The sequence below is a fragment of the Brachyspira pilosicoli genome (genome assembly GCF_036997485.1).
Lineage (GTDB): Bacteria > Spirochaetota > Brachyspiria > Brachyspirales > Brachyspiraceae > Brachyspira > Brachyspira pilosicoli_C.
This window is the reverse complement of the sequence record NZ_JAWLPU010000003.1, coordinates 403,700-461,370: the sequence shown is the minus strand read 5'-3', so window position 1 is coordinate 461,370 and position 57,671 is coordinate 403,700. Positions and strand designations below refer to the sequence as shown.

Genomic DNA, 57,671 nt, shown 5'->3' with positions numbered 1-57,671 from the left:
AAATTTAGCCTTCGCTCTTATTTCGGTAAATACTGTTTTTATATCTTCAAGGTTTAATGATATAGCTTCTATCTGTGATGCCAAATCTGAAAGCCTATCATCATATTGAGAAATTGATTGTAATGTATTAATGCTTCTTGTAAGTTTTAAATATGCCCCAGATTCGCTTCCAAATATATCTTTATTTATAATAGACAAAGCAGATGCTATGTTTTCTGCATTAGACATCATTGCTATATCGTTTTTTATCTCCTCATCTTCATTATATTTTAAGTTTGCTTTTTCTATTTCTTCTATAGCATATTCTAAAAACGATTTTTCTTTTAATATTGTATTTTTATTTTGTGATATTTCATTATATTGTTTTATTAGTTTTGTAAGTTTATTATAATGCTCTCTATAAACTTGCAATTTATCTTCAATATTTAAATAAGCATCATAAAAATTAATATGATTTGCTGCATTAAAAAGCGATTGATGTTCATGCTGCCCATGTATATCTACAATTAAATCTCCTAATTCTTTTAATTCTGCTACACGTACACCAATATTGTTTATAAAAGAACGGCTCTTACCGTCTTTTGTAATTTCTCTTTTTATATTGAGTTCATTACCTATAATTTCTATATTCCATTCTTTTAATTTGTTTTTTACTATATTTAATGATGATTGTAAAAAGAAAGTGCCTATTACTGTTAGCCTGTCTCCATTTAAGCCTACCATTCTTGTAGAGCCTTTTTCTCCTGTAATTAATTCCAAAGCACTGATTATAATACTTTTTCCAGCTCCTGTTTCCCCTGTTAAAACATTAAACCCATTTTCAAAATTGATTTTTACTTTATCTATTAATACAAAATTTCTAATATCTAAATATTTAAGCATTATTATATGCCCCAGTTAAGTTTATTTCTAAGTATATCATAAAATAGCCTATTTGCACTTTGAAATATATAGCAGTTCTTATCGCTTATACTTGCTTTTACAGTATCAGTTTTTCCAAATTTATATATATCATAACCGTCTATCGTTATCATACCTTTTTTTGATTTCTGAGAAAGCTTTATTTCTACGCTGTCACCTTTAGGTATAACAAGCGGTCTAAATGTAAGAGAATGAGGTGCTATAGGAACAAAAGACATAGCATCTATTGTAGGAACAATTATTGGGCCGCCTGCACTCAAAGCATAAGCAGTTGAACCTGTAGGAGTAGCCACAACAACTCCATCTCCTATTATAGAAGATACTTTCTTTCCAGATATATTTATATCCATATATAAAGTTCTTCCGTCTAATTTGCATAATGCAAGTTCATTTATTGCTAAATATTTTTTTGTAGTTGTTGATGTTTTAATTTCTATATCTAAAAGTGTCCTAGGTTCTATTTCGTATAATGTTTTTTTGTTATTAAAATATTCTTCTATAATGAGATATGCTTCTTCAGGAGGAATCTCTGATATAAAACCTAATGTACCATTATATATAGGCAAAACAGATATATTGTATTTAATGGCTATTTTTAATGCTGATAATAATGTACCATCGCCGCCTATAGATATAAGCATTGACACGTTTTTTAAAGTTTTTATTGCTTTGTTAATATTATTATAAGATGATATATCATAATCTATAGCTATTGCTTCTGCATTATATTTATTTATAATGTTCTTCAACCTTTTTACTATACTATCAGTATTATTTCTGCTTTTATTTATTATGATACCTATTAATTTCTTTTCTACATTATTGTTTTTTTTCATCTTACTTTTCTTAAAATAAATACTTTTTAATTAAAATATTATATAAAACTTTTATCAATATATCAAGTAAAATAAAAATATATAATGTATTTAACAGGTACAAAATCTTATTCTTTATATTCATCAAAGTTTCAAATCTATTTTAATCCACTACCCTATTAGTTTTTTATATTATATACAATTTTTGCTTTAATATTTTATAATGCTTAATAAAAAAAGCACAACAAGGTTTTATTAAACTTATTATACTATATACCGCACGTTAAATAAATTTATCAATATAATAAAAATTGAATTTCAAATTAATTTATATTTACTGTTTATCTTAGCGTGCGGTAAATAAATATTAAATGTTTTTTTAAGATAAAGATATTATAAAAAGTGAATAAAAATCCCCTATTAAATATTTAATTTATTTAACTTCTTTTAAAATACCTTTTAATGTGAGAATATCGTTTTCAAAAGTACCTTGTAAATCTCCCTGCCAATAAGAAATTCCATCTTTTGCTTTATCTGTAACCATTTCAATATTTGCAAAGTCTGTATCATTAGAAATTTGTAATTTGCTCATTTTGTTGTTTTCTGAACCATAACCTATTTTAAATATTCCATTAGTATCTGATTTTAATTCATAAGCCCAAGGATAAACAGTAGGACCGCCTGCATGTGCATATCTAATAGTGATAACACCAGTTTCATCTTTTGTAACACCTGTTCCTGTAACTTTAGGTCCATTAGTACCATCTAAAGTTTTTTGTGATATACCAGTTCCTGTCATACCATCAAAATTATAAGTTTTTGCAGGTGCAACTCCATATAACACAAAAAAACCTAATCCTCTTTCGATTTTATTGTTAGCAAATTGTTTGTTTTCGTATCTATATGAATCCCATGATTTTGTAGCCCCTGTAGGTGTAGAAGCTCCTGTGACAGCATCCACTTTAGCGTCTATATCTCCATAACTGCCTGTAACTTTTAAATATGAGTTTTCCATTATTGTATTGTCATCGTTAGCTTTTTCACCAAATACAGCCTGAAAGTCTATATTAAGTGTTGCAGGCTCTGTTGTGTTTTGATTGTTTGTTTCAGTATTATCGGCGCATGAAATAATAAAAACAGATAGTACTAAAATTATTAAATGTTTCATAATTATTATCCTTTTATGTATTTTTCATTAATTATATACTATATACAGAAAAAATAAAATATTTGAAAATTCTAATAAAAAAAGAGAGAAGTATGAAAACCTCTCTCTTTTTTAATATTTAATTTCTATTTTCTATTAATCTAATTTATCTCCTACAATTTTACCGCTATTATCTACATAAACTTCTCTGTTGTTTCCAAGTTTTAATTTGTAGCTATTATATTCTTTGCTTATTTCTAAAACAGGAACTTGAGGATATTTAGTTTCTACTGCTTTTATTACAGCTGCAGGTATAAATTTTGTAGGCAAAGGCATTTTAGCAGACACATCAGTCCAATCACCGTTTTTATTAAAGTCTATTTCAACTCCGCTGGCTAATTCTGCTTTAAAGCTGTTTCTGTCCTGCTCAGCATAAACGATTTGGTCGCTTGGAAAATTAGCTGTGATAAAGTCTTGTGCTTTTTTTGGAAGCTGATTAGCCTGTATAGGCATATCTGCTGCAAACACCGTAGCTATAGACACCATCATAATAGAAGCAATTAGAATAATTTGTTTTACTTGTTTTTTCATTTTACTCTCCTTAACGGTTTTATTTAATTATAATAATAGTATAGTATATTATTAATTATTTGTCAAGTTTTTTTACAGTTTTTTGTAAAAAAGTAAATTATCTTTACAAAAGAATTGTGTAATTCTTTCATAATCCCTATTCTTTCAAATAAAAATATAGTATTTTATATAATTATAGTTTATGAATGATAATAATTTATTTGACATTTTTTTTGAACATTATATAATAAGCTATCTCATTATAGCAATACTTATTATAAGGATACTCACATTGGAGAATCTACACTATTTACTAATGAAAGCTAATTCTATGTTTGCAAAGAGAGTAATGCTTGAAGCAAACAAAATAGGGCTTACATCTGGTCAGCCTAAAGTATTATATTTTTTATCTAAATTCAAAGAAGCAGACCAGAAAACTATAGCAAATTATTTAGAAATAGAGCAAACAACTGTAGGAAGCATATTATTGGGTATGGAAAATGCTGGGCTCATCACAAGAAAGCAGCATGACGGTAATAGGCGTTCTCTTTATGTTTCTCTAACAGAAAAGGGAGTAGAAGCTTCAAATTATATGCAGAAAGTTTTTGAAGATATAGAAAGTATTGCTACAAATGAGATATCAAAAGAAGATGAAGAAAAATTAAAAGAACTGTTAATGAAAATGTGTCAGTCGCTTAAGGGAGTTTAATTTATGAACAGAGAAATTTTTAAAAATCGTTTTATTGAAAGATGTATAATATTATTAATCGGTCTTGCTATTATGTCTTTAGGAATATCATTTTCTATTAAAGCGGCACTTGGCACCTCTCCTATTTCGAGTGTGCCGTATGTGGCAAGTTCAATATCAGGTTTATCAGTAGGTGTAACAACTATTATTATCAATCTTGTGTTTATATTAATACAAATATTACTTCTCAGAAAAAAGTATGATTTATTTCAGCTTTTTCAAATACCTGCACTTATTTTGTTTGGTCTTATGATTGATTTTTCTGCTTATTTAATAAAAGATATAACATACACAAATTATTTTCAGCAATGGCTTTTATGTATATTAGGAATAATGTTACTTGGTTTAGGTGTAAGCATAGAAGTAATGGCAAAATTAGTTACTACACCTGGAGAGGGAGTTGTTTTAGCAATTTGTAAAATATTTTCTGTAAAATTCGGCAATACTAAAATAGCATTTGACACATTGTTAGTAATAATAGCAGTTGTAACCGTGTTATCATTTTTAGGACATTTGGAAGGAGTGAGAGAAGGAACTATTGCAGGAGCTATTTTTGTAGGATTATTAACTAAACAATTCAGCAAACCTTTGAAAGTATTAGAAGAGAAGTATTTGTTATCGTAAAATATTTTTATATAATCCAATTTATCCTAATCAATTATTTTTATATAAAAAAAGGGGCTTTATTATTATTAATAAACCCCCTTCAATTTATAATTTTATTATTTTACCAAACTAGAGAAGTCAAGCATATTCTTGAAAATCTTATCTACTGAAGAAAGCAAAGCTATACGGTTATTTTTTATTTTCTCATCATCTACATTTACCATAATATCTTTAAAGAACTTGTCTAATGGTTCATAAAGACTTGCTAATAAAGCAAATGTTTGTTCATATTCTCTTTTTTCCATAAGTTTATTAACTTCATTTAATTTTTCTTTATAAGTATTGTATAAAGATTTCTCTGCTTCCTCTTTTAATAATGATTCATCTAAACTAACCTCTTTAGCAGATTTAATCATATTTTTTACTCTCTTAAACACTAATAAAAGATTAGAGAATAATTCTTCATTTTTCTTTCTAAACGCATCAATAGCTTCTATCTTTAAGTAAGCATCATACATATCATCTATGCCAGTAGAAAGAACACCCGCAACAGAATCTTTTGCAAAGTCAATATCATTTTCAAAACGAGATTTAAAGAACTCAAATATATCATTCAATAAATCATTGCTTTTATTTACTTTAGCATCTTTAGGCATAGAGTTAATAGAATCTTCTATTAATTTTTTAAGATTAACATGCTTTTTAGATTTTATAAGAATGTTTACAATACCAAGTGCCTGTCTTCTTAAAGCATTAGGGTCTTGAGAGCCAGTAGGTATATCAGCAACATAGAAACCAGCTACAATATTATCCATCTTGTCAAGTATAGCTATAGCCTTACCAGTATCATTAGAAGGTATATTATCAGAAGCAAATAAAGGTCTGTATTGTTCGTTAATAGCTAAGGCTACATCATCATTAAGATTCATAGACTTAGCAAAATAACCGCCCATTATACCTTGAAGCTCTGGGAAGTTGTAAACCATATTACTTACCAAATCTGATTTCATATATTTTATAGCTTTAAGTATATTTTCTTTATCATTATCATAACCCAAAAGCTTTATTAAAATCTCAGAGTTTCTCTCAAGTCTTTTTACTTTATCAGAAACGCTTCCAAGCTCTTTTCTAAACATAAGCATCTCAAGTCTTTCATTCATTTCGTCCATGCCCTTTCTAATATCTTCTTGATAAAGGAATCTACCGTCTGAAAGTCTTGCTGTTAATACTCTTATGTTTCCTGCTATTATTTGAGGAGTTTTAGGCTGATTAGCTGTAATTACAAATATATTAGTTAAAGAGCCGTCTTTTTTACATAATGGGAAATATTTTTGGTGCTCAATCATTTCACTTGTTAAAACTTCTTTAGGTACCTCTAAAAATTTAGAATCAAATTCAGCAGTAAGTAAATAAGGTTCTTCTACCAAATCCACAACTATTTCAGAAACTTTTTTCTTTGAAACAGCTTCAAAACCAAACTCTTTTTCGATATTTTCTAATTGACTTACTATATTTTCTAATCTTTTTTCTCTTGAAACAATTACATGTTTTTCTTCTAAAGTTTTTTCATAATCTTTAGGGTTATTAATTTCTTTAAACTCTGGAGAGAGCAGCCTATGTCCAGTTACTTTATTGTTAGTCTCTATTCCAGCAACAGTAGTTTTTATAACTTCATTACCAAATAAAGCGAGCACATTTCTAATAGGACGTACAAATGCAAAATCTTTATTTCCCCATCTCATTTTCTTTTTGAAATCTATTTTAGATACAATATCTTCTAATACTTCTTCGAATAATTTTTTAGTATCTACGCCTTTTTTTTCTTTTTTCACAAATAAATATTTTTTTCCGCCTACTTCTTTTATATATGCTTTATTAAAATCTTCTTTTTCATCTATATTTTTAATATTGTCAATATTATGAGATTTTAAAAACCCTTCTCCTGCTTTTGTTAAAGAACCGTCTTTTATAGCACTATCTAATAAAGGTCCTCTTGACTCTACAACTTCATCTTTTGACTTTTCTTCTACTTCTTCAACAAGAACAGATAATCTTCTTGGAGTTGTGTAGGCTATTATGGATTTGAAACCTATACCATTATTTTTTAGGGTATCTTCCATAATTTTCTTAAAACTCATACTTGCAGGATAGGCAAAATCTGCAGGTATCTCTTCAACCAATATTTCAATAAGTAAATCTTTCACTTCTATAATCCTTAAAAATAATTATGCTCTATATTTTATATTTATATGTAAAAAAAACAATATTTTTTATTGCAAATAAAAATGAAATTAAGTTGAAAACTAGTTAAAATATTTATATAATCTTGCCTATAATAAATTGGAGAGTAAAAAAAAATGCAAGTAAAAAATTTTAATAATGGCTATTTACTTTATGAACTAAAAAATAAAAATGATATGATATTAAAACTCACAGATATTGGGGCTTCAATAGTTGGAGTATTTGTAAAAGATAAAAACAATAATGATATTCAGGTTTCTTTTGGAAGCGATGATATTTATTTTTATCTTAAAGCCCATGATTATATAGGTGCTTCTGTTGGACGAGTTGCAAATAGAACTATAAATGCAGAATTTACATTAGACGGCGTAACATATAAATTGGCTAAAAATGATAATAACAAACATCATCTTCATGGAGGTGTTGAGGGTATATCTTTTAAAAAATTTGATTCTAAATGTATTAATGATAAAACAGTATTATTTTCTTATTTTTCAAAAGACGGTGAAGAGGGCTACCCAGGAAACGTAAATATTAATATTACTTACACTCTTACTGATGATAATGAGATAATAATAGATTATTTTGCAAAAACAGATAAAAAAACTCCTTTAAACTTTACCAACCATGCATATTGGAATCTAAATGGAGACGGCACTATATATGAGCATGAATTATTTATAGATTCAAAATATTATCTTCCTGTAACAGATGAATGCGTATCTACTGGAGAGATTTTAAAAACAGATAACACTCCTTTTGACTTTACAAAAAACAAAAAAGTAGGGATAGATATAGAAAAATGCGGAGGATATGATAATTGTTTTATATTTACTAATAATGATATAAATAAATTAAAGGCTAAGGCTTATAGTGAAAAAACAGGTATAAGTTTAGAGTTTTACACAACACAACCTGCTATGCATTTTTATTCTGGAAACATGCTTAATAATAGAGAAGTGAGAAATACTGTATTAAATAAACATATGGCTTTTTGTTTTGAGAGTGAGTATTTACCTGGTACTTTGAATTTTTTGCATTTTCCTAGTATAATATATTCGCCTGACAGGGATTATAAAGAGAAAACTATATATAAATTAAGTTTAAATAAATAATTATATAAATTGATAAATTAACAATTAAAGAGAGATTATATTTTTATGGAAGAAAGCAGAAAATCTATAATAGTAGAGCATTATATAAACAGAGTAAATGACTTAAATATTCCAGATTATAAAGTAGTTGACTGGGAATCTGAAGACGCACAGAATTTAAGGTTTAAGGCATTAATAGAGCATTTTAATATGAGCGGTAATGTTTTACTTGATGTTGGATGCGGGGTTGGAAGTTTAGCTGAATATATAGATAAAAATAACATCAATTTATATTACATAGGTATAGATATTATGCCTGAGATGGTTGAGAGAGCAAAATCAAAAACTTATAAAAATATTAGCCCGCAATTTATGACTATGGATTTCTTTAAAAAGACTGATATAGAAGATGATGTTGATTATATATACACTTCTGGAATATTTAATTTGAACTTGGGAAACAATGAAGCATTTTTAAAAGAGGCTATAGAAGCATTTTTGTTGGCGGCAAGAAAGGGAGTTTGTTTTAATTTGCTTGATATATCTTGTAAAGAAAAATATGGAGATAAATATTATTATTACAAAAAAGATGATATACTTCTGCTTACTCAAGATATATTAAAAAAGCTTAATTTAAATTATAAAATACATATAGAAGATAAATATTTACAAAACGATTTTTCTGTATTTATAGATTTTTAAATTAAAGCTATTTATAGTAAAAAATTTAAGTTTGTTATTTTTTATGTTCTTTTTACCGCAGATACGCGGTACGGAGACTAGCCACCACACTCCAACTTCTTTTACCGAGTAGGTACCTTTCGGTATTGGTATAAAAGAAGCAAAATAACTGCATTTTTAACTAAAATTTCACACTGCGTTTTTATACATATTTTTAATATATAATCTTAAATAAATTGCACTTTTTGCAACTTTGACGAAGTCCGCACCGCGACCGAAGGAAGTGCCTGTGGGTGCGAAGGCGGGAAAAAGTTGAAGAAAAAAACTTCTATGACAAAATATAGTTTTTCAGCTATATACTAACTCTAATTTCCTTAAGCTTATTATATTAACATTGTTTTTCAACAAATAGCTCTTAATATCTCTGATTCTTATAGGTTTATTATCATTTTGTAGTATAGTTACAAATATATCATTATCTTTTTTGTTTAATATATAATCTCCCAAACGCTCTTCACTTTCTTTTAGAGTTTCTTTATTTGAAAGTAAATTAAATGCTTTACTGTTATCATTAGTATTTATTTTATATAAAATGTTTTTTGGAAGAGTTTGTATTTTTTTTATGTTTGCAGCTATAAAGTTAGCTTCTAATATTTCTATTCCTATATGAGAGAGTAAGTTATTAATTTTGTTTTTAAGTAAATCTATGTCTATATTATCAGTTAAACTTACTTCCATATATTCAGCATCACTCTCGCAGGCAAAAGGAGTAGGAGGCGTAAATACTATTTTTTCAAGAGGGTGAAAACCTTTGCTTAATGCTATGCTTGCACCTGCTATCTTTAAAGCACAAACCATTACACGCGATAAATCATGCATACCCAAAAGAGATGATATGCCTTCTTTTTTAAACTTCATAAATACTTTATAGTTTACAGCGAATATATCTCTTTTATTTAGAGTTTTTAATTCTTCAACCATTTGAGTAAAGTTTGTATTTAACACTTCTTTTTTATATTTATGGCAATATTTTTTATAATCTATACCACAATTTTGACAGTTTCCTGTAAAACAGTAGTCTGTAAACTTTCCATTTTGAAATCTTTCATATTCCTTATCAAAAAATTGCTGACTTACAAGAGTGTCAATGCATTTCCAAGGCATATTTATTTTTTTGCTTAATAGTCCTTTTATGGTGTATCCGCTCTCTTCTATAACTTCCTTCCAAACATCATATTTGAAATGCTCAACCCAAGCATCAAATCTTGCACCTTTTTTATATGCTTTATAAATAATATCTCCTATTTTTTCATCGCCTCTTGATATTATCCCTTCAATTTCTGCCATTCTTGGAGGATGATATTTTATAGCTACTTTGCTTCCTCTAAAATGGTCTCTTATTTTTCCTATATAGTAAATAGCTTCTTCATCTGTAAGCTGATTATTATTTTCTAAAGGTGTATGAGGTTTTGGTATAAACACATTAATTGCGGCATTTATTTTTACTTTCTTTTTTGATACTTCCAGCATTTTTTCAAGAGCTTCTATTATTTCATCAGATTCTTTTTCTGGGTTATCGGTGAATCCTATCATAAAATATATTTTTACTATCTTCCAGCCCATCTTATGAACATCGGCAAGTATATTATAAATTGCATCTTCGTCCATTGATTTGTTTATCTTTTCTCTTAACTCGTGGCTTCCTACTTCTAATGCAAATGTTAATCCTGTTTTTCTAAATTGACCAATTCGCTTTGCAGTTTCTTTATCGAATGAATCTATTCTTAATGAAGGCAAGGATAGAGAAAATCCTTTATGCTCTCCGAGTGTCTGTAAATATTCTATTAATTCACCAATATAAGGATAATCATCAGCAGAAAGTGAAAATAAATTTAAAGTGTTTGCTCCCGTTGCCTCTAAAGACTCCATTGCTATGTCTACTATTTTTTCTATAGTACGGTTTCTTACAGGTCTATAGGTAATTCCAGCTAAACAAAATCTGCAGCTATGTGTACAACCTCTCGCTATTTCAATGGATATTCTATTTTGTATGCCTTCAACAAGAGGAACTAACGGTTTCTTCACATAAGGCATTTCATTAATATTTTCAACGAATATTCTTTTTACATTATCTCTTGGATATTTTGGAACATAAGCATATTCAAGTTTTGAAAGCTCTTTTAATATATCATCTCTTTTAGCTCCGTTTTTCTTGAGATTATAAATTATATCTACAAAGTTTTTCATCTCAAAATCAAATTCGCCAAACAAAAACACATCAATAAAATCAACCAAAGGAAAAGGATTAAATACGCTTGGGCCTCCTGCAGCTATTATAGGTACATCTTCTCCCCTACTCTCTCTATGTATAGGTATTTGACTTAATTCCAACACTTGAAGTATATTTGTATATATAAGCTCATACTGCAAAGTAAACCCCAAAACATCAGCATCTTTTACTCTGCTGAAAGTTTCTAAAGTATAAAGCGGTATATTTTTTTCTCTTAAAAGTTTCTCAAAATCTTCAGCAATACTATACACTCTCTCGCAAGAAGCATATTCAATAGAGTTAATAACCTCATAAAGTATAGAAAGCCCCAAATTGCTAATTGCTACTTCATACATATCAGCAAAACACATAACAAATTTAAAAGGCATATTAGGTTTTATTATAGCGTTTATCTCGCCGCCTAAATATCTGGTAGGTTTTACTATCTCCTCGCTTTTTACAAGATTTAATATCTCTTCTCTCATACTGCTGCTTGAATTATTGTTCATAAATACCCTTTAATTAAAACTCTTCAGATTCATTATTTTCTTTGCTTAAAAAACCTTTTATAGTGGTGCAATTAAATAACTCTTTTAAAATAGTTTCAAGTTCATCTCTAGCATCCATTACTTTTTTATCATTAACACCAATAAAACCATCTATTGGAAAAATAATATTAGTTGTAGTCTCTACAATCTTTCCATACTCGCTTTGCCTCCATATCCATCTTCTTGTTCTTATATCATTACCGCAAGTGTATACAAGTTCATTATCTTCTAATAATTCTGTTTCAGTCTCCCCAAAAGGTAAAAACTTATCCCCCTTAACAGAATATCTTACACAAAAATCATCATTCATAGAATCAATATCATGAGAACCCATAGGAAGTCTGTATTTTATAGATAAAGCATTAACTAAATCTACTATTTTATTTATATGAGGGAACCCTTTACCTTTTGACACTCTTGTAAGAATAGCCTCTATAGATGATAAAAATTTATTAGGGTTAATAGATAACTTTTCAAAAGCATTTCTATAGCATAATATTTCACTATATTCTTTTATCTTTATATTTTCTAATTCTTTTTGAGATTTTGATAAGTTGTTATCAAGTAAATCCATAACATATTTATCATTTTCTCTGTTGTCTATATTTTTAGCTACAACAAATGCTATGCATAAATTATCTAAAGTGTTAAATACTTTTTTTTCTATTTTAAATTTCATATTAGTCCTTTATATAATTATATTTTTATAGTCCTATACAGGATATAATAAAATGCCTCATTTGTCAAAGTATTAAAAAACATAAAAAAATATAAAAAAAATAATTTTTCGGGAACTTTTTTGAATATCAATCGTCTAATATAATACACAACTTAAGAATAATTACTCATAATTTACTCAAAAACTCCGTGTAATACTTTGTATTATGCGGAGTTATTGAATTTATTTTTACTATTTGTATAATTAATATATACGGAGGTAAAACAATGAAGAAATTATTTTGTATATTTTTTATACTATCAATTAATTTATTTTCACAATATTATTATTCTCCAACACCAAGAGTGGGCAATGTAAAACCATTAATACCTAACCAAAGAATACCACAATATCAGCCTCGTTATGATTTGTATAATCAAAGATATAAAAATTACGGATATACAAAAACATATTATAAAAATGGAAGATTCTATAAATTTGGAAATGGATATATGACTTATCAAGAGAGAGAAAAATTAAAAGCAATAGACGGCAGATATTCTCCAAGAATTAGAATGCTTGAAGATAGAATGAGAGTAAATAATGCTAAAATACAATCACAAATATATCAGAAATCACCAAATAATAATGCTGTAAATAGTGCTGTTAATGATAACTTTAGAATACAAATGCAAATACAAATGATGGAAACTTTAAGAAATTTAGAAATAGATAGAAATTTTAAATAAAAATTATAAAAATAACTTTAATTTCGTTTTTTATCAATAATTTCTTATAATTATTTTGTTAAAAAGATTATGCATATAAAAAATAATTTCAAAAATCATTGTTAATTATTATAATAAAAACATATATAAAATTAATAAGACCTTGACAGTTTATATTCTTTTTATAAAATTAATAGACACTATTATATAAACAGGATTTTCATTATAAATGAAATTAAATATAAATACATTAAATAATAATAAAGATTTTTTTAAAAAAGCTAATATAAAAATTCCAAAATATGATATAAAAAAAATTATAGAAAATACAAATAAAAAACCTACCTGGATTCATTTAGGTGCAGGAAATATATTCAGAGGATTTATAGCAGCAGTGGCAGATAAGCTTTTAAATGATAATATAATAGATACAGGTATAATAGCCGTAGACACGCATGCTGCTGGAAGAGATGATGATTATGAAATGATTGATAAAGTTTATAAGCCTTTCGATAATCTTACCCTTTTAGCATCTATAAAAAGCAATGGTGATATAGATAAAAAAATTATAGGAAGCATAACTAATATACTGCATGCTGATTTTATAAATTATTATGATTCATTAAAGAAGATATTTATATCAAACTCTCTTCAAATAGTAAGTTTTACAATTACTGAAAAAGGCTATTCTATAAAAGACTCAAACGGCAATTACAGCAATATAGTTCAAGAAGATATTAATAATGAACCGAAAAAAGCAAAAAATATTATGAGTATGACTGCTGCTATGCTTTTGGAAAGATACAAAAACGGAGCTTATCCCATAGCTATGCTTAGTATAGATAACTGCTCTAATAATGGAGATAAATTGAAATCATCTATTATTGAAATAGCTAAAGAGTGGAATAAAAATGGTTTTGCTGATGATAGATTTATAGAATATCTTGATAATAATAGCAAAGTTGCTTTTCCTTTAAGCATGATTGATAAAATAACTCCAAGGCCTTCTGAAATTATAGCAAAAAAATTAGAAGATATTGAGTTTGAAGATATGAGTTTATTTAAAATAGGCGGCAACAATATGGCACCTTTTGTAAATGCTGAAAGTACTGGATATTTAGTTATAGAAGATTTATTTCCAAACGGAAGAGCAGATTTTGAAAAAGCTGGTATATATTTAACAGATAGAATAACGGTTAAAAATTCAGAGAAAATGAAAGTTGCAACATGCTTAAATCCTTTGCATACAGCTTTAGCAATATTTGGATGCTTACTCAATTATGATTTTATTTATGAAGAGATGAGAAATCATAAATTAAAAAAATTAGTTCAAATAATAGGATATGATGAGGGTATGAAAGTAGTTGCTAATCCTAAAATTTTGAATCCTAAAGATTTTATAAAAGAGGTAATTGAAGAGCGTTTAGTAAATCCTTATATACCAGATTCGCCTCAAAGAATAGCAACAGACACCTCTCAAAAAATACCTATAAGATATGGAGAAACTCTAAAATCTTATGCAGAAAATAAACTTGATTGTTCTTCTTTAATAGGCATACCTCTAACAATAGCAGCTTGGATTAGATATTTAATGGGTATAGATGATAAAGGAAATGTAATAGAAATAAGCCCAGACCCTATGCTTGAAGAATTACAACAACATATAAAATATATAAAATTCAAAGAACCTGAAAGCTTAGGAAATAATCTAAAACCTATATTATCAAACAAAACTATATTTGCTGTTAATTTATACGATGAAAAAATAAATTTAGGAGACAAAATAGAAAATTATTTTAAAGAAATGATAAGTAAAGAAAATGCTGTAAAAGAATGCTTAGAAAAATACATAAAATGATTAAGGAGAATTATTTATTATGATAATGACTTTAAGATGGTTTGGAAAGAATTTTGATTCTGTAACTTTAAAACAGATTAGACAAATACCGGGAGTAAAGGGAGTTATAACAACATTATATGACAGTAAAGCAGGAGAAGCTTGGAGAGAAGAAGATATACAAAGCCTAAAAAAAGAAGTGGAAAATGCAGGACTAAAAATATACGGCATAGAAAGTGTAAACATACATGATGATATAAAAATAGGTCTGCCTAGTAGAGATAAATATATAGAAAATTATATAAAAACATTAGAAGTATTAGGAAAAAATAAAATTAATTTAGTATGCTACAATTTCATGCCTGTATTTGATTGGACTAGAAGTGATTTAGCTAAGATAAGACCAGATGGAGCTACTGTTTTATCTTACGATCAGGATATAATAGACAAAATAGAGCCAGAGAAAATGTTTGAGAAAATTGATTCTAATTCCAACGGTTTTGTACTTCCTGGTTGGGAGCCTGAAAGGTTGAGCAGATTAAAAGAACTTTTTGAAATGTATAAAGATATTGATGATGAAAAGTTATTTGAAAATTTAAAATATTTCTTAAGTGCTATAATGCCTACATGTGAGAAATATAATATAAAAATGGCTATACACCCTGATGACCCTGCATGGCCTGTATTTGGACTTCCGAGAATAATAGTCAATAAAGAAAATATTTTAAGGATGGTTAATAGTGTTAATAGCTCTTGTAATGGTGTAACATTATGTGCGGGTTCTTTGGGTTCTAACCCTAAAAATGATATACCTGATATAATAAAAAGTTTAAAAGGAAAAATTTTCTTTGCTCATGTAAGAAACTTAGAGCATACCGCACCCGGTAAATTCCAAGAAGCAGCTCACTTATCAAGCGATGGCTCAATGGATATGTTTGCTATTATGAAGGCTTTTTATGATATAGGCTTTGAAGGACCATTTAGACCTGACCACGGAAGAGCTATTTGGGATGAAGTGTCTATGCCAGGATACGGACTTTATGACAGAGCATTAGGAGCAGTTTATTTACAAGGTTTATGGGAAGCTATAGATAAAATAACTAAAAATAATTAAGCATATATTTCATATATTATACTTTTTATAAAAATTGCATCAATATATTTATAAATTTATATACTAAAAATAATTTGGTATTTTTTTATTTTTATAAAAAATATTATAAACTTTTTTGAAATACAAACTGCTTATAAAAATAAAAAAACCAATATAAAATATATGCTTTTCAAAAATATATACAAATATTTATTATATACTTAATTTCTAACTTCATATATATACTTATATTGACATTTATTATTTATGAGATTATTATGTTAAGTAGTATTTTTATTACATATATGAGGCTTTTAATGAAATTTTTGAATAAAATTTTTCTATCAATATTTAGTTTATTAACATTATTTTCATGTTCTAATAGCAGTCAAGAAGAAATAAAAGAAATAGACAGAGGCGGAGCGTTAATAGATAAAATAATATATGAAGTGAGAACCGATATGACAATAGCTATTAAAGATGTGGCAGACGGACGTGCAGATTTAATGGCTAGCGGAATAGACGGAAGCACATATTTATCATTAAGTGAAAGTGATTTGGAGAAACTTGATACTTATGCTGTACCTTCTGGTTCTTGGTCTTTGCTTTTTAATCCTGTGCCAAATAAAGCCCCTTATACAGTTACTACAAGAGACGGTAAAACTCACTTTAATCCTCTTGCTATAAGAGAAGTAAGATTTGCAATGAATTTTTTGATAGACAGAAAAAAACTTGTTGATGAAATTTTAAGAGGGGCAGGTGAGCCTTCATTTACTCAAGCAACACCCGGTCAGCCCGGTACTTATAGATATAATCTCATTCCTTCAAAAATGGGTATGACAGCAAACGGAAATGAAGAGAAAGCAATTAATGATATAAATAAAGCTATGGAAAAAGCTGCTAATCTTCCAGAAAACAGAGGAAAGCTAAAAAAAGAAAATGGCTGGTGGAAATATAATGGTGAAATAGTAACTATTAAATTTGTTATAAGGGTTGATGACCCCACAGGAAGACTTCCTGCAGGCAATGCAATATCAGACTTAATAGAAAAGACAGGCATAAAAGTAGAAAAACTATTATACGACAGAAACAAATCCACCCAAGTTGTGTATGGTTCAAACCCAAAAGATTATGAATGGAATATTATAACAGAAGCTTGGGGAGCAGGGGCAACAAGAGCTTGGTGGGATGTTACGCTTAGGCAAATGTATGTAAGAGAAGGCAACTATATGCCTGGCGGAAACGTTGCTGAGTTTTGGAATTATGATAATAAAGAAGCTTCAAGAATAAGCGATAAAAATTCAAACGGCTGGTTTTTAACTGCTGATGAATATTGGAATGGTAATATGCGTTTGCAAGAGATTGGGCTTGAAGATGCTGTACGGATATATTTAAACTCTCAAACGCAGTTTTTTGTAGCAAATAAAGAAAGATTTAACAGAAGAATGCTTTATGGCGTTGGCGATGGTGTTAATGATTGGTCTATAAGAAGTGCCGACATAAAACCAAATAGAAACGGTGAAAAAGTGCTTAGGGTTCTTCAGCATTCTGCACAAGGTTCATTATTTATAAGCCCTTGGGACCCTGTGGGAGTGGGAGGATTTTCTGATGCATATTCTGCTATAATGATAGGTCCTTGTTCTGATGCTGGTGCTACATTTGAATCGCCTTCCACTGCAAAGACAGAGTTTATACTCGGTGAAGCTGATACTAACAGTTTAGAGATAGGTGTTATAGCAGGTAATAATGGCATACCAGTAGGCACTGTAAAAGTTCCTAATAATGCTAAGATGTATAACCCTTATACTCAAAAATGGGAAGAGGGTTTAACTACAAAAGTTGAAAATGGTGAGATAACTTATAAAAAGGCTGATAATCTTACTGCTTATGTAAAATGTGATTTTAAACCAAAAAGCTTTAAATGGCATCATGGCATAGATTCATCTTTAGTTGATTTGATGTATGGAAGTGTGTTTATTGCAAACATAATAACAAAGACAAATGAAAATGATAAGTATTATGATTCTGCTATGGCTGGAAGATATACTTCTGCTATGGATAATGCAGTTGGAAGTGTAATAAATGAAGATGGAAGTTTTACACTCTATGGCAACTATTATTGGCCAATGGATATGAATAGACAAATTGCTATTGCTGCAGTTGGTCCTAAAATAGGCAACCCTAATAGAAACACAGTCATTCCTTTTGAGATAAATGAAGCTATAATGAAAATTGTTCTTGAGGGCTCTAAATCTGGTAATGTTTATACTATTTCACAAGACCAATCATTGACAGCTATAGATGTAAAAAATCCTATATGTGTGGCTGACATAAAAGAAAAATTAATTGAGATGAGAGATAGTGAATATATACCTGCAGGAATAGAAGATTTTATTACAAAAGAAGAGGCTGTTAAAAGATATCAGGCTGCTATTGACTTTATAGATAAATATGGACACGCTTATATATCAAACGGACCTTTCTTTATATCAAGAATAGATTCAAAGGCTAATTATATAGAATTAACTGCTTTTAAAGATTATGCTTACACTGCTGAATATTGGATAGAAAAACTATCAACAAAAATGAGTAGAATAGAAGATATTGAAATGCCTGCAATAGTTAATAGAAACAGCGACATGAATATAGATATTTATGTTTCATCATATAATTATCCTAATAATGCTTTAGAAATGCCAGACCCTAATACAAAAGTAAAAGTGCTTCTTCAATTACAAAATGGAGGCGAAAGAGAGTATAATGCGATTTTACAAGATGATGTGTTTAAGCTCACTATAACAAAAGAGGAATTGGTAACTCTTCCAAAAGGAAATTATATTGTTGTAATAGAATCCTATATTGCAGATGAAACGCCTTATATAGAAACAAGAAACTTTATATTACAATAAATATTTTAAATCTCATTATATGAATTATCATTATTCATTTTATATAGTTTTATGTTTTCATTTTTTAGTATGCATTTCATAAGGTTTATATCAGAATCATCAAAACTATATGATAAATATACCGCTTTTACTTTTAATTGTAATTCTTTTTTATATGATATTATTTTATCTCTATCTTTATAAAAAATAGAAAGCAAATTGCCGTATTCTATGTCTTCATTAGATGATAAAAACTTAGCCTTTTTACCGTATATGTTAGTGTTATCGTTTTTATGAGCAATGCATATATTAGAATCTAATAGTTCATATTCTATGCATATAGTGTCAGTATTCCAATTATTAATATCATCTATATTTTTATAAAATGAAATTATATCCACTTTTTCTAATATAGGTTTTAATGCTCTTAAATGATTTTCTGTGAACTCATCTTTTAATATAGTATGAGAATCACAAAATTGTATTCTGTTTTCAAATATGGTTTTTAAAGTGTTGGTATCATATTTAAAAGTTTGATATATAGTTTTTGTATAATTTGTATATATCAAACTTTTCTCTAAACATTTATCTGTTAGTTTTAAAAAATCATTATAGCTAATTTTTTTGTTTGCAAGTAAACTATATGAAAGCAAAAATATACTGTAGCTTGCTAAACCATTATTCTCTAAATATTTTAAATAAGTTTCAACAATAGAAGAGTAATCATTTTTTAAGAAAAATAAAATAGCAATATTATTATAATAAATAAAATTGTCTTTATTTGTTTCTAACAGTTTTTTATAGTATTCTATAGCTTTATCATAATTTTTTGTATAGAAGTATGAATTAGCTATAATCTCATTATTTTCATTAACTATATTATTGTTTTCTTCAAATAAAGTTATTATTTTTGAATACTCTTTTTTATTATACAAAATATTTATAAGCTTATCATAATATTTATTGTTTTTTCTAACACATACAATTGCCTTATCATAATCTTCCAAATCTATATAAATATTAAAAAGCATATCTATATAATTTTCATTTATGTTATCAATATTTTTATTTAAATAATATGCTGCTGTTTCTTTTTCATCTTTGTTATAATAACAAATAGCTATTCCATAATAGGCCTCATCATTATCATTAATATCTATAGAAGATTTAAAATATTTTATAGCTTCATCATAGTCTTTTAAATTTAAATATGCATTAGCTAAATTATTATAGGCCTTGTAATACATATCATTTATTTCTATAGCCTTTTTAAAATATTCTATAGACTTATCATATTCTTCGTTTGATGAGTAGCAAAGCCCAATAAAATTATAAGCCTTATATGAATTAGCATTTCTTTCTATCACCTTATTAAAATATTCTATTGCTTCATAATAGTATTTTTTTGAATAATAACTAATTGCCAATTTATAATAATCTGTAAAAGAATCCAAATCAAACTTTCTTGCTTTATCAAAATATAATGCCGCTTTATCAAAGTTTTTTTTATTAAAAAATATTAATGCAAGATTATTATAAGCATTAGCATATTTAGGGTTAATTTCTATTGCTTTATTAAAATACTCTATTGCTTTGTCATAATCTTTTAGGTAAGAATATATTGCTCCTAATGTATTTGATATTTTATAAGAGCGGCTGTTGCTTTGCAAATATCTATTTAAACATTCTATCGCTTTATCATAATTGTCAATATTATAATAGCACATTCCAAGCATATCATAAGCTTTAAAAGTCATCTCATCCATACTTTTTGAGTTTTCAAAAAAGTTTATTGCTGCTTCATAATTTTTACTTCTATAATGATATAATGCTAAATTGTTATAAGCCTTATCATACTTAGGATTAATCTCTATTGCTTTATTAAAACATTCTATTGCTTTATCATGTTCATTTTTTTTGTAATAACTTATACCAAGCAAATTGTATGCTGTATAAGATTTTGGAAGTATTTTTAATGTTTCATAAAAGCATTCTATAGCTTTATCATAGTTTCCTATTGCATGATAGCTTATACCAAGCAAATTATAAGATTTGAATGTATTAATATCTACTCTTTTAGCTTCCTCAAAATATTTGATTGCATCATCAAATTTTTTTATCTCAACACACAATTGGCCTTTGTATAAATTAGCTCTATAATTCTTTGGTACTTTTTTTAGAATATTATCTAAAGCTTCCAAAGTTCCTTCATAATCTTCATTTTTTATATTATAGGATATATGATTTAAAATATTGTCCATAGAGTTTTGCATCTATAAAACCTCGAAATATATAAAATAATAATATGTTATATTGTACAGTATATATATATATTATGTCAACTAAAAATATTTTTTTATATGTATAAAATATCTAATAAACTATTGATTTATATGAAAAAATAGTATATAATTTTATGACTTTAATTTATAGCTACTATTTTTTAAATAGTTAAAGGAGCGAAGAAAAACTTTAATTTTATTGGGGGTAAAATTATGAAAAGAATTGTAATCATTTTTAGTTTAATACTGTGTGCTGGTAATTTAGAGACACATAGTTTCAATATTAATAATTATTCTTTTGTAACAAATAATTGGGTTAATTTAATACAAGACATTTCTAATCACTATAATCAAGATTTTTGGTTTATTAAAGATGTTTTCGATATATCTCAAAGCTATGATATAGATCCATTACTTATGATAGCATTAATAAAAATAGAAAGTGATTTTATACCGACTGCTTTGTCTAAGAAAAATGCTTACGGATACTGCCAAATTACTCCTATAGCAAATAAAGATGTTGATCCTACTCTTAATAGATATAATCATAGAGAAAACATCATACTTGGCACTAGGTTTATAGCTAAACTTTTAAATAGATTTAATGGCGATATAATACAGAGTCTTAGATATTATAATGCTGGAAGTAATTATGATGAAACAAAGCTTTCTTATTCTGAAGATATTAAAGAAGAATATGATATGCTTACATCGCTTTATGCAGCTAAAAAAGATACTTACGGTGATATATATAGAAAAGAGAGCTTTTAAAAAAATTAAAAACTCTCTTTGTTTTTTAACTATTAATTAAATTATCTTTTTAAATTTACAACAGTAGCTAGTAGATTATCGCTAGTTTGTACAGCTTTAGAGTTCATTTCATAAGCTCTCTGTGCAACTATCATATCTACCATTTCATCTACTACTTTAACATTAGACATTTCAACAAAGCCTTGATGTATTCTAGGGAAACCTTTAGAACCAGCCTCGCCTTCAAATGCAGGTCCGCTTGCTACAGTTTCTTTATATAAATTATCACCTATAGAGAGCAGTCCAGCCTGATTTATAAATCTATGCAATGTGATGTTTCCTAACTCAACAGGTTCATTTTCATCTCCTATTGTAACAGAAACAACTCCCTCTCTTGATATACTAATTTTTTCTACAAGGAAGTTTTCTGGAAAAATAATTTCAGGTACTAATTTGTATCCGTTAGAAGTAACAAGCTGACCATTAGCATCAACTTTAAAAGAACCATCTCTTGTGTATGATACGCTTCCATCAGGCATCAACACTTGGAAGAATCCCTCTCCCTCTAATGCTAAATCTAATTTATTTCCAGTAGCCTGCAATGAACCTTGGTCAAACATTTTTTGTGTAGCAGCACTTTTTACCCCCAAACCAGTTTGAAGTCCAACAGGTGTTACGGTATCTTCTGTTGCAGGAGTGCCCTGTATTTTTAAGTTTTGATATATTAAATCTTCAAAATCTGCTCTTACTTTTTTATATCCAATGGTGTTAACATTAGCAAGGTTGTTTGCTATTGTATCTGTTTTAAATTGCATACCATTCATACCGCTTGCAGCAGTCCATAAAGAACGTAACATATTTATTACTCCATTTATTGATGATATTATATTTTCGGTATATAGAAAATTCGCTTTATAACTTTTTAGCTATTATACGTTTTAAAATTTAATAAAAACTTTCAATTTTTTTTGACAAAACATAAAATCTTTAGTATAAATTAAAAAAGAGGATAAATCATGAAAACTTTTATGGATAAAGATTTTTTATTATATAATGAAACAGCAAAAATGCTTTTTCATAATTATGCTAATAAATGTTCTATATTTGACTATCATTGTCATTTAAACACAAAAGAAATTGCTGAAAATAAAAAATTTAATAATATAACTGAAATCTGGCTTTATGGAGATCATTATAAATGGAGAATGATGAGGGCTAATGGAATAGATGAAAAATTTATAACAGGAGATGCAAATGATTATGATAAATTTATTGCTTGGGTAAAAACCGTGCCTAATTTAATAGGCAACCCTTTATATCATTGGAGTCACTTGGAGCTTCAAAGGTATTTTGATATTTACGAAATTATTAATGAAGAAAATGCTAATATAATATGGGAAAAAGCTAATGAAAAGTTAGATAATATGACTATTAAAGATATTCTTAAAAAATTTAGGGTTCATACAATAGGTACTACTGACGACCCAATAGATAATTTAGAATATCATAAATTAATAAACGAAGGTAAAGCTCAAATAGGAAAAATTGACACAAAAATAATACCATCTTTTAGAGCTGATAAAGCTATAAATATTGATATGCCTGATTTTAGTGGTTATATAAAAAAGTTGGAAGAAGCAAGTAAAGTAAATATAAAAGATATAAAATCATTAATTGAAGCATTATATAAAAGAATAGATTATTTTAAGAGTTTAGGTTGTGTATCAAGCGACTGTTCATTATCTATAGTCCCGTTTAATTCAGATAGTGAAAAAAGCGTAGATAATATTTTAAAAAAAGCAATGAATAAAGAATTATTATCCAATGAAGATATAGAAAAATATAAAACGTATATTCTTATGAAATTAATAAAAAAATACAGAGAATCAAATTTAGTTATGCAATTACATATATCTGCCATTAGAAACAATAATGAAGTGATGTTCAAAAAATTAGGCGCTGATACGGGCTATGATTCTATAGGAGATTCTAATATTATAGAAAAATTATCATCACTATTAACAGCTGCTAATAATGAAGGCGGACTTCCAAAAATGATTTTTTATAGTCTTAACAATAAAGACTACTACCCTATTTCAACTCTTATGGGCTCTTTTCAAGATGGAAATATAAAAGGAAAAATGCAGCTTGGTTCTGCTTGGTGGTTTTGCGATAATAAAGAAGGAATTGAAGAACAAATAAAAATTCTTGCGAATACTGCTTCATTAGGTTTATTTGTTGGAATGCTTACCGATTCGAGAAGTTTTTTATCATATTCGAGACATGAATATTTTAGAAGAATACTATGCAATATAATAGGAGAATGGGTTGAAAAAGGAGAAATTCCTAATGATATTAAATATTTAGGAAATGTAATAGAAAATATATGCTTCAATAATGCCAATATTTACTTTAACAGCTAAATATGATAAATTAAACTACTGTAATACTAAATATAAACTTTTATTAAGATTTTTTATAAACAATAATAATAAAGAATATTTTATGGGATTTTTATGTTAGAAAAATACATACAAAATAAAATTGTACCTGTAGTAGTTGTAGAAAATGAAGAGGAGATAAGAAATATAGCTGAGCTTTGCTTAGAGTTTTTGCCTTCTATAGAATTAACACTTAGAACAGAATATAGTTACAAGGCTTTAGAGATATTAGCCAAAGACTATCCTACTCTTCCAAGAGCTGCTGCCACAGTTTTAAATACAGAACAAGTTGATAAAATACTTGATTTAGGTACAAATATAATAATTAGCCCAGGTTTTCAGCCTATAATGCTCGAATATGCTAAAAAGAAAAACTATTATTATATACCAGGTGCTGCAACTCCAGCCGAGGTTGAGCAATGCTTAGCTTACGGATATAAATATATAAAATTTTTCCATGCTGGTCTTTATGGAGGTATTGATTGGATAAAAAATATATCTCCTGTTTATCAGCATGCAGGAGTAAAATTCATGCCTTTAGGAGGAGTAAATATTGATAATGTAAAAGAATATCTTCAAAATAAAAATGTATTTGCATGCGGCGGCTCTTGGTTATGCCCTGTAAATTTGATTAAAGAAAAAAATTGGAAAGAAATTAGAAACAGATTTGAAGAGGCTTCCAAACTAATAAAAGATATAGCAAACTAATTATACATATTATACTTTCTAATACTAAATAATTTATAAAATATATAAATTAATAAAAATATTATTAATTCATCATTGTTTATTTTATAATAAAGTATAAAGAAAGAACATAATATTATACTTGACTTTTTTTAAAATATTAATAATATTTATACACAAATAAATTAAACTATACTATATTTTAAACATTGTGGATACTTTATTTACAGAAAAACTAAATCAGCTTTTATCCAATGTCTCTTTAATAGATATATTGAGAGATAGATATAAAGTTATATCAAGAGGCGGCAATCAGTATACCGTTCAATGCCCCTTTCATAAAGATGGTCAAGAGGCAAATCCTTCTATGTCTGTTGACGATTCTAAAGGTATATATAAATGTTTTACATGCGGTGCTAAAGGAAATATATTTACATACCTAAAAGAAAAAGAGGCTATGGATTTTAAAGAAGCTGTAAAATATCTTGGAAATAGATTTTCTATTGATACCAGCAATTTTTTCTCTCAAAAAAATAAACATAAAGACCAAATATTTGTAGAAAGCAAAAGAATAAATAAAATAGCTTGCAACTTCTTTGGTAAAAATCTTTTATTAAAAAATAATAATGGGGAATATTTTTATAAAGAGGCTATAGATTATCTAAAAAAAAGAAAAATACCATTCTCTATTATAAAGGAATTCAAAATAGGATATGCTCCTCCAAGCTGGAATGCTCTAATTAGAGCTTTAAATGAAAATAATATTACTACAAACAATATAAATGCATTAGGTTTAGCAAGCATAAGTAAAAATAATCCGAACCATTTTTATGACACATTTATAAATAGAATAATGTTTCCGATAATCAATGAAAAAGAGGAGATTATAGGCTTTGGCGGAAGAAGCATTGATGGAAAAGAGCCGAAATATTTAAACTCAAAAGAAAGTTTAATATTTAAGAAAAAATCTACTTTATATGGTATAAATGTAGCCAAAACACATATAATGAAAAAAGATGAAGTTATATTGGTAGAAGGCTATATGGACACTATTGCTTGCCACAAAATGAATATAAAAAATGTTGTTGGAAGCTTAGGTACTGCCATTACAGAAGAACATGCAAAAGAAATAAAAAAATATACCAACAATGTAGTTTTAGCTTTGGATAATGATGAAGCTGGGCAAAAAGCCACTAAAATGGCTATATTAACACTATTGAAGTTTGATTTAAAATTGACTATACTATTGATAGAAACAACTAAAGATTTAGATGAGTTTTTTACTATAAATAATGCTAATGGTTTTGATATACTATATAATAAAAAACTTGCTTGGTATGATTTTTTATTAAAAACATCAGCTAATAAAGATATAGCATTACTTAGTATAGAAGAAAAACTCTATATAGTAAAGTTGTTTTATAAGTATTTAGATGTTTTGAAAAGTGAGACAGAAAAACAAATGATAATTTCTCATGTTTCATCAGAACTTTCTATTGATAGAGATGCTTTCAATAGAGATTATTTAAAGACTTTAACTAATAAAGCTCAAAACACAAAAACTGTTTCTGCTTTACAAAAAAATGTAAAAGATAATAAATTTTACTATGAAAATAGTTTAATATATTTACTTGCTTTGAATCCATCTTTAATAAAAGAGGCAGAGAAAGAGATAGGTGTAGATCTTATTAAAAAAGATATCACAAGGGAATTTTATATAAGGCTCTTAACTCTTAATAAAGATGCAACAGCTGAAGATGCTCTAAACGTATTAGGAAACGAGCATATAGCTAATCAGATAAGAAGCAAGGAAAAACTGTATAGTGATAATATACAAGAAAAATTAGATGAGCTTATTGTAAAGATAAAAAGCGGGGATATAGACTATAGGAGAGAGGAAGTATTAAAAACTACAACGCTCCACAGTAATGAAGGATTTGAAGCTATATGTAATAAAGCCCGTGAAATACATTTACTAAATAAGCAAAAGGAAAAACTATATCAAGGAAGTGATTATGATGATTGAAGAGGATTGCGATCTTCTAATTAAAAATAATGAAAAAATTAGAAAATTGCTTGAAAAAGGAAACGCTAACAAATATCTTACATTCAAAGAGATTAATGCTGCCATAGACAATATGGATACTGATGTAATGGATATACTTTTTCAATTATTAAGTACAAGAAAGATTGCTATTGTCGAAGACAAGAGAGAGTTTGAAAGTCTTTCTAAAAATCAAAATAAAATTGATGATGCTGCAAGATTCATACATGTAGAAGATAAAGTTGGAAACAATGATGACCCTATAAGACTTTATCTTAAAGAGATAGGTAAAGTTGATTTGCTTACACATGATGATGAAGTGGAGTATTCTAAAAAGATAGAACTGGGAGAATCTGAAATAGAGTCCATTATATTAAACACTCATTTAGTTGTTGGAGAGGTTTTAAACACTATAAAATGTGTGCATAGCGGTAAGGTATCTATACATGAGATATTAGAACCGCCAAGAATATATAATGTTTCAACACAAGAAAAAAGAAAATTAGAGAGAAAATATAAAAACTTTGAAAAAGAATATGTTGATTTAGCAGAAAAATACTTAGCTTTAGATAAGAGAATAAAAAAAGCAACTACACAAAAAACTAAAAAAACTCTTACAAATGAGCAAAATGAGATAAAAGAAAATATAGTAAAACTGCTAAGCAAAGTAAAGCTTAATAGAATGGAAATCGATAGAATTGCAGAGAAGTTAAAGTTTTATTTGCATAGAATCAATCAGATAGAAGAGTATTTTGAAAAATTAGAAAAGAGATACGGTAAAGAGATAAGTGATTTTGAAAATTACTACAATGAAATTGAAAGCGGAAGCAAAAAGATATATACTAGACTTGTTGATGAGTTTAATATTACTCCGGAAGCTATAAAAGCAGTATTAACAAGTTTCCATAATTCTCAAGTTCGTATGGCTGATATTTATGATGAGGTTCGTACAGATAAAGAAACTTTAGTTGAATGGGTAAGAAAAATTGATTCTTCAAGACGAAAAATTGCTCAGGCAAAAGACCATATTGTTAAGGCTAATTTAAGGCTTGTTATATCTATAGCTAAAAAATACACTAACAGGGGACTTCATTTCTTTGATTTAGTACAGGAAGGAAATATTGGTCTTATTAAGGCAGTTGATAAATTTGAGTATAAAAAAGGATACAAATTTTCAACTTATGCAACTTGGTGGATTCGTCAGGCTATCACTCGTTCTATAAGCGATCAGGCAAGAACTATAAGAGTACCTGTCCATATGATAGAACAAATAAATAAAGTAACAAGAGTTTTAAGGCAGTATATGCAGCAATATGGAAGAGAGCCTTCTATACAGGAAATAGCAAGAGCTTTAAGCTGGCCTGAAAGCAGGGTAAAAAGTGTAAGAAATGTTGCAAAAGATCCTGTATCTTTGAATGCTCCTATTGGCGATGAAGAAGATACAATACTTGGAGAGCTTATTGAAGATAAAGAGTTTGAAAGCCCTCAAAATATCACTACTTTTAAAATATTAAGAAAACATATAGATTCTTTGCTTGATAATTTACCTGAAAGAGAGCAGAAAGTTATTAGAATGCGTTACGGCTTAGATGACGGGTATAACCACACTTTAGAAGAAGTTGGATATGTATTTAAAGTTACAAGAGAACGTATAAGACAGATTGAGGCTAAGGCAATAAGAAGATTAAGAGCCACTTCCAAAAAGAAAGAATTAAAAGAGTTCTTAGATTCTTAATATAAAAATTAAAAGGGAGCTTGTTATTATAAACATCTCCCTTTATTTTTTATTCTCATTTGTATTTTTGCATAATTAGAAATAAGCTATTAATATAAAAATATTTAAATGTTTCTAAGTTTTTACTGTAAAAAATAATTAAAAATTCTGCTACTAATTTTATAAATATTTATTAATATTATATATATAAAAATACAATTTGTAATTATTTTTTAAGCATATCATTGCCGAAAATAATTACAGAAAACTAATTTTTTGCTGGGAAATGTATGTCTGAAGAAATAAACAATAATAATGAAGAAGTAAATGCTGAAGCACCTAAAAAAGCTATCAAGAAAAAAGTGATTGTAAAATCTAAAGAAAAAATAAAAGATTTAGATTTATCAAAATATGGAACAAGAAGACAGGCAAGAATATATGCGGTTATGGCTTTGTATTCTTATGAAATAAATGAGAAAAAAGTAAGTATAAATGAACTTTTAAATTTTGAATATGATGATAAAAAAGCAGCTAATAATAGTTTTACTAAAGAGCTTGTTGAAGGCACTATAAACAATTTACAAAAAATAGACAGTATTATAGAAAAATATTCTAAAAACTGGAATATTTCAAGAATACAGTATGTAGATAAATCTATAATAAGAATGTCTATATATTCGCTTATATATTTAAAAGATATACCAAAATCTGTGATAATAGATGAGGCTGTAGAAATAGCTAAAATATTTGGTGATAAAGATTCTTATAAATTTGTTAATGGGATTTTAGATGCAATACAAGAAGAAGATATACAATAAAAAAATTGAAAAAAAACTTCAAAGTATACGAATCTTTGTATTTATATTGTCTATAGGAGCATTAGGCTTAATTTCTATAATATCTTTAAATGTAGCAATTAACCAAGGCAAAATAAAATTAAATCCAAGAATAGTAGATGAATATACCTTAGCTCAAGAATATTATAGAAAAAAAGATTATAATAAAGCAAAATCAATATTAAAAAAAGAAATAGCAACAACTATAGATCCAAAAAAAGAATATGAAGCAAATATTTTATTAGGCAAAATATATAATGATACAGAAAATTACGAAGAAGCTTTAAGGATATTTAGTTCTGTAAGTAATTCTTTATATTTTGACGAAGAATTAAAACATAATATAGGAATAACATATTTAAATATGGAGATGTATGATGATGCTTTAGTAACTTTAGAAGAGGCATTATCTATTAATTCAAATTACGTACCTACCCTACTTACTATAGGTAAATTTTATATGGATAGGGATTTACCTCGCTTAGCTAAAGGGTATTATGAAAGAGTACTCAAGCTTGAAGAGAATGACGAGGCCATGTTTAATGTTGGCATAATAGCTTTGAATGAAGGAATGCAAAGCTTAGCTTATGATACTTTAAGTAAATTAGTAAGAAAAAGCAATAATGAATATGCTGATATGGCTGCTAATGTTCTTGGGGATATATATGTTATAGCAGGAGATACAGACAGTGCTATAGAAATGTATTTGAAAAGTTTGGCTAATTCAAAAACACAGGTAGAATCGGTAAAAAGATTAGTAAAAGTATATGAACAAGTTGAAGATTATGATTCTATTAAAAAAGTATATGAGCAGATATTAAATCAGAATCCTAATGATATTGATACTATTATAGCTTTGGGAAATTTATACGAAGAAGAAAATGATTATGATAAGGCTATAAAATATTATTACAGACTATCTAAAATAAAAAATTATACTAATGCCTATGAGGCTATAGGGCTACTTGCAAATGCCTACTATAAGGGAAATCATTTAGAAGAGGCTGAAGATAATTATAAAAAGATAATTATGTTGGATAAAAAAGATGATTTATATAAAACAGCTTTAGAAAGACTCGGAGATATTACTTATAGGCAAAAAGCATTTACAACTTCATTGAAATATTATAAAGAGATATATACTATAGAAACTAATAAAGCAATATTTAAACCAAGATTAGGAGAATTAGAATTATATTATGGAAACTCAGACAGAGGAATTAAATTACTTGAAAACTCAATAAAAGAATCTGTGGGAAACGCTTTTCCTAGCAGGACTTTAGCTATATATTATGAAAGCATAGGTAATTACAACGAGGCTTTAAATTATTATAATTACACATTATCAAAATACCCAGATGACAGAGAAAGTTTGTATAGAGCTGGTATGCTATACTATAAAAATAGAGAATACAAAAAAGCAAATGAATCTTTATTAGTAGCAGCCAATGATGAAAATAACACTACATTTATAAGGGAAACTGCTTGGAAAACTTTGGCTACAATGATGGAAGAAATTCGCTCATATAATGAAGCAAGCTTATATTATAGGGCACTTGTAGAAATGTCTCCTAAAGTAGAAAATTATATGCTTTATGGTAATTATTGTTATAGAAGGCTTCAATATAATGATGCTATATATGCTTATAGTGAAGCTTTGTCTATAGCAGAAGATAAAAAAGAAATGTTTGATATTAATTTAGCTTTAGGTAAATGCTATTTTAGATTAAATGAATTGGACAATGCTGAAGAAAGTTATAGAAATGCTTTAAATTATAATGGAGGAGATAGTCAAGCTAAAGAAGGATTGAGACAAGTATTAAACAAAAAGAATAATTTTAATTTTTAATATATAATAAACCGCCATAAAAATATTTATAGCGGTTTAAATAATTAACTGTTAATGCATTTTCAAAAATAAAACTCATAGTAAATGCCAGAAAATATAGAAATCCATGAAAAACTCCATAAATTAATTTAATAACACTATTTACTTTATCTTTGAACCATTAATGCTCAGTTTTATTTAATTTGTTGCTTAATATGTGTAAATAATAAGTAATAAATATAAACAGCCCCATTATAGCAATATGGTCCATAAAGAAAAACATAGCTGGCTCATCATAATTAGTAAGCTTTGTAATTAAAAGCATTACATTGAGTAAATCTCTTTTTATAAATGAAACTATTCCATATATAGCTATTAATAAAGCGATTGTTATGCATATTTGTTTTTTTATATTTATAAATTTTTTACTCATATTTATAAATATACCCCAATGCATTCCTAAATGTGCAGACATAAATATAAATCCCCAGTAGCTGCAAATTACATGTAGTTTTTTATTAACTACCTTGATACTGCTAAGATTAAAAAATTCTACTATATCTTTATTAAATAATACACCAGTTATAATTAACCCAAGCATACATATAAAAAGCATAAAATTTATAAATGTATTAAATGATCTGGTTAAATTATATTTGCCCTTAAATAGATTTTTGCACCAATTAAAGTTTAATATATGATGAAGTATGAAAAATGCAAAAATCAAAAATCCTAAATATTCATGTATGGTACGGCCTGTTAGATTATATGCTAATAAAATGAAAAAAAGAACTGTCATTATTATATCTATAAATATTTTAATTATATTTTTCATCTATAATTTACCTCCTATTACAAAATTAGTTAATTTGTAAGTTACAAAGTAATTTTTTATTGAGATAATATAGCATGCTATTTACTTTATTAGACGAATTGAATGATTAAAAGTTTCTTATAATTTGTTTTTTTAATAAATTTTATATAAAAAATTATGCTTATTATATTAATTTATGATGAATATGTTTTTATTTATTTTGATATAGATAAAAAATAAATTTTATTTACATACCCGCCCTTTTTTATATTTTCTGATTAATTTCAAACTATGATTTTAATTTATTTTAATGCTAAATTATAAATTATAGCACCCGCCCAAGTATTAATTAAATTTGCACGTCAATTAACGCACGGTAAACAAAATTTGATTTTTTAGAAAAATTTTAATAATAATTTATTATTATTTATTGGCTTCACACTGTGTGCGTTCAAAATTATAAAAAAATAATCTATGTAAATTAAAATTAATTTTAACCTACATAGATTTTGGAGTAAAGTATGAATAAAAAATTAAATATATTAAAAAAATAAAGTTATTTACTTGGTTTAAAAAAGTTTAATCTCAAAGCATTAGTAACAACAGAAACAGAACTTAAACTCATAGCAAGAGCAGCAAATATAGGATTTAAAAGCAAATCCTTACCCATAATAGCAGTTAAAAATCCTCCTATAGAAGAAGCTATTAAAGGCTCTCTAAATACATGCAAAACTCCTGCTGCAATTGGTATACCTATTACATTGTAGCAAAAGGCCCAGAATAGATTTTGTTTTATATCTCTCATAGTAGCTTTGCTCAATTCTATGGCAGTCACAACATCGTTAGTGTTTGATTTTACTAATACTATATCAGCACTCTCAATTGCAACATCAGTACCGCTTCCAATAGCTATTCCAACATTCGCTTGGGTTAGGGCAGGGGCATCATTTATACCATCGCCTACCATAGCAACAGTAGAACCTTGTTCTTGAAGTTTTTTTACTTCATTAGATTTTTCTTCTGGAAGTACTTCTGCAAATACAATATCGATACCTGCTTCTTTTGCAACTGAGTTAGCTGTGTTTTTATTGTCGCCTGTTATCATTGCAGTTTTTATTCCAAGTTTATGAAGTCTATTTATTGCCTCAATGCTTTCTTTTTTTAATTTATCAGCACATGCAATTATTCCTAAAAGTTTATTATCATAAGCAACATACATAGGAGTCTTACCTTCTTTTGAAAGTTTATCCATATATGAATTATAATTTTCTATATTGATATTTTTTTTATTCATGAGTTTGTCATTACCCATTAAAACTTTTTTATTATCAATAAATACTTCTATACCGAAACCAGCTATAGCTTTAAAATTTTCTATATTAAGTAGTTTTATATTTTTTTCTTTTGCTTCTCTCACTATTGCCTCACCTAAAGGGTGTTCGCTTCCATTTTCAGCACTTGCCGCTATTAAAAGAAGTTTATCTTTATCATCAGAAATAATGTCAGTAACATAAGGCTTTCCCTCTGTAAGAGTGCCTGTCTTATCGAACATTACTGCATTTATTTTACCTGAAACTTCTAAAGCTTCAGCATTTTTAAAAAGTATTCCAAGCTCAGCACCTTTTCCAGTACCAACCATTATTGCAGTAGGTGTAGCAAGCCCTAAAGCACAAGGACAAGCTATAACAAGTACCGATACAAATACTGTTAAAGAGAATACGAAATTATGAAGAGCTATAAACCAAATTATCCCTGATATCAAAGCTATAGTTATTACTGCAGGTACAAAGTATGAAGAAACAACATCTGCAATATGTGCTATTGGAGCTTTTGAACCCTGAGCATCTTCCACAAGTTTTATAATCTGTGCTAATGCAGTATCAGCTCCTACCTTTTGAGCTTTAAATTTGAAACTTCCTGTTTTATTTATAGAAGCACCAACTACTTTATCTCCAACACTTTTTTCAACAGGTATGCTCTCCCCTGTAAGCATAGATTCATCAACACTGCTGTATCCTTCTATTATTTCTCCGTCAACAGGAATTTTTTCACCCGGACGAACTAACACTATATCATCAACTTTTACATCTGCAATTTTTATCTCTTTCTCTTCTCCGTCTTTTATTATAGTGGCAGTTTTAGGCTGAAGCCCCATAAGTTTTTTTATTGCCTCTCCTGTCTTTCCTTTGCTTCTTGCTTCTAAATATTTACCAAATTGTACTAATGTAATTATAACAGCAGCTGATTCATAGTAAAGATTATCTCCATGAGGATTAAGTCCTATAAATGCCAAAACAGTAGAATAAATACTATAACTGAATGCTGCAGTAGTTCCTATTGCCACAAGCGAATCCATATTAGGGCTTCCTCTGAAAAGCGCAGGAAAACCTAATGTGTAAAATTTATATCCTGATATCATAACAGGTACGCATAAAAATATTGCAACTATAGAAAAAACTTGAGGATTTAAATGATGCACCAAAAAACTAGGTATTGGAAATTTAACTAAACTTACCATAGGTGCCATTGATATATAAAACAAAGGTATGGAAAATATTGCTGATACTATAAGCCTTATTTTCTGCTCTTTTATCTCTCTTGCCTTTACAACTGCAGGGTCTTCCTCTTTGCCCAAAACTTGATATCCTGCTTTTACAATAACATTAACTATATCATCATATTTAATCTTCTTTTCATCATAATTAAACACTGCTTTTTCAGTAGCTATATTAACATTGGCTTCTTCAATGCCTTCTGTTTTTTTTAATGCTCTCTCTACTGCCCTTGAACATGCAGCACAGTGCATGCCTCCTATTTTTAAAGTCATTTTCATATATATAAACCCCTATATAAAACGTATTTTACTATTTTTTATAAAATGTTACAATAATCTAACAATATTATTATTATAATATATTTTTAATAAAATTCAAGTATGGTGTACGGGGGTATATTTAGAAAATGAGTTTTAGTTTATTTTTAGTAATCTAATTATAAACAATATATTTTACTAAAAAATATATATACCAACATATATCAAAGTACATATTCATTGACTTTTTAACAAAAACATAATAAAATATAATACTAATTATAAGAACAATATTTATTAATTTTGCAAATATATTTCCGATAATCTAATAACTGCAAAAATTATATGGAGGCGTTATATATGGCTGAAATAGAACAACAACCTATTGAAAATAATGAAAATAAGGTTGATGTAGAAAATAGTATTAACTTAGTTACTTTTAAATTAGGTAATAATGAATATGCTATAGACATTATGCAGGCTAAAGAAATTATTAAAATGGAAAAAATTACGCTTATACCTAATGCACCAGATTATGTTGAAGGCGTTATTAATCTTAGAGGAAATATTATACCAATAGTTGATCTAAAAAAGAGATTTAACTTAGAGGAAAATGAAGGTGAAAAGAATACTGGTATTATCATTGTAAAAATAGATGATGTAGACATGGGTATTATTATAGATGCAATCTCCAAAGTAGTATCTATTTCTACTTCTAATATACAGCCTCCTCCTCCTATGTTGTCTGGAATAGGTCAAAAATATATTAAAGGTGTAGCTAAATTAGAAGATAAATTATTAGTCGTTCTTGACTTGGAAAAACTAATAGTCGGCGATGATGACGATATGGAAGAAAATATAGAAAATTAAAATATCGCTGTTATCACTTTATTTTCACTTATTATAATATCTAATATTTCATCATTATCATCTTTAGGCAGTATAGGAAGAATTTGATAATCATAAGAAAGACCTATTCTTAAAGCATTCTTATTTTCTTTCAAAATATTATCGTAATAGCCTCTTCCGAATCCTATTCTATTACAATGTTCATCAAAAGCTAAAGCTGGTATTATAAACATAGATATATCTTCTATATTACAATCTTTGCAATATAAAAAAGGCTCTCCATTACCAAACCTTGTATTAAAATTAATATCCTTATTATAATCTTCTATATATTTTAATTTCATATTATGATTATCTATTATATATGGCACTGACACTTTAATATTTTTATTTAGCAGTTTTTCTATAATATTTTTTGTTGGAACTTCATTTGCGAAATCTATATATAAACAAACTTCTCTAAATTTATCTATATCCACTATACTAAAGAATTTAGCAGTAATTGCTGCAGCTCTACTCTCTATAAACTTGCTGTCTAACTTACTTCGTATAAGCTTTAATGATTTTCTTAAAATTTGTTTCTCTTCTTCTATAGCCACTTTAATTTTAATTATGATGAAAAATGCTCATCTTCATATTCTATCAATATTTCTTGTAATAATTTATCTCTTATAATCTGGTCAATAATCTTCTGTGAAGCCATACCTATATCTATAAATTGCACAGCAAACCCCTTAGGGAAATTAGGTCTTTCTGTACCATTATTTATAAAAACTACCTTAGCTTCTGTAAATAATTTAAAATCTCTAAAAGAAATAGTAAGGCCAAGCATTTCACCTTTATTTGGAATATTAATATCCGAACGAATATAAGCACCATTACCGCTAATAGATAATATATTTCTTTCCATAGTGCCGCGCATTTTATCTTTATACGCTATTATAACATTTAAAGGCCAATTAACTCTTGAATATTGTCTCCTCTGTGAACTGTCATTATTATTGACATACTGTAAAAGAATATCATTAATATGTCCCATTTCTGATTTATTATTAAAAACTATCGCATAAGGATATTTATCTTTATTAAAATTATCCTCAGCCTCTATAATCACTAACTTTATTTGAGGATTAATATCTTTTATTTTATCAGCAAAAAAACTAATACTATTTTCATCTTTTTCATTATATCTAATCATATAGAAATAAATATCTACATTATTTTTAATAATATATGACATAGATGAATGAGTATCTTTAAAAGTGCTTATATCAAAAGATGCTGAAAGCCCATTTTTATATTTTTCTATAATATTAGAATCGCTTTCTATTAATACAGCCTTTACTTTATCCATTCTTTGCTCCTTATATACATCTAAATTAACTATAACATATTTAAATATTTATACAATACTATTATAGTAAAATATTTCTCCTATTTCAAATAAATATTAGTATTATAATTTTTTATAATTATGTTATAATATATTTATAAAAATATCCTTTAAAAGGAGAATGTAAAATATATGCCGCATATTAATAAAACTGAAATAAGAATTATATACGCTGATACTGATCAAATGGGAATAGTTTATCATGCTAATTATCTTAAATTTTTTGAGATAGGAAGAACCGAACTTTTAAGAGAATTAGGTATTTCATATAAAGAAATGGAGGCTTATGGGCTATATTTACCTGTAAAAGAAGTTTTTATAGACTATAAAATATCAATAAAATACGATGATTTAATTGTGGTTCATACTTCTGTAGATAAATTAAAAAATGTATCATTAAAATTAAAATATGAAATTAGAAATAAAAACAACCCTGATATACTGCATACAACTGGATATACACTTCATCCTTTTATAAATAAAAATGGGGATATAGTTAAACCTGATGATTACCTATATAATATAATGGCTAAAGGGAAATAAAAAAGGAAAATAAAAAATATGATGAAATGGATTAATATAGTGCTTACTGTTTTGTCTTCTGCAAACATGGTTGGCGATATTATTAAAGGCAACAACTTAGAAAATAAAGCTAAAAATATATATAAAAGATTAGATGAAAGAGAAAAGCTTATATTTGAAAAAATTGATAATAAAATGAACTCATATATTTCTTATTTTAATGAAGAGATTAACTCATTGAAAATTGTTATAAAATTTCTACTCATAGTATCTTTTATATTTTTTATTTTATTTATATTATCATTGATATTTTTTATTATTGTTTTAAAATATAAAAAAATAATTTAAGGTTTAGAAATATGGCTAGTAAAAAAACATTAGTATGCTCTGTTATAACTAAAGAAGGACCTATTTTAAGATCTATAAAAATAGAACATATAGAAATTCCATCTGTAAATGGATATGTTTCTATATACGCAGACCACTGTCCGTATATTGTAAGTATATTGTATGGAGAACTTAGAATATATGATGAAGAAAACAAGTTAATAAATATGTATGTAGATGGGGGTATTGCTGAAGTAACTCAAAATGTGATAGCAGTGTTAGTAAAAATAGCTACATATCCAAAAGATATTGATGTTGAATCATTAAAAGAAAAAATAGACAAATTAAGTAAACAGATGACTATTAATGCTGAAGAAAAACGAAGAAATAATATAGAAATTGATAAGTATAAAAAACAAATAGAAATTGCAAGTAAATAAAATATTCTATTGATTTTTATTTATTAACCGATAATGAAGTTGACATATTTTTTATATTTTACTATAATCAATATGTGAATACAGTTTACAGATATTGAATATGCCAAAAATCGAAGATTTAGAAAGATTAGGAAGTTTAGCTTTTATAATAGGGAATAAAGAACTTCCAAAAGAATTATCACAACAAGACTATAACAATTTTAAGTCAGTATTTACAGATGAGTATATGGCGAATTCTAATCAAAATAATGATATGCCGTCTATAGATGATTTAGATAACTTAGATTTGCCTGATGACTTAAAAAGTCAAGATGATGAAAAAACAGATTTAGATAATTTGGATTTGCCTGAAAGTGTTGATGATTTAGACGACTTAGATTTGCCTGATGATTTAAAAAGTCAAGATAATGAAAAAACAGATTTAGATAATTTGGATTTGCCTGAAAGCGTTGATGATTTAGACGACTTAGATTTGCCTGATAATTTAGAAAATCAAGATGATGAAAAAACAGATTTAGATGATTTGGATTTACCTGAAAGCGTTGATGATTTAGATGACTTAGGTTTGCCTAATGATTTAGAAAGTCAAGATGATGAAAAAACAGATTTAGATAATTTGGATTTACCTAAAGACAAAGAATTAGAAAATAGGATTAATTCTGAAATTAGTAATTCTAATGGCAAATTAGACACCAATAATTTAGATGTTCCTATATTAGATGATTTACCTATGCCTGAAAGTTTGGCTGATTATGATGATGTTGATAATGCTATAGAAGAAAATATAATTGATAACGATGAAGATATTAGCATAGACGATTTACCTGGAATAGAAGATTTAGATGATGAATTAGAAGAAGAAATTGCTGATAAAAACAATGAAAATAATAGCAACTTAGATGATTTAGAAAATATATTAGATGACGACAGCAAAGATACTGACACTAAAGAGGAAGATACTGACAATTTAGATGATTTAGAAAATATATTAGATGATGACAGCAAAGATACTGACACTAAAGAAGAAGATACTGACAATTTAGATGATTTAGAAAATATATTAGATGACGACAGCAGCAAAGATGCTAACACTAAAGAAGAAGATACTGACAATTTAGATGATTTAGAAAATATATTAGATGACGACAGCAGTAAAGATAATAACACTAAAAAAGAAGATACTGACAATTTAGATGATTTAGATAACGTATTAGATAATGAAAATAAAGAAACTGATATAGAAAATACTGATAGTAACTTAATGGTTGGAAATGTTGCTGGTAATGTACGAATAGTAGAAGAAGAAAACTCTTTACCTTCTCCAGATTCTGCTGATAATTTACCTGAATCAAAATATGAAGATGTTGATAAAGATATAAATGATGATGAAGTTATAGACAATATAAAAAGATTATCCCCTATCACTAGACATCATGTTTTAGATGCTATATTAAATGAAAAACTCTCCAAAAATTCTATGCAAAAACTATTAAAAGCTTTAGAAAAAGGAGAATCTAATGAATATATAACAGATTTTATTAATAATGAATTAGGTTTAAGTATTTCAGATTCTAGGGGTGGATTATTAGATATTATACCTATACCTAACTCATTAAAAGAATATGCAAAAATAATAAGAATTGCAGCAATATTTTTAGTATTATTTGTTGGAATAGTATTATTTTCATATCAATTTATATATAAACCTGTTTTAGCTAACAAATATTTCAAAACTGGATTAGAAAATATATATAGCAGCCAATTTGATGAGGCAGAGAGAAATTTCGCTAAGGGTGACAGATTAACTCCTAAAAAAGTAAAATGGTATAATAAATATGCAAAAGAATATACTGATAGATTTGCATTCAGTTATGCTTTAAAAAAGTTAGAAACATCTGTAGACATTAACCCTAGAAATATTGATACGAGACTTTTATTTGGATACTACTATAGAACTAAGGGAGAAAAAGAACTATCAAAAGAAGATTATGATAGCGGTGAAGATTTATATAATAATTTAATGTCTTATACTGATAAAGAAAAAGATTTAAAAAGAATATATGATGATCTTGGTGTTCTTATGATAAGCAGAGCAAAAACTTTAGTAGAGCCTAATTATTATGATAATGCCTATGAAAATTACAGAGAGATGATAAATAGGTTTGGTGATAATGTTATACCAAGAAAAAGAGTAATGCTTATAAAAATATATCAGGATAATTATCAAGATGTTAAAGATTTGCAAAATCATATAAATAGATTAAAAAGCGGATATATAGATGATGAGGTTTATCCTAAATTAGCTAAATATTTATTAGATAAAGATGATTTCTATGGAGCAAGGAAATTGTTTGAAAAGTTATTATCAAAATACACAAATAATTTAGAATCTATTGTAGGATATGCAGATTATGAAGCAAGATTAAAACACTATGACAGAGCTAAAGAAATATTAATAAACTCAGCATTGCCTATATATAGTTCTAATCCTTATAATGTTGGAGAAGAATATGTATATAATATGCTTGGACAAATATATTATAATTTAAAAGAGTATGGAAGTGCTATTAATAATTTTAAATTAGCATTAGAAAAAAACAGCTTGTACCCAGATGCTAATTTTAATTTAGCTAACTTATATTTTTACCAGGATAATGATTATAAAAAGGCAAAAGAACATTACAAAATAGCTTATGATAATTTAGCTCCAGATTTAAGAAGTGATCAGCTGCTTTATAATTTATCTTGGATACATTATTTAGATGAAGAATATGATTTGGCTTTTCAGGGCTTTAATGATTTATTCTACAAAAACCCCGATAACAGCATTGTATCATATGCTTTAGGTAATTCACTTCTTCATTTGGACAGAGCAAATTTAGCTAATGGTTTTTATAGAAATGCTTTAAATAAAGCATTAGAGAGCAGAAGAGACAAATTAGAAATGCGTACAGAGAAGGATTTTATGTTTATTAGCTACTTAGCTAGTTTACATAACAACATAGGAGTATCTTATGCTTATAATTCTGTTGTAAGCAACCAAATAGAAAATGAGCAGATGGCTTTTAAGAACTTTGTAATTGCTAGCGAATATTTTGACCAGTTGAGAACATCTAATATAGATTTGGATATGAATGAAAAAAGAACTGTTACTATAGATAATCAAAATATTGGTGCTTCAAAATATAATATGATGGCTATACAAAGCAAGAGAAATTTAAAAGACAATGTTATAATTGATGATTATATTCCGAAAACTATGTTTAACTTAAACTAAAACTCTTATAAAATAATAGTAAAGCCTATGATGTTTTTTATTTAAAAATATCATAGGCCTTTTTATAATATTTATAATATTTATAATATAATTTTCTTAATTATTAATTTATACACTCTCTACCCTACTTATAAAGTTATATCATCAATTTTTTTAAGTTCAGCATCAGTTAAATTATTTTTATTAATTATTTTTAAATTTTCTACTATTTGACTAGATTTTGAAGCTCCTATTAAAACGCTTGTAATATCCTCATCTTTTAAAACCCACCTCAAAGCCATCTGTGCTAAAGTATCTCCTCTCTCTTTAGCTAAATCATTAAGTTCTTTTATCTGTCTTAATCTATCTCTTGTAATAGCATCTTTCTTTAAATATCTTCCGTCTGCTGCCATTCTGCTGTCATTAGGTATGCCGTCAATATATTTATCTGTAAGCAACCCCTGAGCAAGCGGACTATAAGCTATTATACCTTTTGATAATTTTTGGGATTTTAATTTAAGACCATTATTTTCTATGGTTCTATCGAATATAGAATATCTGTTTTGATTAATTATAAAAGGCACATTAGCATAAGTTAATATTTTAGCAGCTCTCTCCATAGTAGCTCCATCATAATTAGAAAGCCCAACATATAAAGCCTTACCGCTCTTTACTATCCTAGTTAATGCCTCCATAGTCTCTTCAAGAGGAGTTTCACTATCCATTCTATGATGATAAAATATATCTACATACTCAATATTTAATCTTTTTAAGCTTTGATTAATGCTCGCTATTAAATATTTTTTACTCCCCCAATCTCCATAAGGTCCGTCCCACATATCATATCCTGCTTTAGTGCTTATAATAATTTCATCTCTATATTTATTAAAACCATCATTTAAAATTTTTCCCATATTAATTTCAGCAGCTCCATACGGAGGACCATAATTATTGGCTAAATCAAAATGTGTTATACCATTATCAAAAGCAGTATTTATAATATCTTTCATGTTATTATAATCACAATTCTCACCAAAATTATGCCATAAACCAAGAGATATTATAGGTAATTTTAAACCGCTTTTTCCGCACCTGTTAAAAATCATATTATCATATCTATTCATAATTTAACAACTCCTCATCTGCTATTTTAATATATTTTAAAAAATTGTAAATTAAAATAATTAATAACATATTTTTACTATTTTACCGAAAATGTAAATGTTATCTTTTACAATAATAACTATTTTATGATTTATATATATAATATTTGGAGGTTAGAAATAAATGTTCAAAAAGATAATTACTTTTATTATCATTGTATTTACTATTGGATGTAAAACTGTAGAAACTACAATAGATAATAATACAGAAACTAAAAAAGAAGAAAATAAAAATATTGATGAGAATGTAGAAGAAATATCAAAAAAAAATGAGCCTAAAACAGAAATATTAGAATATGGAGCAGATTCTGAAATACAATCTATAAATATAAATGGTAAAAAATATTATATATTAAATGATAATAATATAGAAAACATGGCAGAAAATGAAGTAAAAAAATCCTCATTAGTAGCGCCTTTAAAAATTACAGAAGAAACTATAAAAGGAAATAATGGTATAGTAATAAAATACTATGATGTACAAGTATTTTTGGAAGAGAAAAAGAGAATTGGCAATGCAAAAGTAGGACTATTTGAGCCTCAAAATAGAGCATGGACTATAGGAGAAGATAAAGATAGAAGTAAGAATGATATAACATTAAAATTAAATAATTCTACTGTAAGTATTACAATAAAAAGAGGAAGTATATCGCTTAGATACTATTAATAATAATGCTATCATATTTAATAATTATAGCTTTTATAAAAATATTATAAAATTAGGTAATTATATAACAATAGTTCATATTTTTACAATCTACTATAAATATATGAACTATAAATAAAATACTTGCATAAAATCAATTTAATTAATATAATAAAAAAGATGTTTTTAAATTTTTAGAGGTTAATGTGTTCAAGAAGTTATCGCAAATAATAAAGAATATTTTTAAAGAAAATAGTCTAATACTTAAATTTTTAATACCATATATAACTTTTATTATACTAATATGTATCGCTATATATTTTATTTATGCTCCGCAATATAGAAATACATACATGACAAACAGCCAAGATAATACAATAAAATTAAAAAATATATTAGAAAACAATGTAGAAAACTTAATAGTTGAAATTAATGTACTTTCTGCATATTTAGAAAAAGAAGACAATAATGATAAAGCTCTGGAAGTATTTCAAAATGTATTAAAAAACAATAATTATTTAGTTAATATATTTTATTCTGATATTATACCTTACAATGAAGGCGGTTTTTATATAAATGCTAATAACGAACCATTAGGAAATTATAACCCCACATCGACACAATGGTTCAAAGACGTTATGACAAACAATAAGATTATAACTGCTACACCATATATGAAAAACAATAAAACTATAGCATCTTTCGCAAAAGCAGTGTATAAAAATAATAGAGTATATGGAGTTTTATGGTTTGATATAGATTTTGAAAAATTTATACAAGCTACAATAAACGAAAACAAAAAATATGGATATAATATATATATAATCAATGATGCAGGACTATATTTGTTTAGCCCTGATAAAAATAGCATATTAAAAAATAATATATTCTCAAACCCTAACTTTACAGAAAATAAAAATAACATATTAAATAATAATACTTTCACATCTATTAATACAAAGTTCACACATGTATCATCAAAAATAAAAGATACAAATTGGATATTCGTATCTGATATATCTAAAAGAGAACTTAATGCAATGTTCTACAAGCTTTACATACTAATTGTAGTAGTATTTATACTTCTTATAGGAATAGAGGCTGTACTTGTAATTTTAATAGCTAAACCTTTATCTACTACATTAAACAGCACTGTAAAAATAATAGAAACAATGTCTGATTGTAATTTTGATATAAAATTTAATGAAAAAGAATTAAATAAAAAAGATCAGGCTGGTGAATTAGTAAGAGCATTAAATAAAATGCAAAAAACTTTAGGTAAAGTAATATATAATCTAACTAATTCTATAAATGAAATTAATAATTCAGTTAATTCCATAACAACTGCTAGTGTTAATTTATCTGACAGAGCTAATTCACAGGCAAGTGCATTAGAAGAATTAGCAAGTTCCATACAATCTGTATCAGATTCACTAAAAGAAACAGCGAGCAGTGCTGGTAATGCTAAAAGAATGAGTGAAGAAGTATTTGAATCTACAAAAAGAGGGGTTGATGCTGTAGAGGATACTTCACATAACATGGAAGATATAGCAGAGTCTAGTAAAAAGGTTTCTGATATAACTAAAATAATTGAATCAATAGCTTTACAAACTAATATATTGGCATTGAATGCATCTGTAGAAGCTGCGCGTGCTGGAGAGCAAGGTAAGGGGTTTGCGGTTGTTGCTAATGAGGTTAGAACTTTGGCAAATAATGTAGCTAATGCTGCTAAAGATATATCTGATATAATTAATGATACTGTTAGAAAAATTGAACTTGGAAGCACTTCAGTAAAAGCTTCATCATATATATTAAACCAAATAGAAAAATCTGTTAATGAAGTATCAAATTTGCTTGTTGGTATATCTAATGCTATTACAAATGAGGAAGAAAGTATATCACAAATAAACTCTGCAGTAGCGGAGCTTAATAATATAACTCAAGAAACTTCGGCTATAGCTGAACAGGGTGCTATAAACAGCAATAATGCTTTAGATAAAGCTCAAAATATTGTTGTAGAAGTTTCACAATTTAAATTTTGAGTTATAAATTAATAAAAGAGGAAATATGATACTCACTTTGCTTTTTTCATTGGTAGGCGGTTTTGGGCTTTTTATGTATGGACTTAAAGTGTTTTCTGACGGCCTTCAGGAAAGTACTGAAAACACTTTAAAAGAAATACTTCATAAAGTTACTCAAAATAAAATATTAGGTATAGCTCTTGGTTTTTCAATTACTGCTATAGTACAGTCAAGCAGTGCTGTTACTGTAATGGCGGTTAGTTTTGTTAATGCAAACATATTAACTTTATCTCAAGCTATCAATATTATATTAGGTGCTAATATTGGTACTACTGTTACGGGTTGGATAATTTCATTAGATATAGATATTTTAGCTTTACCTTCTTTGGGTATAGGAGCTATTATAGTAATATTTGCAAGCCAAAGCAGGAAGATAAAATTCTTCGGTGAAATATTAATGGGCTTTGGTATGATATTCTATGGACTTATCTTAATGAAAATGGCTTTTGAGGGCGTAAGAGATTCTGAAAATTTTAAAAACTTGTTTTTAATGGCAAACGCTTACACCCTTCAAGGAAGATTTATTTGCGTATTAATAGGAACTGTTGTAACAGCTATAATACAATCAAGCAGTGCTGCTTTGGGTGTTACTATTTCGCTTGCTACTGTTGGTTTGATTGACTACCCTACTGCTGTTGCTTTGATACTTGGTCAAAACATTGGTACTACTATAACTGCTGTACTTGCTACAATAGGTGCTTCTATTAATGCTAAAAGAGCTGCTTTAGTGCATTGTTTATTCAACATATTCGGCGTATTTTATATGTTCTTCCTATTCCCATACTATCTTAAACTTGTTGATTTTATAGTTGGATTTATGGTATCAGGAGGACCTGATTTAATTGTTAATGATAATTATGTTAATATATCTTTCTATATAGCTGCAGCTCACACCATTTTTAATATAGTAAACGTTATAGTATTTTTCTTTCTCACAGACAAATTAGAATATATTGTTTGCTTCATTATTAAAGATAAAGACGGAGAAAAACATATTAGTTTATTATCTGACAGACTTTTGCATATGCCTATTTCTGCTGAGATAGAAGTAAGAAAAGAAGTTGCATATATGGGAGAAATTGCTCAAAAGATGTTGTCAAGAATAGAGCAGCTATTTGAAAATCCAAGTGAAAAACTTCTTAATAAAATCCGAGACCATGAAAAAATGCTCGATAACACAGATAATGAGATACATACATTCTTACTTAAACTTCTTGGAAAAAGCACCCTAAATTCTGCTGATATAGCCTCTTTAATTAATATTAGTACATACTACGAAAATTTAGGCGATAATTTAAAAGATTTAGGGAAGGCTATTATTAAAGGAAATGAGAAAAAAACTTTATTTAATGAAATACAGAGAAAAGATATACTTCAAATGCTTCATAACAATAAAGAATTTATAGATTATTTATCAACTCTCATACTTAACAATTATTCTATAAACAAAGAAAAAACTTATGAAGAAGCGATGGAAAAATATCATCAAATAAAAGATTTCTACTATGAAGCAAGACAAAGGCATTATGATAATGTTGATAAATCTTTAATACCAGCATTAAACGCTCATTTATATGGTGATGTGCTTGTTTATTTTAACCGCTCTATTTCAAATTTGGTTAATATAGTAGAGGCTATTACTGGAAAAGATAAATAATAAAATTACAGCTTAAAAAATATTATTTAAAAGGACAATCTATATAATGGTCATTAATAATACCTATAGCCTCTAAATAGCTGTATATTATAATGCTCCCTACAAACTTAAAGCCTCTTTTTATTAAATCTTTGCTTACTGTTTTTGAAAGTTCATTTTCTGCAGGAAGTGCATCATCATAATTTAGTTTATTATACACAACTTCATTATTTGTAAAACGCCATATATATTTATCGAAGCTTCCAAACTCTTTTTGAACTTCTATAAATTTCTTGGCATTTATTATCATAGCATCTATTTTTCTTTTGTTTCTAATAATAGCTTTATTTTCTAAAAGAGATGCAATTTTTTTTTCATCGTAATTAGATATTTTTTTATAATCGAAATTGTCAAAAGCTTCTCTCATAGCTTCTCTTTTATTTAAAACGCATCTCCAACTTAAACCAGCCTGCATATTCTCAAGTATAAGCATTTCAAATAATTTTATTTCATCATGACAAACCTTACACCATTCATCATTATGATATTTTATTTCTATATCGGTTTTAGCCCATTTGCATATTTTTTTCATTTTATAATCCAGTTTGTATAACACTAAAAATTTAATTTTTATGTTTTATTGATTTCGGGTACTAGTCCCCGCCCCCCTACTTCTTTTGTTGCCACAAAGAAGCAAAAAGGCTGCATTTTTTAACTAAAATTTGGGTATTATCTTATATTCAATATATATTCTATTAAAACATAATTAAATTTTTATATTTATAAAAAACTAAAAATTGTAAAAAACTATCTCTTTCACTTATTCTATATTTATATCACATTCATAATAATCTGTTTTTATATTATAATTCCCATTATCTAATTTTAATTCATAACTATCCTTATCCCCAAAAATATTAACTATCTCCTCTTTGTTTTTATGTATTATGCAATATTTTTTTATATCTCTAATATTTAAATAATATTCGTTTTCGTATTTGCTTATTTCTATGTTCTTATAAATATAGCTTTTTTCAGTATTCTCCTCTCCCCTACTTAAAAGCGGAGTTAGTATAGAAAAATAATTAAAGCTATCAATAATACCATTTTTTATTTTAATAGAAGCCTTATTAATAGATTTCTCAAACATATCAGAGTCTTCTATATTCTCCATTACAAATAAATCAAACCTCAAACTATTAACTCTATTTTGAATATTAATATCGTTTTCAAGTAATGATAAAAACTCTTTTGACACTTCTAAGCCGCTTACATATCTTATAATATCTTCTTCATATTTCTGAACATTATTATTATTCATAGCTTAAAACTTTCCTTTAATTGATTTTTTATCTTTTTTATAATCTTTGTAACAGCATTAACCGTAATATCAAAAAGTTTAGATAAAAACTCATAGCTAACAGTAATTTTAATAGACTGCAATTTTTTTATTCTCTGTTGTTTTTTGCTAGCCAAATGTATAGTAAAAATTCCTTTTCTATTATTTTCTGCTATCTGTAAATTAATATTTGCTATAGAATCTTGAAGTTTTATTATATCATTATATTTATGTATATAAGTAGCTCTTGCTTTTTCAATAATAGAATATGCCTCTTCATAAGAAATGTTAAAATAATTCATTAATGGTTTTGATACAAGATTTATAAACAACTCTAAATTATGCATAAAAAATGTTAGAGAATCTCTCTCATTAAAATTACTCTCTATATAATCAAACATCTTCAAACTAATACTTTCTATATCATCAGTATTATCTATATAATCATTTAAAGAATAAGTTTTTGTATCATATAATACATCATGTAAAGTATAAGCCTCTCTATTACAAAGCGGTGCATCTATAGAAATCTCTTCTACATTACTATATTTATCTTTTCTTTTTTTATAATCGACATAATTTAAATAACTATTTCTTAGTGTATAAGTAAACCAAGTAATAAACTTCACTTCGGTTTCATTATATTTTAGTATAATATTTTCTATTCTCTCCATATAGTAGCAATAAAAATCTAAAGCACTTTCATGATTAATACCAAAAGCCTTTCTCGGATAATTATAAATGTATCTCGATAAATGTTCATTAATCTCTTTTAATGTAATTGCACTTTTAGTGGATTTATAAACTGATATACTTTTTTTTATATACTCATCATCAATAAGAAACATTTTAGTTTTTAATCCTCTGTCTCAAGTAAAACATTATAAAACTTCTCTCGCATTTTCTCATCTTCTATATTAGATTCTTTTATAGTTTCATCTGCCCATCTTTTATGCTCTTCAGTAATAGTTTTTTTTATATAGTTTTTTTTAATATTATTTTCAAAATTATTATTATTAATATCATCTATCCTTGTAATAAGATTATAAACTACAATGTTAGTTTCATTTTTTATATTATTGAATATTTTTATTTTATTCATAGCGATCTCATTAGCCCATACACTATCTATAACATTAACAGTTAAAATACCATTTCTAAAAAATGAAGGGTAACATATTTTAGATAAAACATCCCCCATAATTATATTCCACTTATTTGCAATTTTTAAATATGAATATAAATTACTATTTTTCTTATTTGAATATTCATTTAATATATCTATAATCTCTTTCATATTATTGATTGGTAGTATTTACTATATTATTAGTATTATTAACAGTATTAGTTGAATATATATTATTCGTAACAACTTGATTTGTATTTTCTATAGGCTCTATTGAATTAACTTCTGTATCCTCATTATGAGCAGTTTCTACAGTATTAACAACTTTAATATCTTCGTTTGTATATCCTAAATAATTTTTAACTCGGTTTATAGACTCAGCCACATTTCTATAAGTTTTATCTATGCTATAAACCTCTTCATAAATCTTTAAAGCAGACACATAATTTTTATCTCTTTCATAAGTAGCTGCTAAATTAATCATATACACAACATTATTAGTACTATATATATTAGCCTTCAAAAAAGCCGCCTCAGCCAATTTATAATCTTCAGTATAAAGATACAATAATCCTAAGAAATTATTCATATAAGCATCATCGGGATTTAATATAAGAGAATGTCTTACTGGGCCAATAGCCTCATTAGTTTTCCCCAATTTATATAAAGCATACCCCTTTTGAAAATAAAGTTTATGAGAAAATCTATTAACTACAATACCATCTCTTGCTACTCTAAGCATATTGCTGTAATCTTTCATATACATATATGAATTAGCAAGCATTTCATAATATTCAATTTTTAGTATCGGTGTAGTTTTAATCTCATATTCTAATAGCTCTGCAGCTTTCTTATAATTTTTAGCTTGATAAAATCTATATGCATTATTAATGTTAGAAGTGTCATAGGTAAAACTTAAGCTAAAAAAAACTAAAAATAAAATAAATATTTTAATTTTCATCTTTTCTAAAACTTTGCAACCTAAAATCATTAATCATAGCAGAAGCATAAGCTATAGTGGCATTATAAATATCTTCTTTGTTTTTTCCTTTAAAGAAAGAATATACTCTCGGAGATTGAGAGCTAAGAGATTCCGGTAATATAATATTATTGTCAAAGCTATTTTTTAAAACCATCATTTTAATAGCATTCATCTTATCAATAAAAGAATGTAATAAAAAACCAGCCTCTTTCAATATGAATTGTTCAAATCTGCTAGAGTTATCCCCTTTATCTAAAGCATACACATAATCGCTAAACATTTCAGGAATGCCCCTCTCTCCTATAGGAGTAACAAACCTTTGAAATTTGTTATCATAATCTTTTAAAGCAGTTTCTACTATATAATCGCTAGCAGGTCCGCTTGAAAAATACCTTACAACAGAAAAACATTCATATAACTCTTTAAAAGCACCATATAAATGCTGAAGTTCATAATCAGCTTTTTCATGCAATTTTGCTTCCGGATATTTTTCTACGGCATTTCTAAATTTCTCTATCATATTATCAACTTTCTTCATGAAAGAGTTTTCTTTTGCCTTCTCTTCTTCAGCTTTTTTTCTCTGAGCATCTTCTTCTTTTTGCATTAAAGTTTTTTTAATATCTTCTAATATTTTAATTTCCAATAATAAAAAACTAGACAAATCCTGCCTATTTTCTAAAGCTTCTCTATACCTATTATTAAAAGAATCAACATTATATATTCTAGCACCATACTTTTCAGCTCCCTCAGCATAATCTTTTCTAATTTTAGCTAAAGTTGCATTAATTTCTTTATCACTTAAACCAGGCATACCACGCCCCCTAAAATTTAATTATAAATAATTCATATATTATACTATATTTAAAAAATAAATAAACAACAAAAGGAAATTATTTTTCTATCATAATATTAAGTATTTCAACATCCGTAGCTTTCATGCCATCTTTAGCCATTCTGCCTATACTGTCAATAGTAGCCTCCACATCATCTTTTACAAGCCCGTCCCCAGATTTAAACACTTTTCCATCTCTCGCCATATTAAAAGCAAGTATTCCGCAATCAATAGCCTCAGCAATCTTTGAAGCGCAAGAAGATTTAGCACCATCGCAAACCATTCCGCCTATAGTACATAAAGCATTAATTATAGTATCAGATATTTCTTTGTATGTAGCATCATGCAAATAAGCAATACCAGAAGCAGCGCCAGTAGCAGCGCATACAACCCCGCAAAAAGCCGATAATTTACCTATATGTTTCTTTTGTAAAATGGCTATTAAGTTTGATAAAACTAAAGCTCTGTATAATTTTTCTTCAGATACTTTTAAATGTGATGCATATTCTATTACAGGAATAGAAGCAGTAATCCCCTGATTGCCGCTTCCAGAATTAGTAACTACAGGCATAGCACAGCCTCCCATACGAGCATCAGAACCAGCAGAAGCATAAGCTTTAGCCTTGTTTCTTATATCATCTTCTCCATAATATTTTAATAATGTTTTTCCAATAGAAGCCCCATATTCATTACTCATACCTTCTTTGGATATAGCTGTATTCATATCTATTTGTCTTGATATTACATCTTTTATATCCTCAATTTTTACTTCATTAGCAAAAGCATATATATCTTTAACTGTTAGAGATTCTCTGTCTGTATTAGAATTTAAAGAGGAATTATCATCAGATTTAAAAATTTCTTTACCATCTTTAATTATTTTTGTAATATTAGTATGTCCATTTCTTATTTCGACTACCGCATTGGATTTTTTATTTTTAGCTTCTATGATAATATATAGGTTTTCAACATTTTCTATAAGCTCACATTTACAAAAATCTGTTTTGAGCAGCTTTTTTGTATTATCAATATCATCTTGTTTAATATCGCTTAACACCTCAAGATTTTTACTAGCATCTCCTCCAACTATTCCTAAAACAGCTGCAACATCAATTCCTTTTAAACCATTAGAATTGGGAACTGTAACCCCTTTAACATTTTTAATAATATTTCCGCTGCATTTCACTACAACCGACTCTGGCATATCGCCTAAGACCTCTCTTACCTTAGCCCCAGCAAAAGCTATTGCTATAGGCTCAGTACACCCTAAAGCAGGCACAAGCTCTTCTTTTAAAATGTTAATATAGTTATCATACAGATTTTTATCCATTATTTTATTCTCCAATTTTTTATACAACTATAAAGTATATATAGTTTTATATTAAAATCAATATGTTATTTATATTATTACTGTTTATAGTTATTAAATGTAAAAAATGTGATTTTATATTTACTTATTGTGATTTTTGTATATATTAGTAATTATAACCATTTTTTTATTTTTTAAGGAGGAAAGATGGAAAAAAAATTTAAACTTGGATTAGTGCCTAGGCTAATTATTGGAATTTTGCTTGGTATATTTTTTGGGCAGCAATTTATGCCGGAAGTAATACCAAGAATCATAGTAACTGCATCTGGTATATTTAGTTCTTATCTAAAATTTGTAATACCTTTGATGATAGTTTCTTATGTATCTATGGGTATAGCCGATTTAAAAGAAGGCTCGGGATTCTTATTGCTTGTAACATGTGCATTAGCTTATGGTTCAACACTGATTGCTGGTTCTGCATCATTTTTAGTTGCTTACAATTTATTTCCTAGTTTCATGAGTGCTGATGATATTCAGAGAATTGCTGATGCTGCTGGTAATTCTGTTGCTCCTTATTTATCTATAACGGTAACTCCTCTATTAGATACTTTGGCTGCTGTTTTATTTGCATTTATAATAGGGCTTGGAATATCTGCTATGAGGGGCAAAGAAATAGGAGATTATCTATATCATGTTTTCAAAGAATTATCTACTATTATTGATAAAGTTTTACGCGTATCTATAATTCCTTTACTTCCTCTTTATATTTGCGGTACTTTTGTTGATATGACAAGATCTGGAAAAACTTTTGTAATATTAGGAATATTATGGAAAGTATTCTTAGTAGTTATTATTATGCATTTAATATATCTTTTAATAGCTTTCTTAGTATCTGGCTCTATAGGAAAGAAAAATCCTTTTATGCTCATGAAAAACCAAATTGCAGGATATGCCACTGCTTTAGGTACACAATCTTCTGCTGCTACTATACCTGTTAATTTACAATGTGCTGAAAAAGATGGAATATCTGAACAAATAAGAAATTTCGTAGTACCTCTTTGTGCTAATATTCACATGGCAGGTTCTATGATTACAATTACAGCATGTGCCACAGCAGTATGTTTAATGAATAAAATACCTATTTCTTATACTACCGTATTGCCGTTTATTGCTATGCTTGGTATAGCTATGATAGCTTCTCCTGGTGCTCCTGGGGGTTCTATAATGACTGCTTTACCTTTCCTTTATATGGTAGGATTAGGTGCTCCAGATAGTCCTTTATGTGCTATAATGGTTGCTTTATACATCACTCAAGACTCATTTGGTACAGCTTGCAATGTATCTGGTGATAATGCTTTAGGTGTTATAGTGGATACAATATATAAAAAGAAAGTTGTAAAAGCTTAAATATATAACTAAAAAAATTATAGCCGTCTATTATTTTTAGGCGGCTTTTTTATTATCTTTTATTTAATTAACTATTATTTATTTAATGTTCTTTAATCTTCTTTGAAATCATATATAGAAGTTACTCCAAGAACTTTAGCTACCATATACGATATTATAGCGACTATCATAAGGGCAACAAAATTTGAAACGGAACTTGATATCTCTAATATTAATATGCATACCATTATAGGCGTTCTTGTAATACCAGACATCATAGAAGTAATACCTAAAACTATAAACAAATCTCCATACATAGCATATTCTGGAAAATAATGCACCAAAAAAATATCATACAAAGAACCTATAGAAGAGCCAAGAATAAAAGTAGGAAAAAATACTCCCCCCACAGCCCCAGATGTAGAACATACTGATGTATAAAAAAGCTTAACAAATATAAGAATAAATAACATATATATAGGAAATTTATCCATTACTATACTACCTATAAGCAAATCTCCGCTTCCTAATACATAAGGAAAAAACATTATCATAATACCCGCAGTTATAAAAGCAGGCACGGGACGAAGTATGTCATTTTTAATATTCTGATAAAATTTACTAAATGTATTCATAAGTATATTTTGAAAAGAAGCAAGAAGTCCGCATATTAAACCCAAAGGAAGTAAAGATATATAATGTCTTACTTCAAGTATTCTTGGCAAATTAAAATTAAGTATCATAGATTGACCTAAAATATGCTCTATTACAAGTATAGAAAATATTGAAGAGAGTGCTATACAAACAAAAACTATATGATTTTTATTTTCTTTAAGCTCTTCAAAAGAGAAAGCAATTCCTGTAAATGGTGCACTAAAAGTAGCTGTCATACCAGCACAAGCACCGGCTATTATAAGATATCTTCTATATTTAGATATATGAGTGTAAAAATGTTTATGATAAAAAAGCCCAACAAGTGTGCCTATATGCATAGAAGGACCAGCCCTACCGAGTGAAAGTCCGCTTGCAAAAGATATCATACTTCCAAAAAGTTTTAATATTATTTCAACAACAATATTTTTAGGTTCATTAAGAGATAGGTAATAATTTATTTGAGGAACTCCTGCACCTCTTATTTGAGGATAATGCCTTAATATAAGCCCTATAAGAGAACCAAGAGAAATTAAAACTATAAACATTATTATAGGATAATACCATTTGCTAAGAATAAAATTTGAAACATAAAAAACATTAATGCTTAGTCTATATAATATCATTCTATAAAAAGACACTATAAAACCAACTGTAGCACCTATAAACGATGAAAGTACATATAATTTGATATATTTAGCTTCAAAATTCGGTTTCATTTTATTATTTTTTTGATATTCTTATTTCATATCTTATTTTTTATTTGGAATTAAATTCTTTAAAGTCTTATATAAAGAAAATTAAACATTGAACCTAAAAGTTACAACATCACCCTCTTGCATAAGATACTGCTTTCCCTCAAGCCTAATAGCACCAGCCTCTTTAGCCTTAACAAAACTTCCAAGCTCCAAAAGTTTATCACAGTTAATAACCTCAGCACTAATAAATCCCCTCTCAAAATCACTGTGTATAACCCCAGCAGCCTCTGGAGCATAAGCACCTTCTCTCACAGTCCAAGCCCTTGTTTCATCTTCTCCAGAAGTAAGGAATGTTAAAAGCTTTAATAATTTATGTCCTGCTTTAGTTAATCTCTCTACTCCAGATTCTTTAACTCCTAAATCTGCTAAATAACTTAATCTCTCCTCTTCATCCAAATCCTGTAAGTCTGCTTCTATTTTAGCACTGAAAGGTATAAGCTCTATATTTCTTTCTTTGGCATAATTTTGAAGTGTTACATAATGAGAATTTTTTTCTGGGTTAGCTAATTCATTTTCTGATAAGTTAGCCCCTATCATCATGCTTTTTGATGTTAATAAAAATAATGGTTTTAATATATCTTTTTCTGAATCAGTTAAATCTAAACTAAATATTGGCTTAAAATTGTTTAACTCTGGAAGTATTTTTTCAAGCAATGCAATCTCTTCTTCTACTGCTTTTGCTTTGCTTCCTTTAGCAACCTTTTTTTGTCTTTCCATTCTTGCATTAAGCGTTTCAATGTCTGCAAGCATAAGCTCTGTTAATATAATGTCTAAATCTCTTAATGGATCAACTTCTCCTATATGAGTAATGTTTCCATCTTCAAATACTCTCACAACATGAAGCACAGCATTAACTTCTCTAATATGTGAAAGGAATTTGTTGCCAAGCCCCTCCCCTTTAGAAGCTCCCTTTACAAGTCCTGCTATATCAACAAATGTAGTAGTGTTATAAACTTTCTTTTTTGATTTAAAAAGATTTGCTAATTTATCTACTCTTTCATCTTTTATTATGGCAGTGGCTTCATTTTTATCTATAGTACAAAACGGATAATTAGCTGCCTCTGCATGAGCATTTGTTAGTGCATTAAAAAGTGTTGATTTTCCTACGTTTGGAAGTCCTACAATTCCTATAGATAAAGCCATATTATTATTTCCTTAAATTAATTTATTAAAAAAATTGAAAAACTGAATTATTTTCTATAGTATTATATATTAAAAAATATTAATAACAAGCATATAAAAGATTATAATTGTAGTAATTTTTATAAATTTTAAATTATAAAATATTTACTTATTAGAATAAAAAACATACATAAAATGTTTACATATAATAAATAACCATATTTTATCAATTTTATATTATTAAGTTTTATTTGAAATATATAAAATAAAGTGTATATTTTAGCTAAAAAATAGCCTTTTTGGTTCTTTGTGGCAACAAAAGAACTGGGGGTGTGGGGGCTAGTCCCCGCAAATAATAAAAACATAAAAATATACAAAATAAAAAATTCTTAATATATTTTTACAACTTATAATCAACAAAAAAATTAATAATACATCTATAATTTATTATAAAATTCATCTTATAAAATGTTTATTTATTAAAATAAAGGTATATAATTATGAAATGTTGATATTAAATTAAGGATAAACATATGATATACAATATGTGGTATGGAGTCTTAGACTCTAAAGAAGTAAAGAAAAATAAACCGCTCTTCGCTAAAAGATTAAATAAAAATCTAGTGTTCTGGAGAGATGAAAATAATAATATATGCTGTATAGAAGATAAATGCTGTCATAGGGGGGCTTCATTATCCTCTGGAAAAGTATGCGGAAACAATATAGCTTGTCCTTTTCATGGTTTTCAATTTAATAAAAACGGCAAAGTTGTAATGATTCCTGCTAATGGAAAAAATACTA

Annotated in this window: 48 protein-coding genes (2 of these 48 running past the window's edge); 25 read left to right on the top strand and 23 right to left on the bottom strand. The window is 27.2% G+C overall.

Features of this window, described 5'->3' with window-relative positions; genetic code table 11:
• The 4 genes from recN to R4I97_RS09955 form a co-directional block, all read right to left on the bottom strand.
• Nucleotides 1–882, bottom strand: the 5' portion of a protein-coding gene (gene recN / locus R4I97_RS09970) for a DNA repair protein RecN (RefSeq protein ID WP_335784891.1). Its footprint begins 846 nt before the window's first position; only the first 882 of its 1,728 coding nucleotides appear in the window; the start codon lies at nt 880–882; the stop codon falls past the left edge of the window.
• A 2-nt stretch (nt 883–884) separates the two neighbouring features.
• Complete coding sequence (locus tag R4I97_RS09965; protein ID WP_335784890.1) at nt 885–1,757, bottom strand: NAD(+)/NADH kinase; 873 nt, start codon at nt 1,755–1,757, stop codon at nt 885–887.
• A gap of 412 nt (nt 1,758–2,169) precedes the next feature.
• Nucleotides 2,170–2,904, bottom strand: coding sequence for a hypothetical protein (locus R4I97_RS09960; protein ID WP_335784889.1), 735 nt, complete (start codon nt 2,902–2,904; stop codon nt 2,170–2,172).
• Between the two features lie 135 nt (nt 2,905–3,039).
• On the bottom strand, nt 3,040–3,474 hold the full coding sequence (locus R4I97_RS09955) for a PepSY-like domain-containing protein (protein ID WP_335784888.1): 435 nt from the start codon (nt 3,472–3,474) through the stop codon (nt 3,040–3,042).
• 295 nt (nt 3,475–3,769) lie between these two features.
• Between R4I97_RS09955 and R4I97_RS09950 the strand changes: the two genes are divergently transcribed.
• Entirely contained in the window at nt 3,770–4,162 is a 393-nt protein-coding gene (locus R4I97_RS09950) for a MarR family winged helix-turn-helix transcriptional regulator (protein ID WP_335784938.1), read from the top strand.
• 3 nt (nt 4,163–4,165) lie between these two features.
• Complete coding sequence (locus R4I97_RS09945; protein ID WP_335784887.1) at nt 4,166–4,825, top strand: YczE/YyaS/YitT family protein; 660 nt, start codon at nt 4,166–4,168, stop codon at nt 4,823–4,825.
• Between the two features lie 98 nt (nt 4,826–4,923).
• Here the strand turns inward: R4I97_RS09945 and glyS are convergent, their stop codons facing one another.
• Nucleotides 4,924–7,011: a glycine--tRNA ligase subunit beta gene (gene glyS, locus R4I97_RS09940; protein WP_335784886.1), complete on the bottom strand. Its 2,088-nt coding sequence runs from the start codon at nt 7,009–7,011 to the stop codon at nt 4,924–4,926.
• A gap of 153 nt (nt 7,012–7,164) precedes the next feature.
• Here glyS and R4I97_RS09935 point away from each other — a divergent pair, with 153 nt between their 5' ends.
• Both R4I97_RS09935 and R4I97_RS09930 read left to right on the top strand, forming a co-directional pair.
• A complete protein-coding gene (locus R4I97_RS09935; protein WP_335784885.1) occupies nt 7,165–8,163 on the top strand; it encodes an aldose epimerase family protein in 999 nt (332 codons plus the stop codon).
• A 45-nt stretch (nt 8,164–8,208) separates the two neighbouring features.
• Nucleotides 8,209–8,844 carry a class I SAM-dependent methyltransferase gene (locus R4I97_RS09930; RefSeq protein WP_335784884.1) on the top strand — a complete coding sequence of 212 codons (636 nt, stop codon included), beginning with the start codon at nt 8,209–8,211 and terminating at the stop codon, nt 8,842–8,844.
• Nucleotides 8,845–9,171: 327 nt separating this feature from the next.
• Here the strand turns inward: R4I97_RS09930 and R4I97_RS09925 are convergent, their stop codons facing one another.
• Together R4I97_RS09925 and R4I97_RS09920 are read right to left on the bottom strand one after the other, a co-directional pair.
• Complete coding sequence (locus R4I97_RS09925; RefSeq protein WP_335784883.1) at nt 9,172–11,601, bottom strand: TIGR03960 family B12-binding radical SAM protein; 2,430 nt, start codon at nt 11,599–11,601, stop codon at nt 9,172–9,174.
• Nucleotides 11,602–11,614: 13 nt separating this feature from the next.
• Nucleotides 11,615–12,319: a B3/4 domain-containing protein gene (locus R4I97_RS09920; protein ID WP_335784882.1), complete on the bottom strand. Its 705-nt coding sequence runs from the start codon at nt 12,317–12,319 to the stop codon at nt 11,615–11,617.
• A gap of 266 nt (nt 12,320–12,585) precedes the next feature.
• Here R4I97_RS09920 and R4I97_RS09915 point away from each other — a divergent pair, with 266 nt between their 5' ends.
• From R4I97_RS09915 to R4I97_RS09900, 4 genes are all read left to right on the top strand, one after another.
• The gene (locus R4I97_RS09915; protein WP_335784881.1) at nt 12,586–13,047 is read left to right on the top strand and encodes a hypothetical protein; all 462 of its coding nucleotides are present in this window, start codon (nt 12,586–12,588) and stop codon (nt 13,045–13,047) included.
• Between the two features lie 208 nt (nt 13,048–13,255).
• On the top strand, nt 13,256–14,884 hold the full coding sequence (locus R4I97_RS09910) for a mannitol dehydrogenase family protein (protein WP_335784880.1): 1,629 nt from the start codon (nt 13,256–13,258) through the stop codon (nt 14,882–14,884).
• Between the two features lie 19 nt (nt 14,885–14,903).
• Nucleotides 14,904–15,977 carry a mannonate dehydratase gene (gene uxuA, locus R4I97_RS09905; RefSeq protein WP_335784879.1) on the top strand — a complete coding sequence of 358 codons (1,074 nt, stop codon included), beginning with the start codon at nt 14,904–14,906 and terminating at the stop codon, nt 15,975–15,977.
• A gap of 296 nt (nt 15,978–16,273) precedes the next feature.
• Complete coding sequence (locus tag R4I97_RS09900; RefSeq protein WP_335784878.1) at nt 16,274–18,865, top strand: ABC transporter substrate-binding protein; 2,592 nt, start codon at nt 16,274–16,276, stop codon at nt 18,863–18,865.
• 5 nt (nt 18,866–18,870) lie between these two features.
• Here the strand turns inward: R4I97_RS09900 and R4I97_RS09895 are convergent, their stop codons facing one another.
• A complete protein-coding gene (locus R4I97_RS09895; protein WP_335784877.1) occupies nt 18,871–21,117 on the bottom strand; it encodes a tetratricopeptide repeat protein in 2,247 nt (748 codons plus the stop codon).
• A 222-nt stretch (nt 21,118–21,339) separates the two neighbouring features.
• On the opposite strand from R4I97_RS09895, the gene R4I97_RS09890 reads away from it, so the two are divergent.
• Nucleotides 21,340–21,897 (top strand): lytic transglycosylase domain-containing protein, encoded by a 558-nt coding sequence (locus tag R4I97_RS09890; protein ID WP_335784876.1) that lies wholly within the window; start codon nt 21,340–21,342, stop codon nt 21,895–21,897.
• 41 nt (nt 21,898–21,938) lie between these two features.
• Here the strand turns inward: R4I97_RS09890 and flgG are convergent, their stop codons facing one another.
• Nucleotides 21,939–22,733 carry a flagellar basal-body rod protein FlgG gene (flgG, locus tag R4I97_RS09885; protein ID WP_335784875.1) on the bottom strand — a complete coding sequence of 265 codons (795 nt, stop codon included), beginning with the start codon at nt 22,731–22,733 and terminating at the stop codon, nt 21,939–21,941.
• A 159-nt stretch (nt 22,734–22,892) separates the two neighbouring features.
• Between flgG and uxaC the strand changes: the two genes are divergently transcribed.
• The 6 genes from uxaC (at nt 22,893) to R4I97_RS09855 (ending at nt 31,447) form a co-directional block, all read left to right on the top strand.
• The gene (gene uxaC / locus R4I97_RS09880; protein WP_335784874.1) at nt 22,893–24,299 is read left to right on the top strand and encodes a glucuronate isomerase; all 1,407 of its coding nucleotides are present in this window, start codon (nt 22,893–22,895) and stop codon (nt 24,297–24,299) included.
• Nucleotides 24,300–24,392: 93 nt separating this feature from the next.
• The gene (locus tag R4I97_RS09875; RefSeq protein WP_335784873.1) at nt 24,393–25,025 is read left to right on the top strand and encodes a bifunctional 4-hydroxy-2-oxoglutarate aldolase/2-dehydro-3-deoxy-phosphogluconate aldolase; all 633 of its coding nucleotides are present in this window, start codon (nt 24,393–24,395) and stop codon (nt 25,023–25,025) included.
• A 190-nt stretch (nt 25,026–25,215) separates the two neighbouring features.
• Nucleotides 25,216–27,030 (top strand): DNA primase, encoded by a 1,815-nt coding sequence (dnaG, locus tag R4I97_RS09870; RefSeq protein ID WP_335784872.1) that lies wholly within the window; start codon nt 25,216–25,218, stop codon nt 27,028–27,030.
• On the top strand, nt 27,020–28,783 hold the full coding sequence (gene rpoD, locus R4I97_RS09865; RefSeq protein ID WP_335784871.1) for an RNA polymerase sigma factor RpoD: 1,764 nt from the start codon (nt 27,020–27,022) through the stop codon (nt 28,781–28,783). Before dnaG ends, rpoD begins: the two co-directional genes overlap by 11 nt.
• Before the next feature lie 269 nt (nt 28,784–29,052).
• On the top strand, nt 29,053–29,580 hold the full coding sequence (gene nusB, locus R4I97_RS09860) for a transcription antitermination factor NusB (protein WP_335784870.1): 528 nt from the start codon (nt 29,053–29,055) through the stop codon (nt 29,578–29,580).
• Complete coding sequence (locus R4I97_RS09855) at nt 29,552–31,447, top strand: tetratricopeptide repeat protein (protein ID WP_335784869.1); 1,896 nt, start codon at nt 29,552–29,554, stop codon at nt 31,445–31,447. Before nusB ends, R4I97_RS09855 begins: the two co-directional genes overlap by 29 nt.
• 160 nt (nt 31,448–31,607) lie before the next feature.
• On the opposite strand, the gene R4I97_RS09850 is transcribed toward R4I97_RS09855, so the two are convergent.
• Both R4I97_RS09850 and R4I97_RS09845 read right to left on the bottom strand, forming a co-directional pair.
• A complete protein-coding gene (locus R4I97_RS09850) occupies nt 31,608–32,261 on the bottom strand; it encodes a DUF4405 domain-containing protein (protein ID WP_335784868.1) in 654 nt (217 codons plus the stop codon).
• Between the two features lie 535 nt (nt 32,262–32,796).
• Nucleotides 32,797–35,073, bottom strand: a complete 2,277-nt coding sequence (locus R4I97_RS09845; protein ID WP_335784867.1) for a heavy metal translocating P-type ATPase — start codon at nt 35,071–35,073, stop codon at nt 32,797–32,799.
• Between the two features lie 339 nt (nt 35,074–35,412).
• Here R4I97_RS09845 and R4I97_RS09840 point away from each other — a divergent pair, with 339 nt between their 5' ends.
• Nucleotides 35,413–35,922, top strand: a complete 510-nt coding sequence (locus tag R4I97_RS09840) for a chemotaxis protein CheW (RefSeq protein WP_335784866.1) — start codon at nt 35,413–35,415, stop codon at nt 35,920–35,922.
• Here R4I97_RS09840 and R4I97_RS09835 read toward each other — a convergent pair.
• Together R4I97_RS09835 and R4I97_RS09830 are read right to left on the bottom strand one after the other, a co-directional pair.
• On the bottom strand, nt 35,919–36,500 hold the full coding sequence (locus tag R4I97_RS09835) for a 5-formyltetrahydrofolate cyclo-ligase (RefSeq protein ID WP_335784865.1): 582 nt from the start codon (nt 36,498–36,500) through the stop codon (nt 35,919–35,921). The genes R4I97_RS09840 and R4I97_RS09835 overlap by 4 nt on opposite strands.
• A gap of 11 nt (nt 36,501–36,511) precedes the next feature.
• Nucleotides 36,512–37,255 (bottom strand): PilZ domain-containing protein, encoded by a 744-nt coding sequence (locus tag R4I97_RS09830; RefSeq protein ID WP_335784864.1) that lies wholly within the window; start codon nt 37,253–37,255, stop codon nt 36,512–36,514.
• Between the two features lie 171 nt (nt 37,256–37,426).
• Between R4I97_RS09830 and R4I97_RS09825 the strand changes: the two genes are divergently transcribed.
• The 4 genes from R4I97_RS09825 to flcA all read left to right on the top strand — a co-directional run bounded on the left by R4I97_RS09825 (nt 37,427) and on the right by flcA (nt 41,860).
• A complete protein-coding gene (locus R4I97_RS09825) occupies nt 37,427–37,837 on the top strand; it encodes a thioesterase family protein (protein ID WP_335784863.1) in 411 nt (136 codons plus the stop codon).
• Between the two features lie 18 nt (nt 37,838–37,855).
• Nucleotides 37,856–38,164, top strand: coding sequence for a hypothetical protein (locus R4I97_RS09820; protein ID WP_335784862.1), 309 nt, complete (start codon nt 37,856–37,858; stop codon nt 38,162–38,164).
• Between the two features lie 11 nt (nt 38,165–38,175).
• Nucleotides 38,176–38,583 carry a F0F1 ATP synthase subunit epsilon gene (locus tag R4I97_RS09815; RefSeq protein ID WP_335784861.1) on the top strand — a complete coding sequence of 136 codons (408 nt, stop codon included), beginning with the start codon at nt 38,176–38,178 and terminating at the stop codon, nt 38,581–38,583.
• 100 nt (nt 38,584–38,683) lie between these two features.
• Nucleotides 38,684–41,860: a periplasmic flagellar collar protein FlcA gene (gene flcA, locus R4I97_RS09810; RefSeq protein WP_335784860.1), complete on the top strand. Its 3,177-nt coding sequence runs from the start codon at nt 38,684–38,686 to the stop codon at nt 41,858–41,860.
• Between the two features lie 128 nt (nt 41,861–41,988).
• On the opposite strand, the gene R4I97_RS09805 is transcribed toward flcA, so the two are convergent.
• Entirely contained in the window at nt 41,989–42,963 is a 975-nt protein-coding gene (locus R4I97_RS09805) for an aldo/keto reductase (protein WP_335784859.1), read from the bottom strand.
• Nucleotides 42,964–43,126: 163 nt separating this feature from the next.
• Between R4I97_RS09805 and R4I97_RS09800 the strand changes: the two genes are divergently transcribed.
• From R4I97_RS09800 to R4I97_RS09790, 3 genes are all read left to right on the top strand, one after another.
• The gene (locus tag R4I97_RS09800) at nt 43,127–43,669 is read left to right on the top strand and encodes a hypothetical protein (RefSeq protein WP_335784858.1); all 543 of its coding nucleotides are present in this window, start codon (nt 43,127–43,129) and stop codon (nt 43,667–43,669) included.
• 185 nt (nt 43,670–43,854) lie between these two features.
• On the top strand, nt 43,855–45,690 hold the full coding sequence (locus tag R4I97_RS09795) for a methyl-accepting chemotaxis protein (protein ID WP_335784857.1): 1,836 nt from the start codon (nt 43,855–43,857) through the stop codon (nt 45,688–45,690).
• A gap of 25 nt (nt 45,691–45,715) precedes the next feature.
• Nucleotides 45,716–47,386 carry a Na/Pi cotransporter family protein gene (locus R4I97_RS09790; protein ID WP_335784856.1) on the top strand — a complete coding sequence of 557 codons (1,671 nt, stop codon included), beginning with the start codon at nt 45,716–45,718 and terminating at the stop codon, nt 47,384–47,386.
• A gap of 22 nt (nt 47,387–47,408) precedes the next feature.
• On the opposite strand, the gene R4I97_RS09785 is transcribed toward R4I97_RS09790, so the two are convergent.
• From R4I97_RS09785 to R4I97_RS09755, 7 genes are all read right to left on the bottom strand, one after another.
• On the bottom strand, nt 47,409–47,957 hold the full coding sequence (locus tag R4I97_RS09785) for a DNA-3-methyladenine glycosylase I (RefSeq protein WP_335784855.1): 549 nt from the start codon (nt 47,955–47,957) through the stop codon (nt 47,409–47,411).
• Nucleotides 47,958–48,185: 228 nt separating this feature from the next.
• Entirely contained in the window at nt 48,186–48,686 is a 501-nt protein-coding gene (locus R4I97_RS09780; protein WP_335784854.1) for a hypothetical protein, read from the bottom strand.
• Nucleotides 48,683–49,552 carry an RNA polymerase subunit sigma gene (locus R4I97_RS09775; protein WP_335784853.1) on the bottom strand — a complete coding sequence of 290 codons (870 nt, stop codon included), beginning with the start codon at nt 49,550–49,552 and terminating at the stop codon, nt 48,683–48,685. Before R4I97_RS09775 ends, R4I97_RS09780 begins: the two co-directional genes overlap by 4 nt.
• 8 nt (nt 49,553–49,560) lie before the next feature.
• Nucleotides 49,561–50,001, bottom strand: a complete 441-nt coding sequence (locus R4I97_RS09770) for a DUF721 domain-containing protein (protein ID WP_335784852.1) — start codon at nt 49,999–50,001, stop codon at nt 49,561–49,563.
• A 1-nt stretch (nt 50,002) separates the two neighbouring features.
• A complete protein-coding gene (locus R4I97_RS09765) occupies nt 50,003–50,821 on the bottom strand; it encodes a hypothetical protein (protein WP_335784851.1) in 819 nt (272 codons plus the stop codon).
• Nucleotides 50,781–51,623: a hypothetical protein gene (locus tag R4I97_RS09760; protein ID WP_335784850.1), complete on the bottom strand. Its 843-nt coding sequence runs from the start codon at nt 51,621–51,623 to the stop codon at nt 50,781–50,783. The genes R4I97_RS09765 and R4I97_RS09760 overlap by 41 nt, the downstream gene beginning before the upstream one ends.
• Nucleotides 51,624–51,702: 79 nt before the next feature.
• Nucleotides 51,703–52,974, bottom strand: coding sequence for a serine dehydratase subunit alpha family protein (locus tag R4I97_RS09755; protein WP_335784849.1), 1,272 nt, complete (start codon nt 52,972–52,974; stop codon nt 51,703–51,705).
• A 186-nt stretch (nt 52,975–53,160) separates the two neighbouring features.
• On the opposite strand from R4I97_RS09755, the gene R4I97_RS09750 reads away from it, so the two are divergent.
• Nucleotides 53,161–54,360 (top strand): dicarboxylate/amino acid:cation symporter, encoded by a 1,200-nt coding sequence (locus R4I97_RS09750; RefSeq protein WP_335784848.1) that lies wholly within the window; start codon nt 53,161–53,163, stop codon nt 54,358–54,360.
• A gap of 92 nt (nt 54,361–54,452) precedes the next feature.
• Here R4I97_RS09750 and R4I97_RS09745 read toward each other — a convergent pair whose 3' ends face one another.
• Both R4I97_RS09745 and ychF read right to left on the bottom strand, forming a co-directional pair.
• Nucleotides 54,453–55,709, bottom strand: coding sequence for a chloride channel protein (locus R4I97_RS09745; RefSeq protein ID WP_335784847.1), 1,257 nt, complete (start codon nt 55,707–55,709; stop codon nt 54,453–54,455).
• A gap of 81 nt (nt 55,710–55,790) precedes the next feature.
• On the bottom strand, nt 55,791–56,891 hold the full coding sequence (ychF, locus tag R4I97_RS09740) for a redox-regulated ATPase YchF (protein ID WP_157146442.1): 1,101 nt from the start codon (nt 56,889–56,891) through the stop codon (nt 55,791–55,793).
• A gap of 512 nt (nt 56,892–57,403) precedes the next feature.
• Here ychF and R4I97_RS09735 point away from each other — a divergent pair.
• Nucleotides 57,404–57,671 carry the start of an aromatic ring-hydroxylating dioxygenase subunit alpha gene (locus tag R4I97_RS09735; protein WP_335784846.1) on the top strand. 707 nt of this gene lie beyond the right edge of the window, so 268 of the gene's 975 nt are visible here — the first part of the coding sequence; the start codon lies at nt 57,404–57,406; its stop codon lies off the right edge, out of view.

What these genes read in the sequence shown, in the direction of transcription:
- R4I97_RS09965 (WP_335784890.1), bottom strand. Translation starts at nt 1,757, where the DNA reads ATGAAAAAAAACAATAATGTAGAAAAGAAATTAATAGGTATCATAATA.
- R4I97_RS09960 (WP_335784889.1), bottom strand. Translation starts at nt 2,904, where the DNA reads ATGAAACATTTAATAATTTTAGTACTATCTGTTTTTATTATTTCATGC.
- R4I97_RS09955 (WP_335784888.1), bottom strand. Translation starts at nt 3,474, where the DNA reads ATGAAAAAACAAGTAAAACAAATTATTCTAATTGCTTCTATTATGATG.
- R4I97_RS09950 (WP_335784938.1), top strand. Translation starts at nt 3,770, where the DNA reads ATGAAAGCTAATTCTATGTTTGCAAAGAGAGTAATGCTTGAAGCAAAC.
- R4I97_RS09945 (WP_335784887.1), top strand. Translation starts at nt 4,166, where the DNA reads ATGAACAGAGAAATTTTTAAAAATCGTTTTATTGAAAGATGTATAATA.
- R4I97_RS09935 (WP_335784885.1), top strand. Translation starts at nt 7,165, where the DNA reads ATGCAAGTAAAAAATTTTAATAATGGCTATTTACTTTATGAACTAAAA.
- R4I97_RS09930 (WP_335784884.1), top strand. Translation starts at nt 8,209, where the DNA reads ATGGAAGAAAGCAGAAAATCTATAATAGTAGAGCATTATATAAACAGA.
- R4I97_RS09925 (WP_335784883.1), bottom strand. Translation starts at nt 11,601, where the DNA reads ATGAACAATAATTCAAGCAGCAGTATGAGAGAAGAGATATTAAATCTT.
- R4I97_RS09920 (WP_335784882.1), bottom strand. Translation starts at nt 12,319, where the DNA reads ATGAAATTTAAAATAGAAAAAAAAGTATTTAACACTTTAGATAATTTA.
- R4I97_RS09915 (WP_335784881.1), top strand. Translation starts at nt 12,586, where the DNA reads ATGAAGAAATTATTTTGTATATTTTTTATACTATCAATTAATTTATTT.
- R4I97_RS09910 (WP_335784880.1), top strand. Translation starts at nt 13,256, where the DNA reads ATGAAATTAAATATAAATACATTAAATAATAATAAAGATTTTTTTAAA.
- uxuA (WP_335784879.1), top strand. Translation starts at nt 14,904, where the DNA reads ATGATAATGACTTTAAGATGGTTTGGAAAGAATTTTGATTCTGTAACT.
- R4I97_RS09900 (WP_335784878.1), top strand. Translation starts at nt 16,274, where the DNA reads ATGAAATTTTTGAATAAAATTTTTCTATCAATATTTAGTTTATTAACA.
- R4I97_RS09895 (WP_335784877.1), bottom strand. Translation starts at nt 21,117, where the DNA reads ATGCAAAACTCTATGGACAATATTTTAAATCATATATCCTATAATATA.
- R4I97_RS09890 (WP_335784876.1), top strand. Translation starts at nt 21,340, where the DNA reads ATGAAAAGAATTGTAATCATTTTTAGTTTAATACTGTGTGCTGGTAAT.
- flgG (WP_335784875.1), bottom strand. Translation starts at nt 22,733, where the DNA reads ATGTTACGTTCTTTATGGACTGCTGCAAGCGGTATGAATGGTATGCAA.
- uxaC (WP_335784874.1), top strand. Translation starts at nt 22,893, where the DNA reads ATGAAAACTTTTATGGATAAAGATTTTTTATTATATAATGAAACAGCA.
- R4I97_RS09875 (WP_335784873.1), top strand. Translation starts at nt 24,393, where the DNA reads ATGTTAGAAAAATACATACAAAATAAAATTGTACCTGTAGTAGTTGTA.
- rpoD (WP_335784871.1), top strand. Translation starts at nt 27,020, where the DNA reads ATGATGATTGAAGAGGATTGCGATCTTCTAATTAAAAATAATGAAAAA.
- nusB (WP_335784870.1), top strand. Translation starts at nt 29,053, where the DNA reads ATGTCTGAAGAAATAAACAATAATAATGAAGAAGTAAATGCTGAAGCA.
- R4I97_RS09855 (WP_335784869.1), top strand. Translation starts at nt 29,552, where the DNA reads ATGCAATACAAGAAGAAGATATACAATAAAAAAATTGAAAAAAAACTT.
- R4I97_RS09850 (WP_335784868.1), bottom strand. Translation starts at nt 32,261, where the DNA reads ATGAAAAATATAATTAAAATATTTATAGATATAATAATGACAGTTCTT.
- R4I97_RS09845 (WP_335784867.1), bottom strand. Translation starts at nt 35,073, where the DNA reads ATGAAAATGACTTTAAAAATAGGAGGCATGCACTGTGCTGCATGTTCA.
- R4I97_RS09840 (WP_335784866.1), top strand. Translation starts at nt 35,413, where the DNA reads ATGGCTGAAATAGAACAACAACCTATTGAAAATAATGAAAATAAGGTT.
- R4I97_RS09830 (WP_335784864.1), bottom strand. Translation starts at nt 37,255, where the DNA reads ATGGATAAAGTAAAGGCTGTATTAATAGAAAGCGATTCTAATATTATA.
- R4I97_RS09825 (WP_335784863.1), top strand. Translation starts at nt 37,427, where the DNA reads ATGCCGCATATTAATAAAACTGAAATAAGAATTATATACGCTGATACT.
- R4I97_RS09820 (WP_335784862.1), top strand. Translation starts at nt 37,856, where the DNA reads ATGATGAAATGGATTAATATAGTGCTTACTGTTTTGTCTTCTGCAAAC.
- R4I97_RS09815 (WP_335784861.1), top strand. Translation starts at nt 38,176, where the DNA reads ATGGCTAGTAAAAAAACATTAGTATGCTCTGTTATAACTAAAGAAGGA.
- flcA (WP_335784860.1), top strand. Translation starts at nt 38,684, where the DNA reads ATGCCAAAAATCGAAGATTTAGAAAGATTAGGAAGTTTAGCTTTTATA.
- R4I97_RS09805 (WP_335784859.1), bottom strand. Translation starts at nt 42,963, where the DNA reads ATGAATAGATATGATAATATGATTTTTAACAGGTGCGGAAAAAGCGGT.
- R4I97_RS09800 (WP_335784858.1), top strand. Translation starts at nt 43,127, where the DNA reads ATGTTCAAAAAGATAATTACTTTTATTATCATTGTATTTACTATTGGA.
- R4I97_RS09790 (WP_335784856.1), top strand. Translation starts at nt 45,716, where the DNA reads ATGATACTCACTTTGCTTTTTTCATTGGTAGGCGGTTTTGGGCTTTTT.
- R4I97_RS09785 (WP_335784855.1), bottom strand. Translation starts at nt 47,957, where the DNA reads ATGAAAAAAATATGCAAATGGGCTAAAACCGATATAGAAATAAAATAT.
- R4I97_RS09780 (WP_335784854.1), bottom strand. Translation starts at nt 48,686, where the DNA reads ATGAATAATAATAATGTTCAGAAATATGAAGAAGATATTATAAGATAT.
- R4I97_RS09775 (WP_335784853.1), bottom strand. Translation starts at nt 49,552, where the DNA reads ATGTTTCTTATTGATGATGAGTATATAAAAAAAAGTATATCAGTTTAT.
- R4I97_RS09770 (WP_335784852.1), bottom strand. Translation starts at nt 50,001, where the DNA reads ATGAAAGAGATTATAGATATATTAAATGAATATTCAAATAAGAAAAAT.
- R4I97_RS09765 (WP_335784851.1), bottom strand. Translation starts at nt 50,821, where the DNA reads ATGATTTTAGGTTGCAAAGTTTTAGAAAAGATGAAAATTAAAATATTT.
- R4I97_RS09760 (WP_335784850.1), bottom strand. Translation starts at nt 51,623, where the DNA reads ATGCCTGGTTTAAGTGATAAAGAAATTAATGCAACTTTAGCTAAAATT.
- R4I97_RS09755 (WP_335784849.1), bottom strand. Translation starts at nt 52,974, where the DNA reads ATGGATAAAAATCTGTATGATAACTATATTAACATTTTAAAAGAAGAG.
- R4I97_RS09750 (WP_335784848.1), top strand. Translation starts at nt 53,161, where the DNA reads ATGGAAAAAAAATTTAAACTTGGATTAGTGCCTAGGCTAATTATTGGA.
- R4I97_RS09745 (WP_335784847.1), bottom strand. Translation starts at nt 55,709, where the DNA reads ATGAAACCGAATTTTGAAGCTAAATATATCAAATTATATGTACTTTCA.
- ychF (WP_157146442.1), bottom strand. Translation starts at nt 56,891, where the DNA reads ATGGCTTTATCTATAGGAATTGTAGGACTTCCAAACGTAGGAAAATCA.